Below are 54,586 nucleotides of genomic sequence, written 5' to 3' on the forward strand. Positions count from 1 at the left end.
TGATCACCGGACGAGTCGTCCGCATCGATCCAGACGAGGTCTGGGTCGACGTCGGCTACAAGACGCGGCCGGCCGGGTCTCCTAGAACTTCGAGGTGTCGACCTTCGTCACCAGGGTCTTGCCGCCACCCTTGAGGCCCGTGACGGCCTTGAGGATCTGGGCCTGCGACTTGGCCTTGTCGTACGCGCGCGGGGCGGGGTAGTCCGCGACGGGCGCGCCGACGGCGCCGCCACCGAGCAGCGTGTGGATCCAGGCCGCGTGACGGGCCTCGACCGAGTGGATCGAGAGCGCGATCTTGATGACGGCGCGCTGCTTGAGGTTCGGGCCCTGGCCGGCGTAGGCCGAGACACCCGTGTCCTCGAGGAGCGCGGCCGTCGGGCCGAACGCGTCCGGGGCGATGATCGCCGCGACGGCGGTCGGGTCGAGCGACGGCGGCTTGACGGCGGCCTTGCCCAGCGCGGCCTTGAGGTCCTTGACGTGCTGGGCCTCGTGCTTCGCGACGACCTGGGCGAACTGCTTGAGCTCGGGCGTCTTGAAGTTGTCCTGGTCCACGGCGGCGGCGTAGAACGCGGCCTCCAGGTACTCCAGCGTCAGGGCGTACTGCAGGATCTTGCCGTCGTTCTTGGCGGACGGCTTCGTCGAGATCTTCGCCTGGGCGAGGGTCGGGAGGCCGAAGATGCCGACACCGACGGCACCGGCGCCGGCGATGGCACCGTTGCGGAGGAACGTGCTGCGATCGACGCCGGCGGACTCGGCGGCCTCACGGACGTCGCCGTTGACGTCGAACTTGTCGAGGTTGAACTGCTGCGACACAGGTGACTCCTGAAGATCGGGGTGGTCGGTCACCGCTGCGCGGCTCCCGGGGTTCTCGTGGATGGGAACGACGCCGGTCGGGGATCGGATGCATGGATGCAACGAACTCGCCGCAAACGCGCCTGATCGACGACCGCGGTGCCCGGGTCGGCCGGCGCCTGGCGGCGTACGGACAGGCCGACCCGCCGCGGCTTCCCGCGATTCCGGACCGGAACGACCTCGGTCCGGGGGAGGATCGCCGGCGGAGCGACGCCGAACACGGGGGTGCTCACGCGTGCGCGAAGATGACTTGCGGCCGGGCACGACGGGCGGAGCGACGCCCGAGCGCCCACGCGCCAGCAATCGGACCATAGTCCGTTTATGCGCTACGGTGTCCGCATGTCCTCCACCGCGACCCCGTCGGAGCTCCTCGAGCTCTCCCCCGACGCCCAGAGCCTCCTCTTCCGCGAGGCGCGCACCGCCAACACGTTCACGGACGAGCCCGTGAGCGACGACCAGATCCGCGCGATCTACGACCTCGTCAAGTGGGCGCCGTCCGCGGCCAACACGCAGCCGCTGCGCGTGGTGATCGTCCGCTCGCCGGAGGCCAAGGAGCGCCTGCTGCCGCTCTTGAGCGAGGGCAACCGCGCCAAGACCGACGCGGCGCCCGTCACCGCGATCCTCGCCACCGACGTCCGCTTCTTCGACCACTGGGACCGCCTGCTGCCCTACAAGCAGGGAGGCGGCGCGTCGTTCGAGGGTGCGCCTGAGCAGGCCGAGGGCATGGCCCGCTTCAACGGCGCGCTGCAGGCCGGCTACTTCCTGCTCGGCGTCCGCGCGGCCGGCCTGGCCGCCGGACCGATGGCGGGCTTCGACAAGGCCGCCGTCGACGCGGAGTTCCTGCCCGACACCCAGCGCTCGCTGCTGGTCGTCAACATCGGCCACCCGGGGCCGGAGGCGTGGTTCGACCGCCTCCCCCGCCTCGAGCACGACGAGGTCGTCACGACCGTCTGAGCGCGAGCTCCCCCGGAACGACCGACGGCGCCCCGCGGGGCGCCGTCTCGTCGTTCCGGGGTGCGTGCCCCCGGGACGGGTCGTTACAGGGAGACGCTGCGGCCGTCGGCGACGCCGTCGAGCGCGAGGATCTGCTTCAGGGTCTCGGCCCACACCGGCTGGTCGGTCGTGATCAGCATCACCGCGTGGCCGCCGCGGGTGCCCTCGGCGTCCTGGTGGTAGCCGACCGCGGCCTGCTCGATGTTGACGTCCTTCTCGCCCAGGAACTGGCCGATCCGGCCGACCATGCCGGGCTGGTCCGTGTAGCGCAGGATCGTCAGGTTGCCGTCGAGCTGGAGGTTGAAGCGCTGGCCCCAGGCCTCGAGCAGGTACGGGCGATCCTGGCGGCCGAGCGTCGTGCCGACGACGCGGTGGCGCTCGCCGCCGGAGACGACGGTCACGCGCACGAGGTCCGTGAAGTCGCGTGCCTGGGTGCGCGTCGTCTCGGAGATCTCGATGCCGCGCTCCTTGGCGATGCCCGGCGCGTTGACGTCGTTGACGGGCTCCTCGGTGCGGCCCGCGAGCACGCCGCGCAGGACGGCGAGGGACAGCGGGCGCACGTCGCGCTCGCCGATCCGGCCGAGCGCCTCGACCTCGATGCGCTCGACGGACGAGCCGCCGGCGAGCTCGACCGCGATGCGGCCGAGGCTGATCGCGAGCGGGACGAACGGCGCGAGGACCTCGAGGTCCTCCTTGCCGACCGCCGGCGCGTTGACCGCGGTGGTGACCGTGCCGCCGGCCAGCGCGGCGACGATCTGCTCCGCGGCCTGGAAGCCGGCGCGGTCGTTGGCCTCGGCCGTCGACGCGCCGAGGTGCGGCGTGAGGATGACGTTGTCGTAGCCGCGGAGGATGTGGTCCGTCTCGGGCTCGGACGCGAACACGTCGAGCGCCGCGCCGCCGACGCGACCGTCGTCGAGGGCGACCTTGAGGGCCGCCTCGTCGATCAGGCCGCCGCGCGCGACGTTCAGGACGCGCACGCCCTGCTTGGTCTTCTTGAACGCCTCGGTGCCGAGCCAGCCGGTGGTCTCCGGCGTCTTGGGCAAGTGGATCGTGATGAAGTCCGCGACGGCGTAGATCGCGTCGGAGTCCTCGGCCTTCTCGACGCCGAGCTCCTTGTACCGCTCGGCCGACACGTACGGGTCGTACGCGATGACGTTCATCGCGAGGCCCTTGGCGCGCTCGGCGACGAGCTGGCCGATCCGGCCGAAGCCGATGATGCCGAGCGTCTTGCCGTACAGCTCGACGCCGGAGAGCTTGGAGCGCTCCCACTTGCCGGCGTGCATGCCCGCGTTCGCGCGCGGGATGTTGCGGGCCAGGGACATCATCAGCGCGACGGTGTGCTCCGCGGCGGTGACGACGTTGGACTGCGGCGCGTTGACGACGATGATCCCGCGCTTCGTCGCGGCGGGGATGTCGACGTTGTCGACGCCGACGCCGGCGCGGCCGATGACCTTGAGGTTGGTCGCCCGCTCGATCAGCTCGGGCGTGAACGTCGTCGCCGAGCGGATCAGGACGCCGTCGTACTCGGGGAGCTTCTGCAGGAACGTCTCGTCGTCCCAGTCGATGCCGAGGTCGACCTCGAAGCCCGCGTCGCGCAGGGCCTCGATGCCGGACGGGCCGACCTTCTCCTTGACCAAGACCTTGGGGGTGGTGCTCATCTCTTCTGCTCCTCGATCTCTGGCGGTCAGGCGGTCTGGCGCTCGACGACGAAGTCGATGGCCTGGGTCAGGCGCTCGACGTCGGACGTCTCGATCGCCGGGAAGGTGGCGACGCGCAGCTGGTTGCGGCCCAGCTTGCGGTAGGGCTCGACGTCCACGATGCCGTTCTGGCGCAGCGTCTTGGCGACGGCCGACGCGTCGACCGCGTCGTCGAAGTCGATCGTCGCGACGACGGCCGAGCGGTGCGCGGGCTCGACGACGTACGGGGTGGCGAAGCTCGACGCCTCGGCCCACGAGTACAGGTGGCCGGACGACGCGGCGCTGCGGCCGGCGGCCCAGTCGAGGCCGCCGTGCTCGTTGAACCAGTCGATCTGCTCGGCCATCAGGATCAGCGTCGCGAGGGCGGGCGTGTTGTACGTCTGCTCCTTGCGCGAGTTGTCGAGCACGGTGCCGAGGTCGAAGAACGCCGGGACCCAGCGGTCCGACTTCGCGATCCGCTCGACGCGCTCGATCGCCTTGGGCGAGAACAGGCCGAACCAGATGCCGCCGTCGGAGGCGAAGCACTTCTGGGGCGCGAAGTAGTAGACGTCGGACTGCGCGACGTCGACGGGCAGGCCGCCGGCGCCGGAGGTCGCGTCGATCATCACGAGCGCGTCGCCGGCGTTCTGCGGGCGGATCACCGGGGTCTGGACGCCGGTCGAGGTCTCGTTGTGCGCCCAGCCGACGACGTCGAACTCCTGGCCGGCGAGGGCGGCGTCGATGGCCTCGGGGCTCGCGGTCGTGCCGGGCTCGGCGTCGATCACGAGCGGGTCCTGCAGGAACGGCGCGTCCTTGCTCGCCTTGGCGAACTTGGACGAGAACTCGCCGTTGACGACGTTGGCGGCGCGCTGGTCGATCAGGCCGAACGTCGCGGCGTCCCAGAAGGCCGTCGTGCCGCCGTTGGACAGCAGGACCTCGTAGCCCTCGGGCAGCTGGAAGAGCTGCGACAGACCGGTGCGCACGCGGGCGACGGTGTCCTTGACGGGCGCCTGCCGGTGCGAGGTCCCGATGATCTGCCCGCCGCCCGCGGTGCGCGCGGCGGCGAGCGCCGAGAGCTGCTCGGGACGGACCTTCGAGGGCCCGCAGCCGAAGCGGCCGTCGACCGGCTTCAGGTCGTCGGGGATCTCGATGGTCGTGCTGCTGGGTCCGGTCATGCTGCTCCTCGATGTGGGAAGAACGTCGGTGCCCAGGCGCGCGGCGATATACGCCATCGCTCCCCGGTGGTCAGTTCCACCTGGTGCAACGCCAGTCGCGACGGCGCGGCCGAGTCTACAAGAGGACCGCCGACACCCTCCGTGCGACGGATCCGGATTCACGGGGCGGTCACGGGTCGGCGCGGACGGGTGGCGCTCGTCCGGCCCGCGCGACAGGATGGACGCGTGACCGACGCCGCCATCGCCGCCCTCCGCACGCACCTGGCGGAGACCGCGGACCTCCACCACGCCGCGATGCTCCTCGGCTGGGACCAGCAGACCCACATGCCGCCGCGCGGCGCGCAGTCGCGCGGCCAGGCCGGAGGCACGCTCGAGCGGCTGGCCCACGACCGGACCGCCGACCCGGCGCTGGCCGGGCTGCTCGACGCCGCAGCGGCCGCGGGCGAGGACGCCGGCCTGGTCCGCGCCGTGCGGGAGGACCACGAGCGCGCGGCCCGCGTCCCCGGGACCCTGGTCGGCGAGATGGCGGAGGTCGCCGCCGAGGCGCAGGGCGTGTGGGAGGCCGCGCGCGCCGCGTCGGACTTCTCCGCGTTCGCGCCGCTGCTCGAGCGGCACGTCGCGCTCTGCCGGCAGTACGCCGCCTGCTTCCCCGAGGTCGAGCACCCGTACGACGCGCTGATGCAGCGGTTCGAGCCGGGCGCCACCACGAGCGCCGTCCGGGCCGCGTTCTCGGAGCTGCGCGAGGGCCTCGTCCCGCTGATCGCCGCGATCGCCGCGAAGCCCGACCCGGGCGACCTCGTCGGGCCGTTCCCGGTCGGCGACCAGCGCACGCTCGCGCTGGAGATCGCCCGCACGATGGGCTACGACGACGACGCATGGCGGATCGACGAGGCAGCCCACCCGTTCATGGCGAACATGGGCCGGCAGGACGTCCGGATCACGACGAAGGAGGACGAGTCGGCGCTCGCGATCGGGCTCTTCGGCGTGCTGCACGAGACGGGCCACGGGCTCTACGAGGCCGGCATCGACGCGCGCTGGGACCGCACGACCGTCGGCACCGGCACGTCGCTCGGCGTCCACGAGTCGCAGAGCCGGCTGTGGGAGAACATGGTCGGCCGCTCCCGCGCGCAGTGGTCGCGCTGGCTCCCGCGCGCGAAGGAGCTCTTCCCCGTGCCCCTGGAGGGCCTCGAGGTCGACGACGTCCTGCGGCGGATCAACGCCGTGCGCCCGTCGCTGATCCGCGTCGACGCGGACGAGGCCACGTACTGCCTCCACGTGCTCCTGCGCTTCGAGCTCGAGGTCGCGCTGTTCGAGGGCGAGCTGCAGGTCGCCGACCTGCCCGCCGCCTGGAACGCCCGCATGCAGGAGTACCTCGGCGTCGACGTGCCGTCCGACGCCGACGGCGTCCTGCAGGACGTCCACTGGGCCCACGGCGTCTTCGGCTACTTCCCGACCTACGCGCTGGGCACGATGATCGCCGCGCAGCTGTGGGAGGCCGCGCACGTCGCGATCCCGGACCTCGAGACCCGCATCGCGGACGGCGATCTGGCGACCCTGCGCGAGTGGCTGCGCGAGCACGTCCACCAGTACGGCCGCACCCGCACCGGCGACGAGATCCTGCAGGACGTCACTGGCGGCGGCCTGGACCCCGCCCCGCTGCTGCGCTACCTGAACGACAAGTACGGCGCGCTCTACGACCTGTGAGCCCGCACCGGATCCTGCTGCTCAGCGGCAGCACGCGGGCGGGGTCGACGAACACGGCGCTGCTCCGCGCCGCGGTGCAGGTCGCGGGCCCGGGCGTGACCTGCCGGCTCTGGACCGACCTGACCGCGCTCCCCCACTTCGACCCGGACGACGACGTCGACCCGCCACCCCCGGCGGTCGCCGCGATGCGTGCGGCGATCGCCGACGCGGACGCGGTCCTCGTCTGCACCCCCGAGTACGCGGGGGCGCTCCCGGGCTCGTTCAAGAACCTCCTCGACTGGACGGTCGGCGGCACCGAGACCAGCGGGAAGCCGTTCGCGTGGGCGAACGCGTCCGGTCGCCCCGGCGGTGCGGCGGGGGCCCACGAGGAGCTGCGGGTCGTGCTCTCGTACACCGGCGCGACGGTCGTCGACGCGGCGTGCCGGGCGATCCCGGTCGGGCGCGCGGACATCGTCGACGGCGTGGTCGTCGACGAGGGCGCTCGGGCCGCGCTGGCGGACGCGCTGCAGGCGCTGGCCGACGCTGCGAGCTGAGCGGTGGCGGTCCGGGCGACGACGTGGGCGACCGGGTCGCACGAGCCCGCGCCGGGGGCTCAGCGCGCGCAGACGGGCTCGGGGGCCGGGACCGGGGCCCCGGGGGCGAGCGTCGCGTCCTGCGTGGCGAAGAACGCCTGGACCCGCTCGATCGTGTCGTGCCGGTCGTCGGCGTCCCCCGGGCGGATCGGGGCGCCGAACGCGATCCGCACCGGATGCCGGTCCTGGCCGATCCGCCGGCGGGGCCACACCTGGCCGGGCGGCATGGCGGTCTTCGTCCCGCTGAGGTGGACGGGGACCACCGGCAGGCCGTGCTGCGCCGCGAGCACCGCCGCGCCGGTCCGCATGCGGCCCTGGTCCGGCCCCGGTCCGCCGCCCGTCCGCGTGCCCTCGGGGTACATGAGGAGCGACCAGCCACCGGCGAGCAGCTCGTGCACGTGCGCGAGGTCGTCGGTGCCGCCGCCCGCGCGGCGCACGGGGACGGTGTTGAAGGCCAGGGAGACGAGCGACGCGGAGCGCCGGTCGGCGTAGAAGTAGTCGGCGGCGGCGGCCACGGCGGTCCGGCGCCGACGCGCGCCGGGCAGCGCGCGCAGGATCAGCGGCGTGTCGATGTGGCTCGCGTGGTTGGCGACCAGGACGACCGGACCGTCGATCGCGCGAAGCGCCTCCGTGCCGTGCACCGTACGCGCCGTGTACCAGGCGAGGACCGGCTCGAAGAAGCCTCCGAGGATCAGGGCACGCGCCGCCCGCGCCGGGGCGCTCCTCGCCCAGCGCTCGTCGAGCTCCGCGCAGCTCCTCGTCTGGGCGACCCGCCCCTGCTTCACCATCCGGCTCACCGAACACCGGGAGGGCCGTGCGGTTTCACACGTGCGAAGCTGACCACCCGACAGGGTGGCGAGAGGGAGCCGGATGGAGCGGATGAAGTGGTGGGGCTGGGGGCGCGAGGACGTCGCCTTCACGCACGAGGACAAGCCCGCGTTGCGCGGGTTCATCCAGGGGGCGCTGGGCATCGACGTCGCGGCGACGCCGCCCGACGGTGGGCCCCCGGCGTTCTCCGACCTCGACGTCCCGCCACCCGTCGACGCCCCCGAGCTGCGCGCCGCGCTCCTGGAGGTCGTCGGTGCCGAGCACCTCGCCGACGACGACCTCGAGCGGATCGTGCACGCCCGCGGCAAGTCGATCCGCGACCTGATCAAGACGCGTCAGGCCGACATCGGCCGCGTGCCCGACATCGTCGTGGAACCCGCCGACGAGGACGAGGTCTCCCGCGTCGTCCGCGCGATCCTCGACGCCGACGCCGTGCTGATCCCGTTCGGGGGCGGGACGAACATCTCGGGCTCCCTCGAGGCCCCGGCCGACGAGACCCGCCCCGTCGTCTCGGTCGACCTGCGCCGCCTGGACCGCGTCCTCGAGGTCGACGACGTCTCGCGCCTGGCGCGCGTCGAGGCCGGCATCTACGGGCCTGCCCTCGAGGAGCAGCTGAACGCGCGCGGCTGGACCGCCGGGCACTTCCCGGACTCGTTCGCGCACTCGACGCTCGGCGGCTGGATCGCGACCCGCTCGTCCGGGATGCAGTCCGACAAGTACGGCGACATCGCCGACCTCACCCGCGCCGTCCGGATGGTCACCCCGACCGGTGTCCTGGCCACCCGCCCCGTGCCGTCGACCGCGACCGGGCCATCGGTCCGGGAGATGGTGCTGGGCAGCGAGGGCCGCCTGGGTGTCATCACCGAGGCGACGATCCACGTGCACCGGATCCCCGAGAAGCGCGAGATCCTCGCCTACCTCCTGCCGGACTGGTCCCGCTCCCTCACGACGATGCGCGAGCTCTCGGAGGCCGAGGTGTTCCCGTCGGTCACCCGGGTCTCCGACGCGCGCGAGACGCAGTTCTCGTTCGCGACCCGCAAGAAGCAGAGCCTGATCGACAAGGCGACGTCGGCCGCGATGCAGCGGTTCCTCGGCTACAAGGGCATCGACCCGTCGAAGATGTGCCTCTCGTTCGTCGGCTACGAGGGCAGCGAGGGCCACGTCAAGGAGCAGCAGAAGCGGGTCGCGGCGATCGTCAAGCGCCACGGCGGGCTGTCGATCGGCGCGAGCCCGGGCGCGCTCTACGACGCGAAGAAGTTCGACACCCCGTACATCCGGGACTTCCTCCTGGACCGCGGCTCGGTCGCCGACGTGTCGGAGACCGCGGCGCCGTGGAGCGCGCTGGCGCCGCTCTACGAGCACACCGTCGCCGCGGCGCAGGCCGCGTTCGACGAGCTCGGCACCCAGGGCTACGTGATGTGCCACCTCTCGCACTCGTACCACGCCGGCGCCTGCCTCTACTTCACGTTCGCGATGCGCCCGTCGGGTACGCGCCCGATGCTCGAGGAGTACGACGTCGTGAAGGTCGCGATCCAGCAGTCCTTCGTCGACCACGGCGCGACGCTCTCCCACCACCACGCGGTCGGCACCGAGCACGCGCCGTGGTTGGAGCAGGACCTGTCGGCCCCCGGCGTCGAGATGATCCGTGCGCTGCTGCACGGCGTCGACCCGGGCCACAACCTCAACCCGGGCAAGATCGTCCCGTAGGGCCGGTTCTCCGGTCCGGTCGGGGCCCGGAGAGACCGCCCGGCGAGCGCGGGTGCGTCGCGCTGCGGGCCGGCGGTGCCTCAGGAGGGGCGCGCCGCGGGTCCGACCGCCGCTCAGTACCCGAGGAGCGACGGGTCGGCCACGACCTGGAGGTCGACCTCGGGGCCGGCGAAGGGCTGCGTCGTCGCGGCGAAGGACGGCACGGCCGCGGGGCGGCCGGCGAACGCCGCCTCGACGTCGCGGGCGTAGGACGCTCCGATCACGAGCGTCCCGTCCGCCGCACCGATCCGAGCCCGCTCCCGCGCGCCGGCGGTGCCGCGGAAGGCCCACACGCGCGGCCCGAGCGCGGCGCCGTGGACGGTCGTGAACTCCGCCGTGACGTCGTGGCGCTCGTAGTTGACCTCCCGGGCGTCGAGGGCGGCGAGCCGCCGCGCGTCGACCGGGACGGCGAGGGCGCCGACGGGACGCACCGGATCGCCGCCGGTGGTCGGGACGACGTCGAGGAACGCGACGAACCCCGCGAACCTCCGTCCCGTGTCGGACCGGACGTAGTGCTTGGGGTCCGACTCCGGGGCGCGGTTGGCCATCGCCACGCCCCAGTCGCGGACGTGACCCCGCAGGAGACCCCAGACCGGGTCCACCTCGAGACCCGAGAACCGCATCGGAGCCACGAGGCGCGCGAGCGACCCGTAGCCGCAGACCCACCCGACGAGCGGCCCGCGCGCCTCGATGGGCCCGGGGGCGGTGCCGCTCATCGGGTCCAGCGGCTGCTCAGCCTTGAGCAAATCCGGTGTCGTCGATCCAGTCCATCTTGGAGCGGAGCTCCTTGCCGGTCTTCTCGATCTGCAGCGCGGCCTGCTCCTCGCGGAGCCGGTTGAAGTTCTCGTTGCCGGCGCGGTGCTCGGCGATGAACTCGCGGGCGAAGGTGCCGTCCTGGATCTCGCCCAGGATCTTCTGCATCTCCTTCTTCGTGTCCGCGTTGACGACGCGCGGGCCACGGGTCAGGTCGCCGTACTCGGCCGTGTTGGAGATGGAGTAGCGCATGCCGGCCAGCCCCTTCTCGTACATCAGGTCGACGATGAGCTTGAGCTCGTGGAGGACCTCGAAGTAGGCCATCTCGGGCGAGTAGCCGGCCTCGGTGAGGACCTCGAAGCCGGTCTGCACGAGCGCCGAGGCGCCGCCGCAGAGGACGGCCTGCTCGCCGAACAGGTCGGTCTCGGTCTCGTCCTTGAACGTCGTCTCGATGACGCCGCCGCGGGTGCAGCCGATGCCCTTGGCGTACGCCAGGGTCAGGGCGTGGGCGTTGCCCGTGGCGTCCTGGTTGATGGCGATGAGGCCGGGGACGCCGGAGCCCTCGAGGTACTGGCGGCGGACGAGGTGGCCCGGGCCCTTCGGGGCGGCGAGCGCGACGTCGACGTCCTCCGGCGGGGTGACCTCGCCGTAGAGGACCGAGAAGCCGTGGCCGAAGAGGACGAGGTTGCCGGACGAGATGCCCTGGGCGACGTGGTTCTCCCAGACGTCGCGGTGCAGCTCGTCGGGCGTCAGGATCATGACGATGTCGCCCTTCTGGGCGGCGTCCTCGATCGAGAGCACCTCGAGGCCGGCGTCCTGGGCCTTCTTGATCGAGGAGCTGCCCTCGCGAAGGCCTACGACGACGGAGACCCCGGAGTCCTTGAGGTTCTGCGCGTGGGCGTGGCCCTGGGAGCCGAACCCGATGATGGCGACGGTCTTGCCGTCGAGCAGCGTCAGGTCTGCGTCGTCGTCGTAAAACATGAGGGCGGATACTACGCCGGGCCTGCGGTCCGGCGCGGTCCGGCCGGGCCCGCCCCTGTGACGATCGTCCGTACGGCATCCCTGTCGGGTGTCCCGGATACCGCGCGCGACGACCCGACCGCGAGGAGCGGCCGGCGGTCGACGAACCGCCGGCGCCGGGTGACGTGCCGGTCCGGCCCGCGCCGCAGCACTCGGCGGCGACGAGCCGAGGATCAGCGGATCGATGCTCAGGCGTCGGCGGCGGCGACGAGCACCGCGCCGGGGAGCGCGATCGCGCCCTCGGGACCGTCCGGGTCGGGGAAGGCCGAGAACGCCGCCTCGATCTCGGCGTGGATCGCGGCGCGGTCGGCCTCGGGGACCCCGGCGAGCGCGGTCGTCGCGCGGTCGGAGAACGCGAGGAAGTTCTCGCGCGCCGCCTGCGCGCTCGGGGACCGGAAGGCGATGTCGACCCGGACGATCTCCGGCAGCACGAAGCCCGTGCTGCCCAGCAGCTCGTCGAGCTGCCCGCGGGAGGACAGCGAGAACGGGCCGGGCTCGACGCTGTCGGGGGACCACGGCTCGGTCAGGCCGCGGTCGGCGAGGATCGTGGTGCCGAGCCCGAGCCACGGGTTGTCCTCGACGCGGTCCCAGACGGCGAACGAGATCCGGCCGCCGGGGCGCAGGACGCGGCGGGCGTCGCGCAGCGCCGTCTCGGGGTCCGGGACGAGCATGTAGCCGAAGCGGACGAGGATGCCGTCGACCGACGCGGCCCCCATGTCGAGCCACTCGAGCTCCATCGGGGTGACCTCGACGTTGACGATCCCTCGCTCGGCGGCGTGCCGCTTGGCGGCCTCGACCATCGCCTCGGCGCCGTCGCTGAGGATCACCTTGCCGCCCGGGTGGACGAGCTCCGCGGCGAGCAGGCCGGTGTCGCCGAGGCCGGCCGCGGCCTCGAGGACGACGTGGCCCGGCTGCGGGTTCAGCAGCTCGATCATCGCGTGCGAGACCGGGGCGGCGGCCGCCTGGAACCAGTCGCGGCGGTCCTCCCACACCGACGCCGAGCGCTCCCAGCGGTCGCGCGCGGTCGCCCGCAGGTCGTCGGGGGTCGGGGTCGGATCCGGGGCGGCGCTCACCGTCCCATCGTCGCAGGCCGCGGCGTCCCGCCGGGAGCGGGCGACGTCAGGAGAGCTCGCGCCGCAGGAGCTTGCCCGACGGGGTGCGGGGCAGCTCGGTCACGACCTCGATCTCCCGCGGCAGCTGGTGGCGCAGCAGCGCGGCCGCCGCGGCCGCCCGCAGCGCGTCGACGTCGATCGTCGCGCCGGCCGCCGGGACGACGCGTGCGCACACGCGCTCGCCCCACTCGGGGTCGGGCCGGCCGAAGGCCGCGGCCTCGGCCACGGCCGGATCCGCCTCGAGCACGCGCTCGACCTCCAGCGGCAGGACGTTCTCGCCGCCGGTGATGATCGTGTCGGAGGTCCGACCGACGATCGTCAGGTGGCCGTGCGCGTCGAGCACCCCGAGGTCCCCGGTGTGCAGCCATCCGTCTTCGCCGAGGACGGCGCGGCTGACGGTGGGACCGGAGACGAGGACCTCGCCCACCACGCCGGGGTCGGCGTAGGCACCGGCGGGAGCTGTCGCCCGATGCGGTTCGTGCCCGGTCCGCGGCACACCGCCGGCCCCCGCCGGGCCGACGGCCGACGCCGCGCGCGGTGTCGCGACCGGGGCGTCCGTCGCGTCTCCGTCCTCCGATCTGTCCCCGTCCCCCGTCGTGTCTCCGCCCTCCACTCCGCCCCCGTCCTCGGATCCGCCCCCGTCCCCCGACCCGCCACCGTCCGATGCGTCCACCCCCGCGATCCGCACCTCGGTACAGAACAGCGGCGCCCCGAGCGTCGCGATCTGGCTCGTCGCCTCGCTCATCCCGTACGTCGGCGCGACGGGGATCCCGGCGTCGGCCGCCTCCTCGAGCATCCCGGCGGGGATCGACGCCCCGCCGAGCAGCACCCACCGCAGCGCCATCCCGTCGGACCGCCGGAGGCCGGCGTCGAGCAGCCGCCGCAACGTCGTGGGCACGACCGAGACGACCGTCGGCGGCGGGCCCTCCTCGGGGAGCCGGCCGCTCAGTGACGCGAGGACCCGCTCGGTGTCCCAGCCCTCGTGGACGACCGCCGTCGTCCCCGCGATCGCGCTGCGCAGGAGCACGCTGAGGCCACCGACGTGGTTGAGCGGCAGGGCGCAGAGCCAGCGCTCGCCGGGCGGGCAGTCGAGGGTCGCGGCCGAGCCCAGGGCGCTCCACAGCCAGTTGCCGTAGGTCAGCGGGATCGGCTTCGCCGGGCCGCTCGTCCCGCTGGTGTGGACGACGATCGCCGTCGCGTCGAGGTCGTGCTCGCCGCGCAGGACCGCGTCGGCCGACGGCGACGGCAGGGCGTCCCACCCGGCGGCGTCGACCAGGACGCGGGCCCGGGCCAGCCGCCGGTCCCGCTCGGCGCCGACCAGGCGCGGGTCGAGCGGCACCGCGATCGCGCCGATCCGCAGCAGGGCGTGGAGCGCGACGACGAACGGCCGGCCGGGCGGCAGCTGCAGGCCCGCCTCCTCGCCGGGACGCGCACCGGCCGACCAGAGCCGGGCCGCGGTCGCGTCGACCTCGGCGCGCAGCGCGGCGTACGTCAGCCCCTGGAGCGCCTCGTGGTCGGGCCGTCGGCGGGCGGAGCGCAGGAGCCAGGACTCGACGGCGGACACGCCCCGAGGCTATCCCCGCGCCCCGGTGCGGCCGTACGCGCCCCGCGTCCGTCGCCCCCCGGTGCCTCCCCCGCGGGCCCGTGGGGCCGTGCGCACGGCCCCGCGGGCGTCCGCGCCGCCCGTGCGGCGCGTACCGACGGAGGACCGCCCCGGCCGGGCACCCGGCGCTCGGCCTCCCCGCCGCACTAGCCTTCCCGGCGGCCGTACGGAGAACCGAGGAGCACCGTGACCGTCACCTGGAACGCCCCCGCGGGCAGCGACTACACCGACATCCGCTACGAGGTCTCCTCGGGCGACGGCGACAACCCGTCGGACCACGGCGGGATCGCGAAGATCACGATCGACCGGCCGCAGGTCCGCAACGCGTTCCGGCCGCAGACGCTGATCGAGGTCTCCCACGCGCTGGACCTCGCCCGCGAGGACAGCTCCGTCGGCGTGATCGTCCTGACCGGCGAGGGCCCGCTCGCGTTCTGCTCCGGCGGCGACCAGCAGGTCCGCGGCGACTCCGGCTACCTGACGGATCCCGACAACCCGGACCGGCAGCCCTCCGGCTCGTCCGTGGGCCGCTTCCACGTCACCGACCTGCAGATCCAGATGCGCCGGCTGCCCAAGCCGGTCGTCGCGATGGTCGCCGGCTACGCGATCGGCGGCGGCCATGTCCTGCACCTCTGCTGCGACCTGACCATCGCGGCCGACAACGCGCGCTTCGGCCAGACCGGCCCGAAGGTCGGCTCGTTCGACGGCGGCTTCGGCGCCAGCGTCCTGTCCGACCTCGTCGGCCCGAAGAAGGCCAAGGAGATCTGGTTCCTCTGCCGGCAGTACTCGGCGAAGGAGGCGCTCGACATGGGCCTCGTCAACACCGTCGTCCCGCTCGAGCGACTCGAGGAGGAGACCGTCGCCTGGTGCGACGAGATGCTCCAGAACTCGCCGTTCGCGCTGCGCCTGCTGAAGGCGAGCTTCAACGCGCACGAGGACGGGTACGCGGGGCTGCAGCAGCTCGCGCACGACACGAACCTCCTCTTCTACGGCTCCGAGGAGGCGCAGGAGGGCCGCGACGCGTACAAGCAGAAGCGCAAGCCCGACTTCGCCCAGTTCCCCCGGCGCGCCTAGGCGCACCGACCGGCGCCCCTCACCCGCACGTCCGACCGTCACGAGCCCCGCATGAGCACGCACGCCGACTACGCCGGAGGCGACGGCTCCCAGCCGCCCGCCCCGCGACCGAGCCCGGTCCGCATCTGGATCCTCGCCGCGCGGCCGAAGACGCTGCCCGTCGGCCTCGCGCCCGTCCTCGTCGGCACGGCGCTGGCGATCAACCAGGACGCGTTCCGGCTCGGGCCGTTCATCGCGGCGCTCCTCGGGGCGCTGTTCATCCAGGTCGGCGCGAACCTCGCCAACGACTACTCCGACGCGCGGCGCGGGGCGGACTCCGACGACCGCCTCGGGCCACTGCGGGTCACCGCGGGCGACCTCGTGCCGCCGCGCCAGGTGCTGCTGGCGACCTACCTGACCTTCGGTGTCGCGGTGCTCTGCGGCGTCTACCTGATCGCCGTCGCAGGCTGGATCATCCTCGCGATCGGCGCCGCGTCGATCGTCGCCGGCCTGCTCTACACGGGTGGCCCGCGGCCCTACGGCTACGCGGGGCTCGGCGAGCTCTTCGTCTTCCTCTTCTTCGGGCTCGTCGCCGTCACCGGCACGCACTTCGCGCTGACGGAGGAGTTCGACGGCACCGCCCTGGCGCTCGCCGTCCCCGTCGGCCTGATGGCCGCCGCGGTGCTGGTCGTCAACAACGTCCGCGACATCGACACCGACCGCCGCGCGAACAAGAACACGCTCGCCGTCCGGCTCGGCCGCGAGCGCACCCGGCAGCTCTACGCGCTGATGCACGTCGCCGCGTACGTCATCACCGCCGTGATCGGCGCGGTCGACTCCGAGCTCACGCTGTGGGTCCTCGTGGCGCTACTCGGCGTCCCGCTCTCCGTCCGGCTGGCGCGCACCGTCGCGACGCACACCGACGGGCCGACGCTCAACGGCGCGCTCGCCGGCACGGGCCAGCTCGAGCTCGTCTTCTGCGTGCTGCTGTCCGTGGGCATCCTGCTGTCCTGAGGGCCGCCCGGCGGGGCGGGGGACGGCGTATCGCCCCGCCCCCGGACGACCGCCGAGGCGCCGTCCGAATACGCTGACCGGCGTGGATCTGCGCATCGAGGAGGTCGCGCTCCGGCTCGCGCAGCCGATGCGGGCGGCGTGGGGTGTGATGACGGAGCGGCGGCTGCTGCTCGTCGCCCTCGAGGACGACGACGGCATGGTCGGCTACGGCGAGGCGTCACCGCTGGAGCCCTACGACGGCATGCCGCTGGCCGACTGCCGCGCCGCGCTGGAGGCCTGCCGCACCGCGCTGCGCCAGACGCCCGTCGCGTCAGGCGCCGAGGCGCTCGAGCTCTGCCGCGCGGTCACCGACGTGCCGCACGCGCTCGCCGCCGTCGACCTGGCGCTGTGGGACCGCGCCTCGCGCCGCGAGGGCCGGTCCGTCGCGTCGATGCTCACCGAGGACCCGTACCGCTGGGTGCCCGTGAACGCGACGATCGGCGGCCACGACCCCGAGGACGCCGGCGAGCTGGCCCGCGAATGCGCCGACGCCGGCTTCGAGACCGTGAAGCTGAAGGTCGGCCTGCCCGACGACGAGGAGCGTGTCCGCGCGGTCCGCGAGGCGATCGGCCCGGACGTCGCGCTGCGCCTGGACGCCAACGGCGCCTGGTCGGTCAACGAGGCGATCGCGGCGATCGCGACGCTGTCCCCGTACGGCGTCGAGCTCGTCGAGGAGCCCGTCCACGGGATCGAGCAGATCCGGACCGTCCGCGACCGCCTGCCCGTCCGCGTCGCCATGGACGAGACCGCCGACGTGCCCGGCGCGATCGCATCGGGGGCCGCCGACGCGGTCGTCCTGAAGATCAGCCGCTCCGGCGGCATCGGCGGGCTGCTGGCCCGCGCGACGCTCGCGCGCTCGACCCGCGCGGACGTCATCCTCGCGTCGGCCTGGGACGGCCCGCTCGCCGTCGCCGGCGCCGTCCACGCCGCGGCCGCCCTGCGCCTGCGCGACGCGTCCGGCCTCGCGACGCTGACGCTCTTCGAACCCGCCGCGCTCGACGCCGTCGGCATCGGCGACGAGAGCCTCGGCGACCTCGCCGGCCGCCTGACCCCGCGCGACGGCACGATCAGCGTGCCGCGCACGCCGGGCCTGGTCTGAGCGGGAAGGGGTGCGGGCCCCGCCGTGAGCGTCGCGCGCTGGGGACGGCGTCCGGCGGTCGACGAGGCTCGCGGCACCCGCAGAGGGCGGCCGACCCGATCGCGCCGCTATCGTCGCCGCGCGATGACCGACTCCGCCGCCCTCCCCCTCCTCGGACTCCACGTCTCCCCCGCCGGCGGGCTGCCGAAGGCCGTCGAGCGCGGCGTCGAGCGCGGCTGCGAGAGCATCCAGATCTTCACCCAGAGCCCCCGCCGCTGGGCGCCGACGAACCACAGCGACGAGTCGATCGCCGAGTTCCGCGAGGCGCTGGCGGTGTCGCCGATCCAGTCCGTCGTCATCCACGCGCTCTACCTCTCCAACGCGGGGACGCCGGACCCGGAGCTGCGCGAGAAGTCGCTCACGGCGATCACGCACTCGCTGCGCGTCGGCGCGCAGATCGGGGCCGTCGGCGTCGTGCTGCACCCCGGCTCGGCGAAGGACGGCCACGTCGGCGAGGCGCTCGAGCGCTGTGGCGACGTCTTCAAGGAGGCGCTGGCGGAGTCCGAGGACTGCCCGCTGCTGCTGGAGGACACCGCCGGGACCGGCGGCACGCTCGGCCGCTCGTTCGAGGAGTTGAAGACGCTCCTCGACGTCTCCGGCGGTCACGAGCGCATCGGCTTCTGCCTGGACTCCTGCCACCTGCTGGCGTCCGGCTACGACGTCCGCTCGATCGACGCGCTGGACGCCGTCCTCGCCGACGCCGACAGCGCGTTCGGCCTGGACCGCCTGCGCTGCATGCACGTCAACGACTCGCAGACCCCGCTGGGCTCCAACCGCGACCGCCACGCGCCGCTGGGCACCGGCGAGATCGGCGAGGACGGCATCGCCGCGCTGCTCAGCGAGCCGCGCTTCGCCGGGATGCCGGTCATCTTCGAGGGTCCCGGCGTCGACGGCAAGGAGCCGCAGATCGCCGACATGGAGATCGCCAAGCGGCTGCGCCAGGCCGGCCGCGAGGCCCGCGGGATCGCCTGACCGGATCCGCCTCCCGACGGCGGATCCGGGCTCTCCGGGTTCACACATCTGCGTCCGGGCGCAGAAGATTTCACGGCCACCGGGGCGGACGCATAAGTGCCCTTGAGGTGGTCGCGGCAGGATAGGCACAGATCGATTCCCCAGGAGTCCATCGGTGTCATCCAGCCACGCGAACCCGCCCGCCCATCGCCCCGCCCGCCGCGCCTCCGTGCGCGTCCGGGCCGCCGCCGCCCCCATCGCGGTGGCGGGCGTCGTGGCGCTGTCGGCGACGGGGATCGGGCTGTCGCCCGCTCCCGCCGCCGCGGCGGATCGCGTGCAGCAGCGTCTCGTCTCCGAGGGGTTCCTCGCAGCGAAGGACGCGACGGGGTCCTACGACGCGCGGACCGGTGCCGCCGTCGCCCGCTGGCAGGCCGCTCGCGGCCTGCACGCGCACGGGCTCGTCGACGCCGTGACGGCTGACGAACTTCTGGGTACTGGATCCGGCATCCCCCAACGAAGGACCCATTCATGACCCAGCAGACCGAGGTCTCAGGGCGCGCACAGCGCCGCAGCCACCGCGGACGGCGCCTCGCGCAACAGGCCATGGCCGGCGTCGGCAACAACGACCTGGCCCGCCGGCTCCGCCGCAAGGCGCAGGAGGCCCGCCCCGATCGCACGGTAACGCGCATCACGGGCACCGACGACGACCGTCAGCGGGACCGCAAGCGCCGGCAGGCGCGCCCCCACCGCGGGTACCGTGCCCGCACCCAGACCGCGTAGCGCGGCCGCCAGCCCGGCCGCGTCACCGGCCGCCAGCGCGTCGCGCTGCGCGGCCCGCGCGGCCGGCGGGTCGCCGTCCCACAGGGGCAGCGCGGCCCACCGATCGGCGAACGCCTCGAGCCCTTCGCGCTCGAGGCGCCCCGCCTGCTCCTCGTCGGACGCACGCCGACGCTCCCGCTCCGCCTCGTCCTCGATCCCCGAGGTCGACGACACGAGCACCAGCCGGTCCACCAGCGCCGGCTCCGCCAGCGCCAGGTGCAGCGCGATCCTGCCGCCCTGCGAGTAGCCGGCGAGCGTCACCGGGCCGCCCGACGACGACGCCAGCTCGCGCAGCAGCGGGCCCAGGTCGGCCAGCACGCCCGCCAGGTCGACCGGCCGCCGGGCCGCCGCCGCGCCGTGCCCGCGCAGGTCCGGCGCCGTGATCCGCAGCCGCGCGCCGGCCTCCGCCGCGACGTCGTCCCACGACGCGCCGGACCCGCCGAAGCCGTGGAGGGCCAGGACCGTGCGGGGGCTCATCGGGGCGAAGGCTCGCAGAGCCGCGCGCCGGCGCGCGCTCTGGCACCCTCTGTGGGTGACCGCGACCCACCCCCCGCTCCGAGACGGCCACGGGAGCCGCGCGCTGGTCGCCGTCCTCGTCGACGAGCTCGTGCGTTCCGGCGTCACCGACGCCGTCACCTCCCCCGGGTCGCGCAACACGCCGCTGCTGCTCGCGCTCGCCGCGAACCCCGGCCTGCGGACCCACGCCGTGGTCGACGAGCGCACCGCCGGCTTCGTCGCACTGGGCATCGCCAAAGCCTCCGGCCGGCCGGTGATCCTCTGCTGCACCTCGGGCAGCGCCGTCGCGCAGTACCTGCCCGCGGTGGTCGAGGCGCACCACGCGCGCCTCCCCCTGGTGCTCCTGACCGCCGACCGGCCCGCCGAGCTGCGCGACGTCGGCGCCGGCCAGACGATCGACCAGCTCGGGCCGTTCCGCTCCGTCCTGCGCTGGCAGCACGAGGTCGCCGTCGACACCGCCGACGCGGCCACCGTGCGCTACGCCCGGACCCTCGCCGCCCGGGCGCTGCACGCCGCGGCCGGTGGCGGCTCCACGGGCGCCGGTGCGGTCCACCTCAACCTGCCGCTGCGCGAGCCCCTCGTGGCCCCCGACGGCGCGTCCGATCCCGGCGTCGCCCCGGCCGACGCCCTGGTCGCGCCACGCGACGGCGGGCGGGCGTGGGTGACGCGCACCGGCGCGGGCGGGCGTCCCGACGACGACGCCGTCCGGCTCCTCGGGTCCCTGCTGGCCACGCGGCCGCGGGCGGTCTTCGTCGCCGGCCGCCACGAGGAGGAGCCGCAGCTCGGGCCCGCGCTCTCGGCGTTGTGCGAGCTGCTCGCCGTCCCGCTGCTCGCCGACCCCCTGTCCGGCGCCCGTCGCGGCCGCGCGGCGGTCGCCCACTACGACGGCCTGCTCGCCGCGGGCGCCGCCCCCGGCGCGCCGGAGCTCGTCGTGCGGGTCGGGGACCTGCCCACGAGCAAGCCGCTGCGCGCCTGGCTGGCCGGCCTGCCCGCCGACGTCCCCCAGGTCCACGTCTCCGCCGACGGCGCGTGGCAGGACCCCGACGGCGTCCTCTCGGACGTCGTCGTCGCCGCGCCGCTGGCGGTGCTCGAGCAGCTCGCGCCCCGGCTGGCGCACGCGCCGCGGGACCCCGCCTGGCTCGCCGACTGGACGGAGGCCGACGGCCGCGTCGCCGCCGCGCAGGCGTCGGTGCTGGACGACGCGACCGACGACGACGCGCCGACGGAGCCGTGGCTCGCGCGAGAGCTCACATCGCTGCTGCCCCCGGCCGCCACCCTGCTCGTCGCGGCGTCGATGCCGGTGCGCGACGTCGAGGCGTTCATGGCGCCGCGCGACGCCGTCCGTGTCCTCTCCAACCGCGGCGCGAACGGCATCGACGGGACCGTCGCCACGGCCTGGGGCTTGACGCTCGGCCGCGTCCCCGGGGACGGCGACGTCCTCGTGATGCTCGGCGACGTCGCGCTCCAGCACGACGTCGGCTCGCTGCTGGCCGCCGGCCGGGCCGGGGCCGACCTGACCGTCGTCCTCGTCGACAACGACGGCGGCGGCATCTTCCACTTCCTCCCGGTCGGTGCGTCGATCGGGCCGGACGTCGAGCGGCTCGTGATGACGCCGACGGGCCTCGACGTCCCCGCGATCGTCGCGGCGGCCGGCGGCACCCTGCACGAGGTCGGGACCCGCGGCGGGCTCGTGCCCGCGCTGCGCGCCGCGGCCGCGCACCGCGGCCTCTCGGTGCTGCACGTCCGGACCGACCGGACCGAGAACCGCGCGCTGCACCGGCGCCTGACCGACGCGGTCGCGGCGGCGCTCTCGGCTCCGCCCGCCCCGGCCGGCAGCACGCCCGCGGCCGAGTAGCGGCTCCGGCCCGCTCTGGCCCCCGGCGCCGCCGGTCAGGCCCGCGGCCGCTCCCGGACCCGGGCCACCCAGGCGGTGAGCCGCGGGTGGGACTCCGCGTCGAACGCGCCGCGCTCGTGCAGGACCCGGTGGAACGGGTCGTCGTCGCCGGGCGTCGGCGCGTCGACCCCGAAGCGCAGGAACGGGTAGGCCGTGACGTCGCAGATGCCGAACGCGGCGCCGCCCAGGTGGTCGACCCCGTCGAGGCGCTCCTCGAAGCGCCCGAGCCACGTCCGGAGGCGCTCGGTGTCGTCGTCGACCGCGCGGGCCTCCGTGCGGCTGAGGCGCGAGGTCTCGAAGCCGACGGGCCCGAGCAGCGCCGCGAGCCGGTTGGGCGGGCCCTTCCAGACCTCGTTGAAGCGGTGGCAGAAGACGTCCGCCAGGGCCGCGTCGCCCGGGTCCGAAGGCCATAGAGACGGCGCCGGGAACCGCGACTCGATCCACGCCAGGATGCGCGGTGAGTCGGTGACGACCGTGTCGTCGTCGGCCAGCAGGACCGGCACGAGGTCCTGACCGCTCGCCTCGCGCACCACGCGCCGGTCGTCGGGATCGACGTCGATCCACTCGACCGTCAGGCCCTTGTGCCCGGCGGCCAGCGCGATCCGCTCCACGTTGGTCGAGTACGGCACCCGGAGGACGCGGAGGTCGGCCATCCGCGGATCGTACGGGGTGGGCGGGACCGGCCACCCGCTGGCCGTGCCCACCGCTCCCGGCCCGGGGTTCACGCCGTTTCCGTCGAGTTCCGACAGTTCGAACCGCTGTAAACGGCCGGAATTCGCCGGATCTCGACGGAAGCCCTTGACGTGGCCCGGGTGCGGGTGTTTGGTGAGGCCGCTTCATGGTGACCAAACGCACACATCGTCTTCATCGAAGCTCGACGCAGCGGATCGTCGACGCGCTGCGGGCCGACGGCGAGGTCACCCGGGCGGACCTCGCCGTCCACACGGGCCTCTCCCGCGCCACGGTCTCCGCGCTGGTCCGCGACCTCGAACGGGACGGCCTCGTGACCGTCGCCGCGAGCGATCCCGCCGGCCGCCGCGCGGGCCGCCGTCCGGAGGTCGTCCGCCTGACCCGCCGCGCCGGCGCGGTGCTCGGCGTGGACTTCGGGCACGAGCACGTCCGGGTCGCGGTGTCGGACCTCGCCGGCCACGTGCTGGGCGCCCGCAGCGCCCGCGCCGACGTCGACCGCGGCATGCCCGACGCGATGGGCGTCGCCCGCCGGCTGGCCGAGATCGTCGCCGAGGAGGCCGGGGTCGACCACGCCGAGCTCCTGGCCTGCGGCGCCGGCGTGCCGGCCCCCGTCGACCGGGCCTCGGGCCGCATCGGGTCCACGTCCCTGTTGCCGAGCTGGTCCGGCACCACGCTCACGGCCGCGCTGGAAGAGGCCCTCGGCATGCCGGTGACCGTCGACAACGACGCGAACCTCGGCGCGCTCGGCGAGCAGGCCGCGGGCGCCGCGCGGGGCGTGGACGACGTGATCTACGTGAAGGTCTCCTCCGGGATCGGCGCGGGCCTGATCAGCGGGGGCCGCCTGATCCGCGGGAGCAACGGCATCGCCGGCGAGATCGGCCACGTCGCCGTCGTCCCCAACGGCGTGCCCTGCCGCTGCGGTGGGCGCGGCTGCCTCGAGACGATCGCCTCCGCCCCCGCGGTCCGCCGCCAGCTGCTGCAGACCACCGGCCAGGACCTCCCCGGCGACGACCTGCTGCGCGCGCTGACCGGCGGGGACCCGCGCGTCACGCGACTGCTCACCGACGCGGGCCGCAGCCTCGGCCGCGTGCTGTCCACCGCCTGCCACCTGCTGGACCCGGCCGTGATCGTCCTCGGCGGCGACCCGGCGTTCGCCTCGGAGCCGGTGCTCGCCGGCCTGCGCGAGGAGCTCTCGCGCCACCGCCTGCCGGGTGCCGGCGCGGAGGTCCGCCTGGCCCCCGCCCAGCTCGGCCACCAGGGCCAGGTCGTCGGCGCGCTGCGGCTCGCCGCCCGCTCGCTCGACGGCCGCGCGCCCCTGAACTTCCCACCCACCATCTCGACAGCCCCCTGAGGAGGAGAGACCTCATGAGTTCCAAGACGACGCTCCGTACCGCGCTGACCGTCGGCACCCTGCTGCCGGTCGCGCTCGGACTGGCCGCATGCGGCAGCGACGACTCCGGATCGGACTCCGGATCGACGACGGGATCCAGCAGCGGCGGCGGTGGCGGGAAGACCATCGCGCTGCTCCTGCCGGAGTCGAAGACGGCCCGCTACGAGGCACAGGACAAGCCGGGCTTCGAGAAGGCCCTCAAGGCGCTCTGCGCCGACTGCAAGGTGATCTACTCCAACGCCGACCAAGACGCCTCGAAGCAGCAGAGCCAGGCCGAGTCCGCCATCACCAACGGCGCCGACGTCCTCGTCCTGGACCCGGTCGACGCCGAGTCCGCCGGGGCGATGGTGACCCGCGCGAAGCAGTCGAAGATCCCCGTGATCTCGTACGACCGCCTGATCAGCAAGGCGCCGGTCGACTACTACATCTCGTTCGACAACCTGAAGGTCGGCAAGCTCCAGGGCGAGAACCTCGTCAAGGCGCTCGGCACCCCCGCCGGCAAGTCGATCGTGATGATCAACGGCGCGCCGACGGACTCCAACGCCGCCATGTTCAAGAAGGGCGCGCACTCCGTCCTCGACGCCTCCGGCGTGAAGATCGCCAAGGAGTACGACACGCCCGACTGGTCGCCGGACAAGGCCCAGACGGAGATGGAGCAGGCCATCACGGCCATCGGCAAGGGCGGCATCGACGGCGTCTACGCCGCCAACGACGGCACCGCCGGCGGCGCGATCGCGGCCATGAAGGGCGGGGGCATCGACCCGACGAAGGTCCCGGTCACCGGCCAGGACGCCGAGCTGGCGGGCGTGCAGCGCATCCTCGCGGGCGAGCAGTACATGACGGTCTACAAGGCCCCGAAGCCCGAGACCGAGGCCGCCGCGAAGCTCGCGTACGCGCTGGCCACCGGCAAGCCCGCCCCGGCCGGCCTGATCAACGGCAAGACGAACAACGGCTCGGTCGACGTGCCGTCCGTCCTGCTGGACCCGGTCGCCGTGACCAAGGACAACATCAAGGACACGGTCGTCGCCGACGGCACGTACACCGCCGCCCAGCTCTGCACGGGCAAGTACGCCAAGGCCTGCGCGGCAGCCGGCCTCACCGGGACCCGCTGAGCCATGGCCACGCAGACGCAGACCGGCGCCCCCGTGGCGTCGGCCGGCGCCGGACCGCTGCTGCGCCTGCGTGGCGTGACGAAGCGGTTCGGTGCCGTCCAGGCCCTCGCCGACGTGGACCTCGACGTCCACGCCGGCGAGGTCGTCGCCCTCGTGGGCGACAACGGCGCGGGCAAGTCCACCCTGATCAAGGCCATCTCCGGGGTCTCGCCCGCGGACGAGGGCACGATCGAGTGGAGCGGCCACAACGTGAAGATCGGCGCCCCCGGGGACGCCACGCACCTCGGGATCGCGGTGGTCTACCAGGACCTCGCGCTGTGCGACAACCTCGACGTCGTCGCGAACCTGCACCTCGGGCGCGAGACCCGCCGCGGCCTCTTCATGGACGAGATCGCGATGGAGCGCGAGGCGCGCAGCCTGCTCGACTCGCTCGCCGTGCGCACGCTGCGCTCGGTGCGGGCGGAGGTCGGGATGCTCTCCGGCGGCCAGCGCCAGACGGTCGCGATCGCCCGCGCGATGACCGGCGATCCGAAGATGGTGATCCTCGACGAGCCGACCGCCGCGCTCGGCGTGGCGCAGACCGAGCAGGTGCTCGCGCTCGTCGCGCGCCTCAAGGAACGCGGGCTCGGCGTGATCCTGATCTCGCACAACCTCGCGGACGTCTTCCAGGTCGCCGACCGCATCGAGGTCCTGCGGCTCGGCCGCAACGGCGGCTCCTACGCCGCCCGCGCGGACCAGCGGCAGGCGGTGGTCGCCGCGATCACCGGCGTCGCCGAGGACCACCCCGCCGTCGCCCAGGCGAGCCCTCCGGCCCCGGCGGCGCCCACCACCGACCCGGGGACGAGCGCATGAGCACCACCACCCCCACCCCGCCCGCCGCGGAGCAGCACGACCCGACGGCCTCGGCCGTCTCGCTCGAGGCCCGCGACGGCACCCAGACCGGCCTGAAGGCGATCTTCGGCGGCGGCGAGGCCGCGTCCCTGCGCGTGCTGATCGTGCTGGCGCTGATCTGGATCGTCTTCACGATCGCCAACGACCGCTTCCTGACGGCCGGAAACCTGACGAACCTCACCCTGCAGGTCGCGGCCACCGGCACGATCTCCGTCGGCGTCGTGCTCGTCCTGCTGCTCGGCGAGATCGACCTCTCCGTCGGCGCGGTCTCCGGCGTGTCCGGCGCCGTCGTCGGCGTCCTGTCGGTCCAGCACGGCTGGAACGGCTGGCTGGCGATCGTCGCGGCGCTGCTCGTCGGCGCCGCGATCGGCCTGCTGCAGGGCTCGATCGTCACCTGGCTCGGCATCCCGTCGTTCGTCATCACGCTCGCCGGCCTCCTCACCTGGCAGGGCGTGCAGCTGAAGGTCCTGGGCGAGCAGGGCACGATCAACATCACCGACCCGACGATCACGAACCTCGCCAACACGTTCCTGGCCGAGTGGTTGTCGTGGGTGGTGGCGGTGGCCGCGATCGTCATGCTCGTCGGCGGGACCCTCGCGGGCCGGCGCCGCCGCGCCGCCGCCGAGCTCGAGCTCGAGCCCGCGATCCGGGCGATCGTCCGGCTGGCGTCGATCGCGATCGCGATCCTCGTCGCCGTCTACGTGGTCAACCAGGACCGCGGCGTGCCCGTCTCGCTGTGCATCCTGATCGGCCTCGTGATCATCATCGACGCCGTCGTCACCCGCACCCGCTACGGCCGGCACGTGCTGGCGGCGGGCGGCAACGAGGAGGCCACGCGGCGGGCGGGCATCCCGACCCGGCGAGTGAAGACGATCGTCTTCGTCCTCGCCTCGACCCTGGCGGCGGCCGGCGGCGTGCTCGCCGCGTCGCGCCTGCTGGCCGTCAACCAGTCCTCGGGCACCGGCGACGTGCTGCTGCTGGCGATCGCCGGCCCGGTCATCGCCGGCGTCTCGCTGTTCGGCGGCCGCGGCTCGGTCTGGGCCGCCCTGCTGGGTGCGCTGGTGATCGGCTCGATCTCCAACGGCATGGACCTGCTCGCGTTCGAGTCCTCGGTGAAGTTCATCGTCACCGGCGCCGTCCTGGCCGGCGCGGTGATCCTCGACGCGCTGGCGCGGAAGCGCCGGCTGTCGCAGGGACGGAGTTAGGGCGCGGGACGTCTACCGGCCGCGCTCCTCGGCGCGCGGTCGGCGACGACCGGCCGCCGGCAGACGCCCTCTGCGGGTGGTCCGGGATGCTCCGTCAGGCGGACAGGACGGGCAACAAGGCCTGGAGCTTCGTCTCGGTCTCCGCCAGCTCGGCGGCCGGGTCGCTGCCCTCCACCACGCCGACGCCCGCGTAGCAGCGGGCGAGCTCCGGCTCCAGGAGGGCGGAGCGCAGCGCGACGGAGAAGTCGCCGTCGCCCGCCGCGTCGATCCAGCCGACCGGGCCGGCGTACCAGCCGCGATCCAGGCCCTCCAGCGCGGGGATCAGCGGCAGCGCGGCGGGCTCCGGGAAGCCGCCGACCGCCGGGGTCGGGTGCAGGCGCTCGACGAGGTCGAGCACGCCGACCGACGACGCGAGGTGCGCACGGATCGGCGTGGCGAGGTGCTGGGCGCTGGCCGCCTTGACGACCTCGGGCCGCGGGGCCGCCGTCGTCCAGATCGCGAGGTCGTCGAGGCGCGCGAGGATGCGGCGGACGACGATGGCGTGCTCCTCGCGGTTCTTCGCGGAGCGCAGGAGGTGCTCGCCGAGGTGCGTCTCCACCGCCGGGTCGCTGCTGCGGCCCGTCGTGCCGGCGAGCGCGAGCGTCGCGACGCGGTTGCCGGCGCGGCGCACGAGCAGCTCGGGCGTCGCGGCGATGAAGGTGCGGTCGCCGCGGCCGACGGCGAGGACGGCGCACCCGTCGTAGGCGTCGCGCAGGACCCCGAGGACCGCGCCGGCGTCCGGCACGGGGCGTCCGGCGACCTGGACCTCGCGGGCGAGGACGATCTTCTCGAACGCCCCCTCGCGGATCATCCGCACGCCCGACGCCACCGCGTGCTCGTAGTGCGCGGGCGGCAGCGCCGAGACCACCCGCGCCTTCTGCACCGGATCCGGATCGAGGAGCAGCGGATGCCCCGGGAGCACCTCGTCGACCCGCGCGAGCGTCCGGGCGACCAGCGCCTCGGGGTCGTCGAGCGGCGCGACGCGGACCGCGATCGTCGCCCGGACCCGACCGTCCCGGCCGGCGAGCGCGAGCAGCGGCACGACGAGGGAGGCCGCCGCGAAACCGTCCCACGCGGGCGTCCGGCCGCCGTCGTCGGCGAACGAGAAGCCGCCCACGGCGACGAGTCCCTCGGCCTCGGCACCCAGGCTCGGATCGCACGCCGCGTCCGCCGCGAGCGCGCCCCAGGCGCGGGCGACGGCCCCGAAGCGCGAGGGGCCCGAGGCCTCCAGCGTCTCGACGGCACCCAGCGTCGCAAGCACCTGGCCGCCGCGGTCGCGCTGCCCGTAGACCGACCACGGCTCGCCGGTGCGGCGGGCCGTCGTGATCGTGCCCATGGCGTCGAGCCCGTCCGGCGCGTCGACCGTGATCGCCGCGAGGACCGGGCGATGGCTGCGCTGCGCGCGGCGCAGCGCCGTCCGGGCGTGGCGCAGCAGGCGGTCGCGGTCCGCGACGGCCAGCGGGACCGCCCGGGAGCGATCGGCGCTGCGGGCCCCGGAGACGACCGTCGTAGGCACCCTGGGATCATCCCACCCACGGGGCCCTCCGTCCGCGCGCGCGGTCACAGGAGTCGAGTCGCGCAGGCTCAGGAGACGCCGGCACCGCGTGCCCGTCGCTGCATCGCGCCGACGTGGACGCGTGCACAGGCCCCTGCCGCTCGGCCGCCCGCCGCGGCCGCTCCTGGTCTCACACGCACGGTCGATCCGTCTGGAAGGGAGGTGGTCGTGATTCCCTCGGTCCTGCCGAGGAATGGTCGACCACGTCCCGTCAACCCAGGACGACCATCGGTCTCAGGTCTCCTCGCGGCCCCGCGAGATCGCGACCTCGCCGGTGCGGATCATCTCGACGAGGCCGTAGGGGCGGACGAGCTTCTCGAACGCCTCGATCTTGGACCGCTCGCCGGTGATCTCGGCGATGATCGACTTCTTCCCGATGTCGACGATCTTGCCGCGGAAGACCTCGGCGAGCTCGCGGATCTCCGAGCGCGTCTGCGGGTCGCAGGAGACCTTGAACAGCGCCAGCTCGCGAGCGACCGTCTCGGCCGGCTGCAGGTCCTTGATCTTCAGGACGTTGATCAGCTTGTGCAGCTGCTTGGTGACCTGATCGATCGGCTGCGAGGCGCCGTCGAGCGTCAGCGTGATGCGGGAGATCCGCTCGTCGTCGGTCGGGCCGACGGAGAGCGTGTCGATGTTGAAGCCGCGGCGCGTGAAGAGGCCCGAGACGCGCGTCAGCACGCCCGGCTTGTTCTCGACCAAGACGGAGAGGACGTGCTTGCGGCCGCTGCGGACCGAGCCCGCCGCGTGCAGGTCGTCCAGGGAGAGGAGTTCGTTCGTGTCGACCATGGTGTCCCTTTCGCTCAGCCGACCATGTTCCGGGCGGCCTCGCCCGGGGCGATCATCGGGTAGACCTTCTCGTCGCGGGTGACGCGGACGTCGATGAACGCCGGGCCCTCCGCCTCGAAGGCGGCGCGCAGGTCGTCCTCGAGCGATGAGGACTCCGTCAGGCGCAGGCCGCGGATGCCGTAGGCGTCGGCGAGCTTCACGAAGTCCGGGAAGGCCTCCTCGCCGCCGAACGTGTGCATGTCGACCTGCGAGTAGCGCTCCTGCCAGAAGAGCTCCTGCCACTGGCGGACCATGCCGAGGTAGCCGTTGTTCAGGATCACGACCTTCACCGGGATGTTCTCCTGGCGGATCGTCGCGAGCTCCTGGATGTTCATCTGGATCGAGCCGTCGCCGGTGACCACGACGTTGAGCTTGTCCGGCATGCCCATCTGGGCGCCGATCGCGGCGGGCAGGCCGAAGCCCATCGTGCCGAGGCCGCCGGAGTTGATCCACCGGCGGGGCTCGGGGTAGTGGTAGTACTGCGCCGCCCACATCTGGTGCTGGCCGACGTCGGAGGAGATGATCGCGTCGCCGCCGGTGACGTTGTAGATCGCCTGGATGACCTGCTGCGGCTTGATCTCGCCGTTCTCGCCCGGCTCGTAGGTGAGCGGGTGGCGCTCCTGCCAGGTGTGGATGCGCTGCCACCAGGCGTCCATCCGGCTCTTGTCGGCGTCGAGCTGGCGGTACTCCTCCAGCAGCTTCGGGAGGATCTGCTTGGCGTCGCCGACGATCGGGATGTGCGCCGGGATGTTCTTCGAGATCTCGGCGGGATCCACGTCGATGTGGATGTACTTGGCGCGCGGGGCGAACTCCGAGAGCTTGCCGGTGACGCGGTCGTCGAAGCGGCAGCCGATGGCGACGAGCAGGTCGGCCTCGTCGACCGCGTAGTTGGCCGCGCGGGTGCCGTGCATGCCGAGCATCCCGAGCCACTGCGGGTCCGGCGCGGGGTAGGCGCCGAGGCCCATCAACGTCGAGGTGATCGGGAAGCCGCCGTAGCGGACGAGCTCGCGGAGCGCGTCCGACGCGTTGGCGGAGACGACGCCGCCGCCGGTGTAGAAGACCGGGCGGCGAGCCGCGGCCAGAGCGCGGGCGGCCTGGCGGATCTGCTTGGAGTTGCCGACCAGGCGCGGCTGGTAGCCGGGCAGCTGGACGTCCGTGACCGGCTCGTAGTTGATGTCGGCCTTGGTCAGATCCATCGGCAGGTCGACGACGACCGGGCCGGGGCGCCCCGTGGAGGCGATGTGGAACGCCTCGTGGATCGTGCGCGGGATCTCGCGCGGGTCCGTGATCAGGAACGAGTGCTTGACCGCCGGCATCGTGATGCCGATCGTGTCGGCCTCCTGGAAGCCGTCGGTGCCGAGCAGCTCGGTGCGGACCTGGCCCGTGAAGAACACGACGGGGACCGAGTCCATCATCGCGTCCATGATCGGCGTGACGAGGTTCGTCGCGCCGGGGCCGGACGTGCCGAACGCGACGCCGACCTTGCCGGTCGCCTTCGCGTAGCCCTCCGCCGCGTGGCCGGCGCCGGCCTCGTGCCGGACCAGGACGTGGTGGATGCCGGCGTCGTAGAACGCGTCGTACGTCGGGAGGTTCGCGCCACCCGGGTAGCCGAATACGACGTCCACGCCCTCCGCCTTCAGGCACTCCATGATCGCGTCGACCGCTCGCATAGCCCGTCCTCCTCCCCGACTCGTCCTCAGGGACCCGTTGAAAGCACGAGGCCGTCCGGGTCGGACGGCCACAAGGGTCGATCGTAGCAGCGGTTACGTGCCGCCCGCGGGCGCGGGAGCGTCGGCGTCCGCCACCTGCTCGTACGGGTTCTCGGCGCGCTCGTAGGGGCTCGCGTCGTCCTCGTCCTCCGCGGCGGGGTCCTCGAGCGCCCGGCCGTCGGGGCCGAGCGCGACGACGGAGCCCGCGACGGAGCGGAAGCGGACCTCCGGGAACGCCAGGTCGGTGCCGCAGCCCATGCACATGGTGTCGGTGATCGGCAGCAGCCGGCCACACCCGTCGCACTGCCGGCGCTGCTCCGTTCGGTGCCCCGGGTAGACCACGGCGGCGATGAAGCCGAAGAGCGGCAGGAACGCCGCGATGAAGAACCAGAGCAGGAACGAGCTGCCCTTGGACCGTCCCTGGAGACCTCCCGCCACCCCGAAGAGGACGCAGATCGCGAGGAAGAAGGCGAATGATCCGTCCACATCAATAGCCTACCTCGCTCCGATCGGTCCACCGGGGGCCGGTCGCCGGAGCCGCACCGAAGGACACGACCACGTTCCGCTGGGACAGCCTGAAGGACCCGTCCTCCGCCCTCCTGGGCGAGCGTGTGCTCGTCGCCGCGCCCGTGTCGCCGTTCGCGCGACGGGCGCCGGGCCGCGGGGCCTGGGGGCACGAGCCGCTGACGGGCGCCCAGGTGCGCCTGCTGGTGGTGACCGCGTCCCGTGTGGCGGTGCTGCTGCTCGACCGCGACGTCGGCGGCCCGCACCTCTACCGGCCGATGCAGATCGAGATCGCCGTGTCCCGCGACGAGGTCTGCGGGATCGAGATGGGCGCCCTGCGCCCGTCGCGCCGCTTCACCGTCGTGCTGACCGAGGGCCGTTCCTGGCACCTCGAGGTCACGACGTTCGGCCGTCGGCTCTGGGGCCCGATCATCACGGAGCTCGGGCAGGTGCACCCGGGGACCGCCGACGCCCACCAGCGCGCCGACGGGGCCTCCGAGAGCCAGATCGTCTCGCCGGACGCCCGCGCGTAGCCCGTGCGGACGCTGCGGATCGCCGCGCGGCGCCCGCGCGACCCCGGGCTCGTCGTCGTCCTCGTGGCGGCGGCGCTGCTGTCGCTCGCCTACGCCGTCTGGGCCTGGCAGCGCCACCGCTGGTACCTGACGTCCGGCTACGACCTCGGGATCTTCGACCAGGCGACCCGCAACCTCGCGCACCTGCGCGCCCCGGCGTCGTCGCTGCGCGAGGTCCCGAACCTCTGGGGCGACCACTTCCACCCGATCATCGTGCTGTGGGGGGCGCTGAAGGTCCTCTGGCCCTCCCCCGTCGCCCTGCTCGCGTCCCAGGCGGTCCTCGTGGCCGCCGCGATGATCCCGCTCTACCTGCTCGCCCGCGACCGGGCAGGGATGCTGGCGGGCGTCTTCCTGGCGCTGGCGTACGGCACGTCGTGGGGCGTCCAGCGGGCGATCGACTTCGACGTCCACGAGCTGGCGTTCGCGCCCGCCCTGCTGGCGTGCGCGGTGCTGGCCGCCGACCGCGAGCGGTGGCGCTGGTTCTGGGTCTCCGCCGTGCTGCTCCTCTGCGTCAAGGAGGACGTCGCGCTGGTCGTCGTCGCGCTCGGGCTGTGGCTCGCGCTGGAGGGCGAGCGCCGACGCGGCGCGATCGCGATCGTCGCCGGGCTGGCCTGGTTCGTCCTCGCGACGCGGTGGTGGATCCCCGGGCTCGGGGTCCAGGAGTTCACGTACTGGTCGTACTACCGCTTCGGGCAGGACGCCCCGAGCGCCATCGGGGCCGCCGTGACGCACCCGTGGCGGCTCGTGACGGTCGCGGTCGACCCGAAGGTCAAGCTCGACACGATGCTCGCCCTCGTCGCGCCGTTCCTCGTGCTGACGCCGTGGCTGACGCGCCTGGCCGTCCTGCCGCTCCCGCTGTTCGCGGAGCGCTTCCTCTCGGACCAGGACGTCTACTGGGGCACCTCGTTCCACTACTCGCTGCTGCCGACGATGACGCTCGCGATCGCGTCGGCGGGCGGGATCGCCACGGTCCGGCGCGCGCTGGAGCGGCGAGCCGCCGTGCTCGGACGGGCCGGCGCAGCGCCGTTGCGCACCACGCCGGAGGCGGTGGTGTCGACCGCTGCTTCGTCCGAGGCCGCAGGGATGCCGGCGGCGCTGCCCCAGCCCCCAGGGGCGCCGGCGGCTCCGCCCGAGGCCGGAGACGCGCCGGCGGCGCTGTCCGACGGCGCCCAGCCTCGAGGCGGCGCCTCGGGGCCGGCCACGGCGCAGCGTCGGTGGTCGGCAGCCGCTCGGCTCGCCCCCGCCGTCCTCGCCGGTGCGGGCCTCATCGCCGGCACCGTCGCGTGGTTCCCCGTCTACGGGCACGGTGCCGCGTCCGACGGCCCGCCGCTCGCCGCGCTGGCGACGCTCCACACCCCGCCGCGTATCGTCGACCGCCACGTCCTGGACCGGGTCGTCGCCGCCGTGCCGACGACGGGCTCGGTCGCCGTGCCACGCACGATGCAGCCGCACCTGACCGAGCGCGATCAGCCCGTCCACCTGCTCGAGAGCCGGGACGTCGGCCACACGCCCCACGTGACGACGGACGACAACGTCGTCGTCGACCTCACCGACCCCGCACCGGACGCCGTGGCGCTGCCGGAGCGGGTCGGGGTGGTGGTGGACGCCACCGACGCCCGGCTGGCCCGCGGCGGCCTCGTCCCGGTCTGGGGCGACCCGGAGGGCTGGGTCGTCCTGCGCTCGCCGTCCGCCCCGGGCGGCACTCGGGTCGACCCGGCCCTCGGCGTGCTGCCGGTCGGACCGGCCCGGGCCCTGCGGGCCGCCGCGAACGCCTGGGGCCGCACGCTCCGAGCCACCGCCGCCGACTGCGCCATCACGTGCACCTCCGCGGCGAAGGTCCGGCTCGACGCCGCCGGGACCGCGCTGGACGCCGCGGTGACGCGCGCCGCCGGCGCGTCGCCCGGCGTCTGCGCCCCGATCCTGCGCGGGGTCGCGGGATCGGGCACCGAGCTCCTGCGGCGCCGGGCCGCGATCACGGCGGCCCCCGGCGACCCGACGGCGCGCGTCCAGTACCGCGACGCCGTCGAGGGCCGCCTCTCGGGCGCCGTCCGGCGGGCCGCGATGGTCTGCGCGCCGGGCGCAGGGCCTCCGGGCCGCGGGCTCCCGGCGCCCCCGGCGGCACCGGGGACGACGACCGCGCCGGGCGCCTAGCCGCCGCAAGCCGCGGCGCGGGCGTGCGAGGGTGCTCGTCGGGGCTCCCGGCCGCGCCGGGAGCCCCGAGCGTGCACTGCTCCCTCCCGAGCAGGGAGAACCGCACTCTCGAACGCGAACCGGAAGACGTCGCGTCTTCCCCGCTACAGCCCCAGGATCTCCCGGGTGATGCGCGTGACCTCGCCGCCGTCGGCACGGCCCTTGGTCTCCTTCATCACCGCGCCGACGATCGCACCGATCGGCTTCATGTTGCCGGTCTTCAGCTTCTCGACGACGTCGGGATTCGCGTCCAGCGCCGCCTGCACGACGGGGCGCAGCTCGTCCGCACCGCCGACGGCCGCGAGGCCCTTGGCCTCGACGATCGCGGCGGGGGATCCGCCCTCGGCGACCAGGACGTCGAGCACCTGCTCGCCGGCCTTGCGGTTGATCGTCTTCGCGCCGACGAGCGCCACGAGCTCGGCCAGGGCCTGCGGCGTCACCTTCGACTGCGCCGGATCGGTGCTCGTGTCGTCGTCGGAGCCGTCCTCGTCGCGGCGCAGGGCCTCGAGCCGGCGGACGAGGTCGTTCCCGATCCAGTTGGCGACCTGTTGCTGGTCGACCGGGACGCCGTTCGCACCTCCCGCTTCCGCCGCCGCCAGCGTGGCCTCGAAGTAGTCGCCCAGGGCGCGCCGGAAGGCGAGCAGGCGGGCGGACTCCTCGTGCAGGCCCAGCTCGCTGCGGAAGCGCTCGGCACGCTCCAGCGGCAGCTCGGGGACGGACTGCAGGGCCGAGGCCAAGAGCTCCGCGGGGACCGCCACGGGCGGCATGTCGGGCTCGGGGAAGTAGCGGTAGTCGTGCGAGCCCTCCTTGGACCGCAGCGACGTGATCGACCCGGTGCGCGGGTCGAAGTGCAGCGTCTCCTGCTGGACCCGCTCGCCCGCCTGCACCAGGGCGGTCTGGCGGGCGACCTCGGCGTTGATGCCCTGCTCGATGAACCGGAACGAGTTCATGTTCTTCAGCTCGGTCTTCGTGCCCAGCTCGGTGTCGCCCACGGGGCGGATGGAGATGTTGGCGTCGCAGCGCAGCGACCCCTCCTCCATGTTCACGTCGGACACGCCGAGCTGGCGCAGGGTCTCGCGCAGCAGCCGCAGCCAGCTGGAGGCCTGTTCGGCGGAGCGGATCTCCGGCAGCGTGACGATCTCCGCCAGCGGCGTGCCGCCGCGGTTGTAGTCGACGACGGAGCTCGTCGAGCCGCCGATCCGGCCGGACGCGCCGGCGTGCGTGAGCTTCGCGGCGTCCTCCTCGACGTGGACCCGCTCGAGGCCGACGTCGCCCAGCCGGCCACCCGCGACGAGCGGTTCGTCGAACTGGCTGATCTGGTAGCCCTTGGGCAGGTCCGGATAGAAGTACGACTTGCGGTGGAAGACCAGCCGCTGCGCCAGCTCCCCACCGAACGCCGCGCCGATCATCAGGCCCAGGCGGATCGCCTCGGCGTTGACGACCGGCAGCGTGCCGGGCATGCCCAGGCAGACGGGGCACGTGTGCGTGTTCGGCGGGTCGCCGAAGACCAGCTCGCAACCACAGAACATCTTCGTCTTCGTCGCCAGCTGGACGTGGATCTCCAGGCCGATGACGGTCTCGTAGGCGGTCATGCCGCGTCCTTCCCGGCCGCGGCCGGAGCAGCGGGCGCCCCGGACCCCGTGCTCCTCGCCGGAGAGGCGTCGAACGCGAACGCCTGCTCCAGCGCGTGGGCGGCGTCCAGGATCCGCTGCTCGGAGAACGCCGCGCCCGACAGCTGCAGGCCGACCGGCAGGCCCTCCGACAGGCCGCACGGGATCGAGATCGCGGGCACGCCGGCCAGCGACTGCGGCAGCGTCGTGACGTCCGCCTGGTACATCGCGACCGGGTCGTCGGTGCGCTCGCCGAGGCCCCAGGCCACGGTCGGGCTCGTCGGCGTGGCGATCAGGTCGACCTGCTCGTGGACGACGGCGAAGTCCTCGACGATCTTGGTGCGGACCTGCTGCGCGCGCCGGTAGTAGGCGTCGTAGAAGCCGCTGGAGAGCGCGTAGGTCCCGAGCATGATGCGGCGCTTGACCTCCGGGCCGAAGCCGTCGTGGCGGGTCTTCGTGTACAGCTCGACCAGGCCGCCGTCGCCGATGTCGGCGCGGTTGCCGTAGCGGACGCCGTCGAAGCGGGCGAGGTTCGAGGAGGCCTCGGCCGGGGCCAGCAGGTAGTAGGCCGCCAGCGCGTGGCGGGCGTGCGGGAGCTCCACCTCGACGATCGTCGCCCCGAGCGACTCGGCGGTCTGCAGCGCGGCGTCGAAGGCGGCGCGGACGCCCGGCTCGATGCCCTCGCCCAGCAGCTCCGTCGGCACGCCGATCCGCACGCTGTCGAGGCGCTCGGCGGTCGGCAGATCGATCTCCGGGGCGTTGCCCGGCCAGCCGATCGACGTCATGTCGTTCGCGTCGGCGGGGCCGGTCATCGCGCGGAAGATCGCGGCGGCGTCCTGCACGTTGCGGGTGATCGGGCCGGCCTGGTCCAGCGACGACGCGAAGGCGATCATCCCGTAGCGCGAGACCGAGCCGTACGTGGGCTTCAGGCCGACGACGCCGCAGAGCGCGGCCGGCTGGCGGACGGAGCCCCCGGTGTCGGTGCCGATCGCGGCGGGCGCGAGGCCGGCGGCGACGGCGGCCGCGGAGCCGCCGGACGATCCGCCGGGGACCTTCGTGCGGTCCCACGGGTTCAGGACCGGACCGAACGCGGAGTTCTCGTTGGACGAGCCCATCGCGAACTCGTCCTGGTTGGTCTTGCCGAGGATCGTCGCGCCGGCGTCCTGCAGGCGCGCGATCGACGTCGCCGTGTAGGGCGGCAGGTAGCCGCGCAGCAGGTTCGAGGCCGAGGCCGTCGGGACGCCCGTGACGCAGAAGAGGTCCTTGACGGCCAGCGGGACGCCGGCGAGCGGCCGGTCGGTGCCCGGCGCCTCGTCGCGGTCGCCGAGCCCGGACTGCAGGTCGTCGGCCAGCCACGTGAAGCTGTTGGTGTCGTCCGCGGCCGCGCGATCGCGGTAGGCGGTGAAGAGCTCGTCCTGCGAGAGCTCGCCGCGGCGCAGGGCCGCGGCGGCGTCGACGACGGAGAGGGAGATCGGGTCGGTCATGTCAGGCCTGGGGGCTCGGGACGCGGAAGCCGTCGTCGGAGGCGTCGGGCGCCTGGTCCAGCGCGATGTCGCGCGGCAGCGACGGGCGCGGCTCGTCGGCCCGCAGCGGGCTGCGCTCGACGAGGACGTGGGCGGTCGGCTCGACGCCGTCGAGGTCGAGCTCGCCGATCGTCTCGAGGTGGCCGAGGACGGCGGAGAGCTCCCGCGCCATCGGCTCGATCTCGTCGTCGTGCAGCTCCAACCGGGAGAGCGTGGCGACGTGGAGGACGGTGTCGCGGTCGATCATGCGGTCCCGATGGTAGAGGCGGACCGGGGACCGGGGTCAGCCGGTCCGGGCCGGAGGGGCCGACGCGCGTCCGCCGTCGCGGTGGCGAGGAGGATGCGCACGACGGTCGCGACGCCGACGATCACGAGGACGACGAGCGCCACCGGCGGCGCTCCGACCGGGCCGACGGTCGCCCCGCCACGCCGGGCCGTCGCGAGCCCCGCGAGCCCCGCGAGCAGGCCGACCACCGCGAGCTCCAGCCACGGATGCCCGAGCGCACCCCATCCGGCGTGCTCGACCCCGTTGACGGCGAACCGGGCGTCGACCGGGCAGGAGTCCATCGCGTACCCACCACCGACGATCCTCGGGCGGGCGTGCGCGCAGGCCGCGGTGCCGTCGAGCGAGAACGTGGCCAGGAACGCCGAGACGGCGACGGCCACCGTCCCGACGGCGAGCAGGACGCCACCGGCCCGGACGCGCCCCGGTGGCGGGAGGGCGTCCCGCCCGCGGAGGACGACGATGCCCGCGACGGCGACCACGAGGCCGAGGAGCCCGACGAGCGCACCGACGCCCGGCGACGGCCGGCCCTCGAACACCGACGGGACGATGTCGTCGGTGGCGAGCGTCGACAGCACGCTCTCGAAGGGTGCCTCCGGGCGCAGCACCGTCGCACGGAGGACCGTGAGGACCAGCACCGCCGTCGTCACGGTCCCGAGCACCCGGAGGAGCGGGCCGGACGCGGCGGACCCTCGGAGGCTCACCGGCACCGCGACCCACACGCCGATCCCGACGACGGCGAGCAGCTCGATCCACGGGTGGCCCAGGTGGCCCCAGCCGGCCGGTACCGCGATCCGCGCGTGCACCGACAGGTCGCGCAGACGGGCCCCGTACTCGCCGTCGCGTCCCCAGTCGAGGACCAGCGAGCACGCGAGGGCCAGCAGCGCGAGCCCGAGCAGGACGCTGCCGCCCCGGCGACGTCCGTCGCTCACGGCCCGGCGCGTAGCGGGGACGGCGTCCCCCAAGGCTCAGCGCGCCCGATCGGCGGAGTCGGTCGCCGCGTCGGCCGCGTCGGCCGGCGGGCCCGGATCGACCGCGCCGGGGTCCTCGGCCACGGGTCGCGGTGCGGGCGTCGCCGGCCGCAGCGGCGGGACCTCGCGCGGGGCCGGCGGTACGACGGCGCTCTCGGCCGCGCCGGAGCGGTCGTCGGCCATCGCGATCCACGAGCCGACGAGCAGGAGGACGAGCGCGAGCAGCCCGATCCAGGCGCCGAACGCGGGCGAGAGATGTGCCTCGGCCTGGCTGAGGTCCGTCGCGCTGTCGGTCGTCGCCAGCGTGCTGATGATCGAGCCCGAGCCGAGGTCCGTGACGCGCGGCGACGGGGTGAAGACCAGGACCCGGAGGACGGTCAGGAGGAGCACGAGCGCGGCGACGCCGACCCCGACCACGACGCTGATCACGGCCCCGAACGTCGGGCGGCCCGCGCCGGCCCGGGCGGCGAACGCGATCGCCACGATCACCGCGACCGCCGCGACGACGAGCAGCTCGATCCAGGGATGCCCGAGATAGCCCCACCCGTGCTGCGTCGAGCCGAAGACCGAGAACGACGCCGAGCCGCCGGAGGGGGCGCTGATGCGGTCGATGTCGAACCAGCGCAGGAACAGCGAGACGACGAGCAGCACGAGGCCGACGATGGCCACCTGCTCGCCACGCCGCAGGCGCCCGAGGCTCACGCCCGGACCCCTGATCGCCCGCCGACCCCGGCGACCGGGCTCATCCGGCCGCGCCCCCCGCCTGGATCCGCGCCGCCCGCAGCGTGTTGGCGAGCAGCTCGGCGATCGTCATCGGGCCCACGCCGCCGGGGACCGGCGTGATCGCGGCGGCGTGCTCGGCGGCCTCAGCGAAGTGGACGTCGCCGACGAGCGAGGACGAGCCGTCCGTCGGCGCGGGGTCGCGGCGGTTGATGCCGACGTCGATCACCGTGGCGCCGGACTTGACCCAGGAGCCGCGGACCATCTCGGGTCGGCCGACGGCGGCGACGAGGACGTCGGCGCGGGCGCTGACGGCGGCGAGGTCGGCGGTGCGGGAGTGGGCGATCGTGACCGTGGCGTTGGCCTGGAGCAGCAGCTGCGCCATCGGCTTGCCGAAGAGGTTCGAGCGGCCGATCACCACGGCCTCGGCGCCGGAGAGCTCCGTGCCGGCGTGCTGCAGCAGCCGAATCACGCCGGCCGGCGTGCACGGGACCAGTCCCGGCAGGCCGAGGGCGAGCCGGCCGGCGGAGGCGACCGTCAACCCGTCGACGTCCTTCTCCGGCGCGATCAGGTTGGTCAGCTCGACGCCGTCCAGGTGGCCGGGCACCGGCAGCTGGCAGAGGATGCCGCTGACCTCCGGGTCCGCGTTCAGGCGCTCGATCAGCGCGACGACCTCCTCCCGGGGCGCGTCGGCGGCGAGGCGGTGGTCGAAGCCCTTGATGCCGACCTCGGCGCACGCCCGCTGCTTGCCGCCGACGTAGACGGCGCTGGCGGCGTCCTCGCCGACGAGGATCGTGGCGAGTCCCGGGGGCCGTCCGTGCTCGGCGACGAACGCCGCGACCTCCGTCGCGACCTCCGTGCGGACCTCGGCCGCGACCTGCTTGCCGTCGATGATCGTGGCGCTCACGTCGGTCAGGCTAGCCGGTGCCTCGGCGCGGGTGCCGGGTGGCGCGCCCTATCGGCGCCGGGCCGGGGACGGCGACCACGTCGCCCGGACGTCATCCGCCCGAGGCTGGAGCGTGACGCTCGCCGCCCCGTCGTCCGGGGTCCAGCGCAGCGTCCGGCCGTCGAGCGCCAGGCCCGGGCCGCCGATCTCGGCCTCCCCCACGGACCGGACGCCGCCGGCGTCCCGCACCCAGACCGTCGACGGCGAGCCCGTGTGGTCCTCCAGCCAGGCCGCGGCGCCGTCGACGACCAGCGCGCTCACGCGTTCCCCCGGCTCCGCGTCCGGGGAGCCGAGGACGCCTGAAGCCTGGAACGTGCGCCCCGAGACGGTGTCGGTGACCGCGGTCTGCTCCGACGAGCGGGGGTCGTCGGAGTTGGGGTCCTGTCCGGAGCCGTCGGTCTGGGCGATCGCGAGCGAGCCCGCCCGGACGATCCGGCAGACGCAGTCGAACGAGCTGCCGTAGCGGTCCGCCGAGTCGTACTCGTCGAACGTCGCCAGGACCCGGTGGGTGTCGGGCCGGTAGAGCCAGAGGATGTGGTGCTCGTCCATCTCGTCGCCCCAGCCGAGGGCGCGACCGGAGGTGATCCGCAGGCACCACCCGCCGAGGGCACCGGCGGGATGGCTGTTGACGGCGCCGTCGTCGCCGCGGCCCGAGCAGGCGCCGGGGTGCCCGCGCCGGAAGGCGACGAGTCGGGCGGACGAGTCGGTCGCGTCCGTGGTCAGGACGTGCGCGTCGTCGAAGAGGACCAGGTCGCCACGTCGTGGTGCAGCACGGATCAGCGTGCGGACCCGACGACCGGGAGCGGAGACCCACGTCCGGTCGGTGTGGCCGTGCAGCAGCGTCCACAACACGACCCCGTCGCTGGTCACGGCGATCCGTGGATCGAACGCCGCCCGCCGGGGGAGGCGCTGCGTGCTGACCGTCCGGACGCGGCCGACGACGCCACGACGGCCGAGACGGGCCACGTGGATGCGCCCCCGTCGCCCGGGCCGCCAGGTCCGCCAGGCCACGAAGCGTCCGGTCCAGGCCATCCCGCCGATCCGCTCGCCAGGGGCCAGCGACGGGCCCACGTCCAGGTACGGCCCCCGGTACCGGTGGAGCGTCAGCAGGCCACGGCCGTCACGACAGCGCCCGACGGTGAGCTCCTCGTCGGGGATGGTGGGCCCGAGGCGCCAGCCGTCCGGCAGGCGCTCGTCGTCGAACGCGCCGGCCACGTCCGCCGGCCACGAGATCCCCAGCGCGGGTATCCGCAGGCCGCTGGTGTCGTACGCGCCCTCCCCGTCGATCTCCGTCGCCGGCGTACGGCACGCGGCCGAGGCGACGGGAGCCCCGGCTCCGAACGCCACGACGAGGAACGCTGCGACGAGCATCGCGGCCGCGAGCGGCTGCGACCAGCGCGGTGACGAGAGCCCTGCTCCGCCTTCCGCCCCGGAAGCTCCGACCGCAGGGGCCGAAGCCCGGGCCCGACGTTCGCATACACACCACACACGCAGGAATCTACCCTGCACCCGGCCGCTGCCGACGCAGTCACCGCAGGGCGCCGTCCCCGCGCGAGCGCGACCGCCGCGACGCGGTCACGACCACGCCGGTCAGGCCAGCGGCTCCAGCCGGGCGAAGCCGGCGATCAGCCGCTTCTCCCCCGCGTCGTCGAATCGCACGACGACGACGTCGCCGTCCATGCGCAGCACCTCGCCGGCGTCGAACTTCACGTGGCGGACGCGCTGGCCCGGCGCCCAGGTCGGGGACGGCTCGGCCTCCGCCTTGCTGGACACGAGGTCGCTGCCGCGCTTGAGCCCGAGCGACGAGAGGTCGCGCGGCGGGCCGCCCGGGCGGGAGGGGCTGCGGCCGATGCGGCCGATCGAGCTGAGGTCACGGCGGCCGCGCACGGCATCGCCGGGGGCCGGGCGGCCGGAGGTCGCCTCGACGGAGAGGTCGTCCATCGCCTCGTGCGGGAGCTCGCGCAGGAACCGGCTGGGCACCTGCGACTGCGGCGGGCCGTACATCGCGCGGCGGCGGGCCCAGGTGATCGCGAGGTGCCTCCGGGCACGGGTGATCCCGACGTACGCCAGCCGGCGCTCCTCCTCGAGCTCGCCGGAGTCGATGGCGCGAGAGTGCGGGAAGATCCCGTCCTCCAGGCCGACGAGGAAGACGGCGTCGTACTCGAGGCCCTTCGCGTTGTGCAGCGTCATCAGCGTGACCTGGCCCTCCGGGCCGTCGGCCTTCTGGTCCGCGTCGGACAGGAGCGCCGTCTGCTGCAGGAAGCGGTCGAGGGCGTGGAAGGCGTCGTCCTCCGGGGTCGCGGCCTCGGCGTCGAACTCCTCGGCGTACGCGTGCAGCTGGTCGAGGTTCTCCAGGCGTCCCTCGTCCTGGGGGTCCTCCGAGGCCTCGAGCTCCGCGCGGTAGCCGGTGACGCGCAGGACGTCCTCGACGAGGTCCGCGATCCTGAGGTCGTCCCCGGAACCCGTCCCGCCCGCCCCCACCTCGTCGGGGCCGCCGAAGAGCTTCTCGCGCAGCTCCGCGATCTGGTCCGCGAAGGCCCCCACGGCGCGGACCGCCGCGGTCTTGAGCCCGGCGGCGGCGGGGTTGGCGACGACCTCCAGCGGCGTCACGCCCGTCGACTCCGCGTGGCTGAGGATCCGGCCGACCGTGGTGTCGCCGATCCCGCGGCGCGGACGGTTGACGACGCGCGCGAAGGCGACCGTGTTGGCCGGGTTGTGCAGCCACGCCAGGTACGACAGCGCGTCCTTGACCTCGGCGCGGTCGAAGAAGCGGACGCCGCCGATCACCTGGTAGTCGAGCTCGGCCTGCGTCAGCGACGTCTCGATCGCGCGCGACAGCGCGTTGGTCCGGTAGAGGACGGCCATGTCGCCGAGCGGGGTGCCCTCCCCCGCCAGGCGCTCGATCTCGGCGACGACCCAGCGGGCCTCCGCGTGGTCGTCCGGCAGCGCGCGGACGCGGACGTCCTCGCCCTCGCCCTGCTCCGTGAACAGGTGCTTGGGCCGCTGGTTGCTGTTGTGCGCGATCAGCCCGTTCGCGGCGTCCAGGATGTGCTGCGTCGAGCGGTAGTTCTGTTCGAGCTTGATGACCTCGGCGTCGGGGAAGTCGTCCTCGAAGTCGAGGATGTTGCGGATGTCGGCGGAGCGGAAGCCGTAGATCGACTGCGCGTCGTCGCCGACGACCATGAGGTTGCGGTGGCCGGGCTCCTCGCCGGCCAGCGGCGCGGTGAGGGCGTCCGTGTCGTCCCCCGGCCCCGTGGCGTCCCGTCCGGCCCCGCCGCCCGACGGGCCCGCCTGATGCATCGGGTCGTCCATGCAGAGCAGCTGCAGGAAGCGGTACTGCGCCGGGTTGGTGTCCTGGTACTCGTCGACGAGCACGTGCTTGAACGCGCGCCGGTAGCGCTCGCGGACGTCGGGGTAGCGCTCGAACAGGTCGACGGTCCGAGCCATCAGGTCGTCGAAGTCCATCGCGTTGTTGGCGACCAGCTGCTGCTGGTAGCGCGCGTAGGTGTCGGCGACGGTGCGGTCGTAGTGGCCGGCCGCGAGGTCCTGCGCCTGCTGGACGCTGCGCAGGCGGTTCTTGTGGTCCGAGATCTGGTTCCGGACGGCGTTGGGCGTGAACCGCTTGGTGTCGGCGCCCTCGGCCTCCAGGCAGCGCTTGACCAGGCGCTTGGAGTCGTCGGAGTCGTAGATCGTGAACGTGCGCGAGTAGCCGAGCTTCTCGGCCTCGACCCGCAGGATCCGCGCGCAGGCGGAGTGGAACGTCGCGACCCACAGGCCGCGGGTGGAGCGCCCGAGCAGGTCGCCGACGCGGTGGCGCAGCTCGGCCGCGGCCTTGTTCGTGAACGTCACGGCCAGGATCTCGCCCAGTCCGCACTGCCCGGTGCGCACGAGGTAGGCGACGCGATGGGTCAGGACCCGCGTCTTGCCCGACCCCGCGCCCGCGATGACGAGCAGTGGCCCGCCGGGGTGCTGGACGGCGTGGCGCTGCGGCTCGTTGAGCCCCTCGAGCAGTTCTGCGGCGTACGCGTCGACGGAGGTCACCCACCGAGGATAGGCGCCTGCGGGGACGGGTCCGGAGCGCCTCCGAGGACGTCGTCGCGAGCCCCCGGAGGTGCAGGGCTTTCCCGGTCCGGGCCCGCGCACGGGCCGGTACCGTGGGCGGATGGCCGCCCCCGGACCCCCGTCCCTCCCCGACCGGGTCCGCCGCCACGCCGCGGAGGTCGTGGCCGGCGCGCGCTTCGTGACCATCGACCACGAGGCGCTGGACGCGATGGACGCGAGCGCCGCCCTGGAGCCGCCCGAGCCCGACGAGGTGCGGCACTTCCACTCCGGCGACCGCGCCGACGTCGCCGCCTACGTCCTCGCCCTCAACGCCGTGAACTTCGGCTCGGGTTGGTTCCCGACACTGCGCAAGCGGCCGGGCTCCAGCGGCTACTGGACCGTCGCGTGGGGGCTCGCGGACCGCTGGCGCCAGCGGGGGCCGTGGTCGGCCGCCGACCTGCGGTCCCTCACCGCCGCCGAGGTCGCCGGGGTCCTCGGCCAGGACCCCGGCCACCACCTCATGGCCCTCTACGCGCAGGCGCTGCGCGATCTCGGCGTCTGGCTCGGGCAGCGCCGCGCCGTCGACGTGCTGGACGCGTCCGCCGACTCGGCCGGCCGGCTCGCGGAGCAGCTCGTCGACGGCATGCCGTTCTACCGCGACCACGGGCTGTACAAGCGGGCGCAGATCCTCGGCGCGGACCTCGAGACGTTCGGGCTCGCGGAGCCACGCGACCTCGACGAGCTGACGATGTTTGCCGACAACCTCGTCCCCCACGTCCTGCGCTGGTCGGGCGTGCTGGTCTACGACGAGGACCTGGCGCGCACGATCGACGCCGGCGTGTCGCTCCCGATGGACCGCGCCGAGCACGAGATCCGCTGCTCGGCCGTCCACGCCGTCGAGCTCCTGAGTGCCCGCTCCGGCATCGCGCCGCGCCACCTCGACGGGTGGCTCTGGCACGCCGGCCAGCGACCCGAGGTCAAGGCGCACCCGCGGCACCGCTGCCGGACCGTCTTCTACTAGGAGACCGCCGGCCCGCGACGGGGCCGCAGCACCCTCGGGACCCGCCCGGCCCCGTCCGCGGCGGCGGGCCGGTCCCGCCGGAGATGGTCTCGACCCTCGCAGATCTGCGTACGACGTCCGCCAAGATGCCCCGGGTCGCGCCATCCCTGGGCCACTGCGCCAACCGGATCCCGACGCGCCACGTCGACAGGACAAAACTCCAAAGCAAGCGAACCATCTTGTCCACCGGGCCCAGCGGAGGCCCATCCGGTCACGGATACCTTCGTTCGACCTTGGGATCCCAAGTGCCGGCCGGGCACCCCGATCGCCGGCCGCGGCCGGCGGCGGGCGCGCGGACGGCTCGAACGCACGCCCTGCGGTCGCCGTCCCCCTCGACGCGTCCGCCGGGCCCGAGACGAACGGAGACACGCCCGTGTCATCGCCCCCTGCCCTCCCGCACTCATCAGGCCGGTCACGACGTCGCGCCCTGCTCGCGGCGGTCGCGCTGCTCTGCGCGCTGCCGCTGACCTCCGGCGCGGCCCACGCCGCCACGCCGCCCAATCAGGCCGCGCTGAAGACCGACCCGCTGACGAAGGGGCCGTACTCGATCGAGCGCGACGAGTACAGCGCCGGCGATCTCCTCCTCAACCTCTCGGCCACCGATCCCACGAAGGGTCAGACGCTGGTGCCGCTCCGCGGCTCCGTGACGTTCCCGACCGGGACCGCCAAGACGTCGAAGGTCGTCGTCTTCCTCCACGGCAACTACTCCGCCTGCCGCGACTCCACCGGGGGCGCCCCCGCGGCCCCGAACCCGGTCGACGCCCCGGTCGGCGGCCCCACCCGTGACAACTGCTCGATCGCCGACAAGGCCAACAGCTACGCGGGCTACGACTACCTCTCCGACAACCTCGCCAGCCAGGGCTACGTCGTGGTCAGCGCCGAGGCGAACTTCTCCGGCGTCTTCCGCAGCAACGGCGCGGACGGCAACCTCGGTCGCTCCCAGCTGCTCCAGGCCACGCTCGAGGTCATCGACGGCTGGAACCACGGCACCGGCGTCATCGGGTTCGACGACCCGAGCAAGCCGCCGTCCAGCCGCCCCTCGCTGGCCGGCAAGCTCGACCTCGACGGCGGCGTCGGCCTCATGGGCCACTCGCGCGGTGGCGACGGCGTGACGCACTTCATCGACTTCAACCGCAACAACACGATCGGCAAGCAGTGGCTGCTGGACGGCGTGCTGGCGCTGGCGCCGGTCGCCTCGGCCCCGACGGTCGTGCCCGAGGGGACGAACTACGGCCTGCTGCTGCCGGGCTGCGACGGTGACGTCTCGGACCTGCAGGGCGACCACTTCTACGGGGACGCCAAGCGCGACCCGGCGAACGCCAACGTCTCCCTCACCAAGTGGTTCGTGCAGGGTGCCGACCACGACTTCTACAACAGCGTCTGGGGCTCGACCCAGGACGACGCCTCCCGCCTGACCGGCGGCTGCGGTCCGACGGATCCGAAGACCGCGCGCCTGTCCCAGCCGGAGCAGCGCGCCACCGGCTCGGCGATCATCAACTCGTTCATGCGCCGCTACGTCGGCGCCGAGACGGACTTCGACCCGCTGATGACGGGCGAGACGACCCTCCCGGCGTCCGCCTGCCCCACCGGCGCGAGCCTGCTGATCGTGCCGTGCGACGCGCTCGTCCAGACGAGCTACACCGCCCCGGCCGCGCAGCGGCTGGACGTCCTCGACCCGGCCGGCGGCGCGGCGCCGCCGACCGTCGCCGAGAGTGGCGGTGCCGTCGCGGCCACCGGCCTGAGCCGGTACGAGGTGTGCGATCCGAAGCCGGTCGTCGCGCCCGCGGTCCCCGTGACCCCGACCCCCTGCCCGGCGACGAGCCCCTCCTGGGGACCGCAGCTGACGCTCGGGTGGAACGCCCCGGCCTCGCTGAGCGTCGGCCTGGGCGCCGGCGCCGGGACGAAGGACGTCAGCGGCTACGAGGCGCTGACGTTCGACACCGCCGTCGACTACGGCGTCGCGGAGAACCCGGCCGGTGAGGCGAAGGACTTCGCCGTGACCCTCACCGACGCGGACGGCAAGACCGCCTCGACGCAGGCGGCGTTCTGGACCGGCTCGCTGCGCGCGACGCAGCGCAACACCTCGCGGGGCCCGACGGTCCTCACGGGCGTCCGGATCCCGATGTCGGCCTTCACCGGGATCGACACGAGCCACGTGGCGTCGGTGACGTTCGGGTTCGGCGGCACGGGCCAGCCCGCGCAGGGCATGGTCCAGCTGGCCGACGTGTCGTTCCTGCACGCGCCGATCGCGCCGCCCGCGGCGACGATCCCGCCGCCGGACGGCCCGCAGCCGGACCTCGGCACGGTGCTCGCGCCGGGCATCTCCCCGGTCACGGGCGCGGCGGTCCCCTCCGCCCCGACGCCCTCCACCGGCACGCCGGCCGCCTGCGCCGACGGCAAGGACCCGTCGAGCGCGCTGCGCTCGGTGTCCCACGCGACGAAGAAGCGGACGGGCGTGGTCACGCTGAGCGTCCGCGGGACGGCGAAGGACGCGGCGACCTGCCCGCAGGGCAAGGGCGTCGCGAAGGGCGGGGTCGCCCGGACGCTCGTCTCGGTGACGCGGACGGTCAAGGGCGGCTGCCGGTTCCTCACGGTCGACGCCCACTGGTCGGCGACCCGCTCCTGCGCGCTCCCCGTCGTCCTGACGGCGAAGGGCACGAAGGCGTGGTCCCGGGCGATCCGGTTCCGCCTGAAGTCCGTGCCCGGCTACTCCGCCAAGCACCGCACCGCGATCACGGTACGGGCCTGGTCGTACGACCGGGCGGGCAACCGCGGCCGGACGGTGAAGCGGACGGTGCACCTGAAGGCGTAGCCACTCGCATCCCGGCGCCGCGCGGTCGGCGGCGCCGGACCCGACGAGGTCCCCGACGACCGGCCGCCCGCGGCCGGTCGTCGGCGTCGGTGGGGCCGAATGGGCCAGCGGCGCGGCAGGCGCCGGGACCGCGATCCCCCGTACGGCCGCGCGGGGCGGCCCCGGAGGGTCAGCCGCCGGCGGGGCTGCGGCCGTGCTTGGGGCGCAGCTCGTGGACCTGCGCGCCCTCGCCCTGGCCGTCGGCGCCAGCGGGGCTGCCGCCGAGCGCCCGGACCTGGGCCTCGAGCTCGGCGACGCGCTTGCCGAGCGCGCTCATCGCGTCGGCGATCGGGTCCGGCAGGTGGATCCAGTCGGCGTCGGGACCCTCGACCTTGCGGCCGTCGATCTTGACCGGGTGCCCGGGGTTGCCGACGACCGTGCTGTTGCGCGGGACGTCGGTGATGACGACGCTGTTGGCGCCGACCTTCGCGTCGTCGCCGACCGTGATCGGGCCGAGGAGCTTGGCGCCCGAGCCGATCGTCACGCGGTCGCCGACCGTGGGGTGGCGCTTGCCGATCTGGAAGCCCGTGCCGCCGAGCGTGACGCCCTGGTAGAGCGTGACGTCGTCGCCGATGCGGGCGGTCTCGCCGATCACGACGCCGGCGCCGTGGTCGATGAAGCAGCCCCGGCCGATGACCGCGGCGGGGTGGATCTCGATGCCCGTCAGCGTGCGGGAGGTGTGCGCGAGGACGCGGGGCAGCACCGGAACGCCGCGGCGCTGCAGGCCGTGGCTGACGCGATGCACGAGCAGCGCCTGGACGCCGGGCCACGTCGCGAGGATCTCGAACGTGCCGACGCCGCGGGCGGCGGGGTCGCGCTCGTGCGCGGCGCGGACGTCGCGACGGAGCTCGGCGCCGACGCGCGCGAGTGAACGGATGCCCAACACGGTCAGCGAAGGCTAGCGAGCGACCGGCGTGGGCCCGCAAAGACGGGGGTATCTCCCGCCCGACGGGCGGGGACCGCGCCGGACCCGGACGGGACCGGCACGCTCACCGCGGCTGGAAGAACGGCATGCTCGCGTAGCGCTCGCCGCTGTCGGGCAGGATCACGGCGATCCGCTTGCCCTTGGACTCGGGGCGCTTGGCGACCTGGATCGCGCCCTGCATGGCAGCGCCGCACGACAGGCCGGCCAGCACGCCGCAGCGGCGCGAGAGCGCCCAGGCGGTGTCGATGGCGTCCTCGTCGGTGATCTTGATGATCTCGTCGACGACGCGGCGGTCCAGCACCGGCGGGACGAAGCCCGCTCCGATGCCCTGGATGCGGTGCGGGCCGGGGTTCTCGCCCGACAGGACCGCGGAGGACGCGGGCTCCACGCCGACCACGAGGGTGTCCTCGGAGTGCTGCTTCAGCACGTGGCCCACGCCGGAGATCGTGCCGCCGGTGCCGATCCCGGCCACCAGGACGTCGATGCGGCGGTCGAGCTGCTCGAGCAGCTCCGGGCCGGTCGTCTTGCGGTGGATCGCCGGGTTCGCCGGGTTGGCGAACTGGTCCGGCATCCAGGCGTCGTCGGCGTCGGCCAGGCGGCGGGCCTGGTCGACGGCCTCGGTCATGCCGCCCATCGACTCGACGACCTCGACCTTCGCGCCGAACAGCCGCAGGAGCGTCTCGCGCTCACGGCTCATGCCCTGCGGGAGACAGATCGTCAGCTCGTAGCCGCGGGCGGCGGCGACGAACGCCAGGCCGATGCCGGTGTTGCCGCTGGTGGCCTCGATGATCGTCGAGCGGCCCGGGGCGATGCGCCCCTCCTTCTCGGCCGCGAGGACCATCGCCAGGGCGATCCGGTCCTTGACCGAGCCGCCCGGGTTGTAGGTCTCGAGCTTGCCGTAGAGCTCGACGTCCGTGCCCGCGGGCTCGAGGGGCTTGAGCCGGACGACGGGCGTGCCGCCGATCAGGCCGGTGATGTCCGTGATGTCGTCGGGCACGATCAGATCCAGTACATCGTCTGGCCCTGCTCCCGGGCCTCGCGATCGATGACGTCCTGGATGGTCGTGCCCGCGAGCACGGCCCGGGCGGCCTCGGCGACCTCGGCGAAGACGCCGGTGGAGTCCTGGCCCAGCGGCCCGTCGAGCATCTCGACGACCTCCAGGACCGTGATCTCCCGCGCGTCGCGGGTCAGCACGTAGCCGCCGTGGACGCCGCGCTGTGAGCGCAGGAGGCCGGCCCGGCGCAGTGTCGCGAAGAGCTGCTCCAGGAACTGGCCGGGGATGTCCCGTCGGCGCGCGAGCTCCGCGACGGGCACGGGCGTCGTGACGCCACCCGCCCGGCCGAGCTCGGTCAGCGCCTGCACGGCGTAAGGGGATTTTGCGGTGATGGAGATCATCGAGAGGTCCTACGGTCCAGGGAACGACGAACGAGGTCCACCCGTACAGTTCGATCCTATGGGAGTCGGCGGACCGCACGCCACGCGGATCCCGGAAATCCCGGAGGAGACACCGGGAATCGAGGGTCGCGAGGCGCCGTCCCGACGCTCGGAGCGCCTCCGCGCCGCGGGACGCCGGGGCCGCGGACCCGGCTCTCCGGCGTCCGGCGGCGCGCGGCGCGTCGCCTCGCTCCTGGTCCCGCCGCTGGCCCTGATGGGGCTGATCTTCTTCCTCAGCGCGCAGCCGAACCTCTCGTCCGGCCTGAAGGAGGACTTCTTCCTCCGCAAGTGCGCCCACGTGACCGAGTACACGGCGCTGACGCTGCTCTGGGCGCGGGCCGCCGCGGGCCTGGGCCGGGAGCTCGTCCGGCGGCACGCCGGGCTCGCGGGCGCGACCGTGGCGCTCGTCTGGGCGGCGAGCGACGAGTGGCACCAGACGTTCGTGACCGGGCGGGTCGGCGCGGTCCACGACGTCGGGATCGACGCGATCGGCATGGCGATCGCCCTGGTCCTGCTGCGCGCGACGCGGGTCGGGGTGCTGCTCGGCGTGCGATCGCGATAGGTCTTCGGCGCGCGGCTCCGGGCGTCCCGGTAGGTGTCCCGGGGGGCTCCTGTGCCGGCCGGATCCCCCCGGAGGGACCCAACCGGGATGCCGCGTGCGGCCTAGAGCCAGCCGCGCTCGACGGCGATCAGGACGGCCTGGGCGCGGTCGACGGCGCCGAGCTTGCCGTAGATGTTGTGCAGATGCGTGCGGACGGTGCTGGTCGACAGGCCGAGCTCGCCGGCGATCTGCTTGTAGACGCGACCGGCGGCGAGGCGGCGGAGGACCTCCATCTCGCGACCCGACAGCGGGCACGGGGCGGCGCTGCGCGCGCGGCGCTGGGCCGGGACGGCCTGGTCGTAGAGCAGGGCGCGCAGCTGCGACGCGTCGATGCCCATGGAGCGCGCGACGCGCATCAGCGCCTGCGGCGAGACCTCGTCGCCGTGGCTGTGGTGCGCGATCAGGTCCGCGAGGCGCAGCGTCGCGACGTCGCGGTCGACGTCGTCGGCGTGGTGGCGCTCGACGAGGCGGGCGAGCTCGCGCGGGAGGCCCCAGCGGCGGACGAGGACGCCGCCGACGAGCGCGTGGTCGACACCGAGCTCGCGGCGCTCGGCGACGATGCGCTCCTCCGGGGTCGCGTCGCGCGGCAGGACCTTCTCGGGGTAGCCGGCGTGCGCGTGCAGCAGGACGAGCTTGCCGACGTCGTGCAGCAGGGCGGCGGTCGAGAGCGTCTCGACGTCGACGTCGCCCAGGATGGCGCCGATGCGATGGATGGCGGTCTGGACCGCGGCGACGTGGCGGCGGTGCGCGTCGGCCTCCCGGCCCCACGAGCCGGCGCGGTCGAAGTAGTCGACCGTCCGCGTGCGCTCGGCCAGGACGCGCAGCGACGGCGGCGTCACGACCTCGATCGCCGCGGCGATCGAGGAGACGCGGCCGGCGGACGTCGTGTCCAGGCGGTTGGCCACCCGCAGCACGCCGAGGCCGAGACCGAGGTCGGTCTCCAGCGCCGCCACGATCGCGGACGGGTCGACGGGATCGGCGTCCAACGCGGCGACGAGACGCGTCTGCGACTCGGCCAGCGCGGGGAAGCCCTCGAGGGCCTCGAACGCGGCGGTCAGCCGACGGCCGTGCTGCTCGTTGGGACGCGTCGGGACGGACGACGACGTCGGGCGGGGGCTCGAAGTCGCGGTCTTGTCCGGGACGGCGGGGAAGGTCGATGCGGCGGAGTGGTTCACAGGATTGGGGCGAGGAGTCCAGGGCCTCAGTGGACGTATCGGCGATCCGCGCCTACAACTTGAGTCCTCTTCGGTATCGATTTCGCGTCAGCTTGGTAGACGACGCCTGGACAGCCACCCGAACTGCGCGTGGGCGCCGCACACCCGCCGGAGCGATCGGCCTCCGACCGCCCCGGCCCGGGCTCCCGGTCAGGCCGACGTCGCCAGCGCCGCGTCGACGCGGCTGAGCGTCTCGTCGCGGCCCAGCGCCGCCGCGGACTCGAAGACGCCGGGCGAGACGGCGGTGCCCGCGAGCGCGACGCGCAGGGGCTGGAAGACGTCCTTCGCCTTGACGCCGCGGTCGCCGACCAGGGCGCGCAGCGCGACGTCGACCGACTCGGTGGTGAACGGGTCCAGCGCCGCGAGCGTCTCGCGGACGGCGGCGAGGTGCTCGAGATGGTCGGCGTCCAGCCACTTGGCGCGCGCCTTCTCGTCGTCGACCGGGCCGGCGAAGAGGAACCCCGCGAGCGCCCAGAAGTCGTCGACCGTGGAGATCTTCTCCTGGCTGATCACCACCGCGGTGCGCAGGAGCTCGTCGCGGCCGGCGATCTGCTCCGCGTGGCCGGTGGACTCGAGGTGGCCCTTGATCGTCGCGGTCAGGCCGTCGACGCCCAGGCCGCGCAGGTACTTGCCGTTGAGCCACTTGAGCTTCTGCTCGTCGAAGCGCGCCGGGTTCTTGGACACGCGGTCGATCGCGAAGCGCTTGACGAGCTCGTCGCGCGGGATCTCGGTCTCGTCGTCGGCGTCGCCCCAGCCCAGCAGCGCCAGGTAGTTGACGACCGCGTCGGGCAGGTAGCCGGCGTCGCGGAGCTCCTGGACGGACGCCGCGCCGTGGCGCTTGGAGAGCTTCTTGCCGTCCGGGCCGTGGAGCAGCGGCAGGTGCGCGTAGACGGGCTCCTCCGCGCCGAGCGCCTGCAGGACGAGCAGCTGCTTGGGCGTGTTGGAGAGGTGGTCCTCGCCGCGGATCACGTGCGTGATGCCGGCGTCGAGGTCGTCGATCGCGACCGCGAGGTTGTAGAGCGGGCTGCCGTCCGCGCGCGCGATCACCGGGTCGTCGAGGTGGATGTTCTGGAACGTCGTGTCGCCGCGGATGAGGTCGCGGACGACCGTGGCGCCCTCCGGGACCCGCAGGCGGACGGCGCCGACGTCGGGGTCGTCCGAGCGCGTCGGGTGGTCTCCCCCGCGGAAGCCCTTGTCGGCGCCGTGCTCGGCCTTGTACGCCTTCACGTCGTCGGCGGTGGCCGTCGAGCGGTACGCCTTGTCCTCGTCCAGGAGTTGACGCACGACGGCGCGGTGGCGGGCCTCGTGGGTGGTCTGCAGGACGGGCTCGCCGTCCCAGTCCAGGCCGAGCCAGCGCAGGGCGTCGAGGATCTGCTCGATGTTCTCCGGCGTCGAGCGCTCCTTGTCGGTGTCCTCGATGCGCAGCAGGAACTCGCCGCCGGAGCCGCGGGCCACGAGCCAGTTGTAGAGCGCGGCCCGGGCGCCTCCGACGTGGAGGGCACCGGTCGGTGAAGGGGCGAAGCGGACGCGCATGGAGGCAAGGCTAGGGCAGCACGCCGTCAGCCCGCGGCGACCTCCCCGACCGCGTCGCCCAGGGCGGCGACGGCCCGGCGCAGGCCCGGCTCCGGCGTGCGGCCGAAGCCGATCTGCACGAGCGTCCCGGGCCGCTCGTCGAGCACGACCGGCGTCACGGCCGCCAGCACGCAGCGCCGCGGCCAGCCCCTCGAGGACTGGCGCGCCGCCGGGCCGGATCTCCAGGAACCCGTCCGCCGCGAGCCGGCCGTAGGCCTCGACGACCACCCCGCGCGAGACGCGCCGCCCGTCGGCCGGGACCCGCGCGGACGGCAGGGCCGTGCCGGCGACGAGGCGGCCGTCGCCGACGGTCGGCCGGCCGGCGGACCGGGCTCAGCCGGCCGGGACCGCGATGGTGCGCGTGACGGCGCCGGCGGTGGCGCCGGTCGTGGCGACGCGGACGACGAGGCGACCGCCGGACCGGCGGACCTTCTTCGCGACCGACGCCGGGATCGACGCGGAGAGCGTCCGGGTCGTACCGCGGGCGACCGTGACGGACCTCGCGAGCTTCGCGGCGGTGCCGCGGAGCTTCACGGACGGCCGCACGACGCAGCCCGTGTCGGGGGCGGTCGTCGGGCAGACGACCTTGAGGCGGACGCTGCGGCGGCTCGCGCCGACCGAGACGCCGTTGATGCGCGCCCGGGCGACGCGGACGGCGGCGACGGCGGCGGCCGGTGCGGCGGCGACGGCGCCCACGC

Annotated in this window: 48 protein-coding genes and 1 riboswitch; of the genes, 19 read left to right on the forward strand and 29 right to left on the reverse strand. The window is 74.2% G+C overall.

Translation table 11 applies throughout. The features are described 5' to 3' along the window. Nucleotides 1–81 precede the first annotated feature (81 nt). Nucleotides 82–813, reverse strand: coding sequence for a ferritin-like domain-containing protein (locus AB0L40_RS04565; RefSeq protein WP_364349852.1), 732 nt, complete (start codon nucleotides 811–813; stop codon nucleotides 82–84). A gap of 378 nt (nucleotides 814–1,191) precedes the next feature. On the opposite strand from AB0L40_RS04565, the gene AB0L40_RS04570 reads away from it, so the two are divergent. Beyond that, on the forward strand, nucleotides 1,192–1,806 hold the full coding sequence (locus tag AB0L40_RS04570) for a malonic semialdehyde reductase (protein WP_364349855.1): 615 nt from the start codon (nucleotides 1,192–1,194) through the stop codon (nucleotides 1,804–1,806). Nucleotides 1,807–1,889: 83 nt separating this feature from the next. Here the strand turns inward: AB0L40_RS04570 and serA are convergent, their stop codons facing one another. Further along, the gene (gene serA / locus AB0L40_RS04575; RefSeq protein WP_364349858.1) at nucleotides 1,890–3,503 is read right to left on the reverse strand and encodes a phosphoglycerate dehydrogenase; all 1,614 of its coding nucleotides are present in this window, start codon (nucleotides 3,501–3,503) and stop codon (nucleotides 1,890–1,892) included. A gap of 26 nt (nucleotides 3,504–3,529) precedes the next feature. Next, nucleotides 3,530–4,696: a phosphoserine transaminase gene (gene serC / locus AB0L40_RS04580; RefSeq protein WP_364349861.1), complete on the reverse strand. Its 1,167-nt coding sequence runs from the start codon at nucleotides 4,694–4,696 to the stop codon at nucleotides 3,530–3,532. 23 nt (nucleotides 4,697–4,719) lie between these two features. Further along, nucleotides 4,720–4,805: riboswitch (ZMP/ZTP riboswitch) on the reverse strand. Nucleotides 4,806–4,921: 116 nt separating this feature from the next. Here serC and AB0L40_RS04585 point away from each other — a divergent pair. Together AB0L40_RS04585 and AB0L40_RS04590 are read left to right on the forward strand one after the other, a co-directional pair. Continuing rightward, nucleotides 4,922–6,400, forward strand: a complete 1,479-nt coding sequence (locus tag AB0L40_RS04585) for a carboxypeptidase M32 (protein WP_364349864.1) — start codon at nucleotides 4,922–4,924, stop codon at nucleotides 6,398–6,400. Then, entirely contained in the window at nucleotides 6,397–6,933 is a 537-nt protein-coding gene (locus AB0L40_RS04590; RefSeq protein WP_364349867.1) for an NAD(P)H-dependent oxidoreductase, read from the forward strand. The genes AB0L40_RS04585 and AB0L40_RS04590 overlap by 4 nt, the downstream gene beginning before the upstream one ends. A gap of 59 nt (nucleotides 6,934–6,992) precedes the next feature. On the opposite strand, the gene AB0L40_RS04595 is transcribed toward AB0L40_RS04590, so the two are convergent. Then, a complete protein-coding gene (locus AB0L40_RS04595) occupies nucleotides 6,993–7,760 on the reverse strand; it encodes a lysophospholipid acyltransferase family protein (protein ID WP_364349870.1) in 768 nt (255 codons plus the stop codon). Between the two features lie 82 nt (nucleotides 7,761–7,842). Between AB0L40_RS04595 and AB0L40_RS04600 the strand changes: the two genes are divergently transcribed. Continuing rightward, the gene (locus tag AB0L40_RS04600; protein WP_364349873.1) at nucleotides 7,843–9,507 is read left to right on the forward strand and encodes an FAD-binding oxidoreductase; all 1,665 of its coding nucleotides are present in this window, start codon (nucleotides 7,843–7,845) and stop codon (nucleotides 9,505–9,507) included. 113 nt (nucleotides 9,508–9,620) lie between these two features. Here AB0L40_RS04600 and AB0L40_RS04605 read toward each other — a convergent pair whose 3' ends face one another. The 4 genes from AB0L40_RS04605 to AB0L40_RS04620 form a co-directional block, all read right to left on the reverse strand. Then, complete coding sequence (locus AB0L40_RS04605; RefSeq protein WP_364349876.1) at nucleotides 9,621–10,262, reverse strand: hypothetical protein; 642 nt, start codon at nucleotides 10,260–10,262, stop codon at nucleotides 9,621–9,623. 16 nt (nucleotides 10,263–10,278) lie between these two features. Beyond that, on the reverse strand, nucleotides 10,279–11,280 hold the full coding sequence (ilvC, locus tag AB0L40_RS04610; protein WP_364349878.1) for a ketol-acid reductoisomerase: 1,002 nt from the start codon (nucleotides 11,278–11,280) through the stop codon (nucleotides 10,279–10,281). 227 nt (nucleotides 11,281–11,507) lie between these two features. After that, nucleotides 11,508–12,392: a class I SAM-dependent methyltransferase gene (locus tag AB0L40_RS04615; RefSeq protein ID WP_364349881.1), complete on the reverse strand. Its 885-nt coding sequence runs from the start codon at nucleotides 12,390–12,392 to the stop codon at nucleotides 11,508–11,510. A gap of 46 nt (nucleotides 12,393–12,438) precedes the next feature. Continuing rightward, nucleotides 12,439–13,995 carry an AMP-binding protein gene (locus tag AB0L40_RS04620; RefSeq protein WP_364349884.1) on the reverse strand — a complete coding sequence of 519 codons (1,557 nt, stop codon included), beginning with the start codon at nucleotides 13,993–13,995 and terminating at the stop codon, nucleotides 12,439–12,441. 225 nt (nucleotides 13,996–14,220) lie between these two features. Here AB0L40_RS04620 and menB point away from each other — a divergent pair, with 225 nt between their 5' ends. The 5 genes from menB (at nucleotide 14,221) to AB0L40_RS04645 (ending at nucleotide 18,758) form a co-directional block, all read left to right on the forward strand. Then, nucleotides 14,221–15,105 carry a 1,4-dihydroxy-2-naphthoyl-CoA synthase gene (menB, locus tag AB0L40_RS04625; RefSeq protein ID WP_364349887.1) on the forward strand — a complete coding sequence of 295 codons (885 nt, stop codon included), beginning with the start codon at nucleotides 14,221–14,223 and terminating at the stop codon, nucleotides 15,103–15,105. A 51-nt stretch (nucleotides 15,106–15,156) separates the two neighbouring features. Continuing rightward, nucleotides 15,157–16,098: a 1,4-dihydroxy-2-naphthoate polyprenyltransferase gene (locus AB0L40_RS04630; protein WP_364349890.1), complete on the forward strand. Its 942-nt coding sequence runs from the start codon at nucleotides 15,157–15,159 to the stop codon at nucleotides 16,096–16,098. Between the two features lie 82 nt (nucleotides 16,099–16,180). Continuing rightward, nucleotides 16,181–17,236 carry an enolase C-terminal domain-like protein gene (locus tag AB0L40_RS04635; RefSeq protein ID WP_364349893.1) on the forward strand — a complete coding sequence of 352 codons (1,056 nt, stop codon included), beginning with the start codon at nucleotides 16,181–16,183 and terminating at the stop codon, nucleotides 17,234–17,236. Nucleotides 17,237–17,359: 123 nt separating this feature from the next. Next, nucleotides 17,360–18,247, forward strand: a complete 888-nt coding sequence (locus AB0L40_RS04640) for a deoxyribonuclease IV (RefSeq protein ID WP_364349896.1) — start codon at nucleotides 17,360–17,362, stop codon at nucleotides 18,245–18,247. A gap of 154 nt (nucleotides 18,248–18,401) precedes the next feature. Further along, on the forward strand, nucleotides 18,402–18,758 hold the full coding sequence (locus AB0L40_RS04645; RefSeq protein WP_364349899.1) for a peptidoglycan-binding domain-containing protein: 357 nt from the start codon (nucleotides 18,402–18,404) through the stop codon (nucleotides 18,756–18,758). A gap of 17 nt (nucleotides 18,759–18,775) precedes the next feature. Here the strand turns inward: AB0L40_RS04645 and AB0L40_RS04650 are convergent, their stop codons facing one another. Further along, nucleotides 18,776–19,522 carry an alpha/beta fold hydrolase gene (locus AB0L40_RS04650; RefSeq protein WP_364349902.1) on the reverse strand — a complete coding sequence of 249 codons (747 nt, stop codon included), beginning with the start codon at nucleotides 19,520–19,522 and terminating at the stop codon, nucleotides 18,776–18,778. A gap of 55 nt (nucleotides 19,523–19,577) precedes the next feature. Between AB0L40_RS04650 and menD the strand changes: the two genes are divergently transcribed. Then, complete coding sequence (gene menD / locus AB0L40_RS04655) at nucleotides 19,578–21,416, forward strand: 2-succinyl-5-enolpyruvyl-6-hydroxy-3-cyclohexene-1-carboxylic-acid synthase (RefSeq protein ID WP_364349905.1); 1,839 nt, start codon at nucleotides 19,578–19,580, stop codon at nucleotides 21,414–21,416. 35 nt (nucleotides 21,417–21,451) lie between these two features. Here menD and AB0L40_RS04660 read toward each other — a convergent pair whose 3' ends face one another. After that, on the reverse strand, nucleotides 21,452–22,108 hold the full coding sequence (locus AB0L40_RS04660; RefSeq protein ID WP_364349908.1) for a glutathione S-transferase family protein: 657 nt from the start codon (nucleotides 22,106–22,108) through the stop codon (nucleotides 21,452–21,454). A 185-nt stretch (nucleotides 22,109–22,293) separates the two neighbouring features. Between AB0L40_RS04660 and AB0L40_RS04665 the strand changes: the two genes are divergently transcribed. From AB0L40_RS04665 to AB0L40_RS04680, 4 genes are read left to right on the forward strand one after another with little or no spacing between them, the layout of a single operon-like run. Beyond that, nucleotides 22,294–23,496 carry an ROK family transcriptional regulator gene (locus AB0L40_RS04665; protein WP_364349911.1) on the forward strand — a complete coding sequence of 401 codons (1,203 nt, stop codon included), beginning with the start codon at nucleotides 22,294–22,296 and terminating at the stop codon, nucleotides 23,494–23,496. Nucleotides 23,497–23,510: 14 nt separating this feature from the next. After that, entirely contained in the window at nucleotides 23,511–24,647 is a 1,137-nt protein-coding gene (locus AB0L40_RS04670) for a sugar ABC transporter substrate-binding protein (protein ID WP_364349914.1), read from the forward strand. A gap of 3 nt (nucleotides 24,648–24,650) precedes the next feature. After that, a complete protein-coding gene (locus AB0L40_RS04675) occupies nucleotides 24,651–25,499 on the forward strand; it encodes an ATP-binding cassette domain-containing protein (RefSeq protein WP_364349917.1) in 849 nt (282 codons plus the stop codon). Beyond that, nucleotides 25,496–26,743 carry a sugar ABC transporter permease gene (locus tag AB0L40_RS04680; protein WP_364349920.1) on the forward strand — a complete coding sequence of 416 codons (1,248 nt, stop codon included), beginning with the start codon at nucleotides 25,496–25,498 and terminating at the stop codon, nucleotides 26,741–26,743. Before AB0L40_RS04675 ends, AB0L40_RS04680 begins: the two co-directional genes overlap by 4 nt. Before the next feature lie 94 nt (nucleotides 26,744–26,837). Here the strand turns inward: AB0L40_RS04680 and AB0L40_RS04685 are convergent, their stop codons facing one another. The 4 genes from AB0L40_RS04685 to AB0L40_RS04700 form a co-directional block, all read right to left on the reverse strand. Beyond that, nucleotides 26,838–28,298 carry an isochorismate synthase gene (locus tag AB0L40_RS04685; protein ID WP_364349923.1) on the reverse strand — a complete coding sequence of 487 codons (1,461 nt, stop codon included), beginning with the start codon at nucleotides 28,296–28,298 and terminating at the stop codon, nucleotides 26,838–26,840. Between the two features lie 273 nt (nucleotides 28,299–28,571). Continuing rightward, nucleotides 28,572–29,123 (reverse strand): acetolactate synthase small subunit, encoded by a 552-nt coding sequence (gene ilvN / locus AB0L40_RS04690; RefSeq protein ID WP_026912256.1) that lies wholly within the window; start codon nucleotides 29,121–29,123, stop codon nucleotides 28,572–28,574. Between the two features lie 14 nt (nucleotides 29,124–29,137). Next, nucleotides 29,138–30,832 carry a biosynthetic-type acetolactate synthase large subunit gene (ilvB, locus tag AB0L40_RS04695; protein WP_364349926.1) on the reverse strand — a complete coding sequence of 565 codons (1,695 nt, stop codon included), beginning with the start codon at nucleotides 30,830–30,832 and terminating at the stop codon, nucleotides 29,138–29,140. A 93-nt stretch (nucleotides 30,833–30,925) separates the two neighbouring features. Continuing rightward, nucleotides 30,926–31,357, reverse strand: a complete 432-nt coding sequence (locus AB0L40_RS04700; RefSeq protein ID WP_364349929.1) for a hypothetical protein — start codon at nucleotides 31,355–31,357, stop codon at nucleotides 30,926–30,928. 125 nt (nucleotides 31,358–31,482) lie between these two features. Here AB0L40_RS04700 and AB0L40_RS04705 point away from each other — a divergent pair, with 125 nt between their 5' ends. Both AB0L40_RS04705 and AB0L40_RS04710 read left to right on the forward strand, forming a co-directional pair. Beyond that, on the forward strand, nucleotides 31,483–31,908 hold the full coding sequence (locus tag AB0L40_RS04705; RefSeq protein ID WP_364349932.1) for a hypothetical protein: 426 nt from the start codon (nucleotides 31,483–31,485) through the stop codon (nucleotides 31,906–31,908). Between the two features lie 3 nt (nucleotides 31,909–31,911). Beyond that, nucleotides 31,912–34,098 (forward strand): DUF2079 domain-containing protein, encoded by a 2,187-nt coding sequence (locus tag AB0L40_RS04710; RefSeq protein WP_364349935.1) that lies wholly within the window; start codon nucleotides 31,912–31,914, stop codon nucleotides 34,096–34,098. A gap of 143 nt (nucleotides 34,099–34,241) precedes the next feature. Here AB0L40_RS04710 and gatB read toward each other — a convergent pair whose 3' ends face one another. From gatB to AB0L40_RS04750, 8 genes are all read right to left on the reverse strand, one after another. After that, nucleotides 34,242–35,729 (reverse strand): Asp-tRNA(Asn)/Glu-tRNA(Gln) amidotransferase subunit GatB, encoded by a 1,488-nt coding sequence (gene gatB, locus AB0L40_RS04715; protein WP_364349938.1) that lies wholly within the window; start codon nucleotides 35,727–35,729, stop codon nucleotides 34,242–34,244. Continuing rightward, the gene (gene gatA / locus AB0L40_RS04720; protein WP_364349941.1) at nucleotides 35,726–37,231 is read right to left on the reverse strand and encodes an Asp-tRNA(Asn)/Glu-tRNA(Gln) amidotransferase subunit GatA; all 1,506 of its coding nucleotides are present in this window, start codon (nucleotides 37,229–37,231) and stop codon (nucleotides 35,726–35,728) included. The genes gatB and gatA overlap by 4 nt, the downstream gene beginning before the upstream one ends. 1 nt (nucleotide 37,232) lies before the next feature. Continuing rightward, a complete protein-coding gene (gatC, locus tag AB0L40_RS04725; protein ID WP_364349944.1) occupies nucleotides 37,233–37,517 on the reverse strand; it encodes an Asp-tRNA(Asn)/Glu-tRNA(Gln) amidotransferase subunit GatC in 285 nt (94 codons plus the stop codon). Continuing rightward, entirely contained in the window at nucleotides 37,514–38,485 is a 972-nt protein-coding gene (locus AB0L40_RS04730; RefSeq protein ID WP_364349947.1) for a hypothetical protein, read from the reverse strand. Before AB0L40_RS04730 ends, gatC begins: the two co-directional genes overlap by 4 nt. A 36-nt stretch (nucleotides 38,486–38,521) precedes the next feature. Next, complete coding sequence (locus AB0L40_RS04735; RefSeq protein WP_364349950.1) at nucleotides 38,522–39,226, reverse strand: hypothetical protein; 705 nt, start codon at nucleotides 39,224–39,226, stop codon at nucleotides 38,522–38,524. A gap of 40 nt (nucleotides 39,227–39,266) precedes the next feature. Next, nucleotides 39,267–40,151: a bifunctional methylenetetrahydrofolate dehydrogenase/methenyltetrahydrofolate cyclohydrolase FolD gene (folD, locus tag AB0L40_RS04740; protein WP_364349953.1), complete on the reverse strand. Its 885-nt coding sequence runs from the start codon at nucleotides 40,149–40,151 to the stop codon at nucleotides 39,267–39,269. A gap of 48 nt (nucleotides 40,152–40,199) precedes the next feature. Continuing rightward, nucleotides 40,200–41,561 carry a hypothetical protein gene (locus tag AB0L40_RS04745; RefSeq protein ID WP_364349956.1) on the reverse strand — a complete coding sequence of 454 codons (1,362 nt, stop codon included), beginning with the start codon at nucleotides 41,559–41,561 and terminating at the stop codon, nucleotides 40,200–40,202. A gap of 219 nt (nucleotides 41,562–41,780) precedes the next feature. Beyond that, the gene (locus AB0L40_RS04750; RefSeq protein WP_364349959.1) at nucleotides 41,781–44,231 is read right to left on the reverse strand and encodes a UvrD-helicase domain-containing protein; all 2,451 of its coding nucleotides are present in this window, start codon (nucleotides 44,229–44,231) and stop codon (nucleotides 41,781–41,783) included. Between the two features lie 121 nt (nucleotides 44,232–44,352). Here AB0L40_RS04750 and AB0L40_RS04755 point away from each other — a divergent pair, with 121 nt between their 5' ends. Then, complete coding sequence (locus AB0L40_RS04755) at nucleotides 44,353–45,252, forward strand: queuosine salvage family protein (protein ID WP_364349962.1); 900 nt, start codon at nucleotides 44,353–44,355, stop codon at nucleotides 45,250–45,252. 412 nt (nucleotides 45,253–45,664) lie between these two features. Continuing rightward, complete coding sequence (locus AB0L40_RS04760) at nucleotides 45,665–48,103, forward strand: hypothetical protein (RefSeq protein WP_364349965.1); 2,439 nt, start codon at nucleotides 45,665–45,667, stop codon at nucleotides 48,101–48,103. A 169-nt stretch (nucleotides 48,104–48,272) separates the two neighbouring features. Here the strand turns inward: AB0L40_RS04760 and cysE are convergent, their stop codons facing one another. From cysE to AB0L40_RS04775, 3 genes are all read right to left on the reverse strand, one after another. Then, nucleotides 48,273–49,028: a serine O-acetyltransferase gene (gene cysE, locus AB0L40_RS04765; RefSeq protein WP_364349968.1), complete on the reverse strand. Its 756-nt coding sequence runs from the start codon at nucleotides 49,026–49,028 to the stop codon at nucleotides 48,273–48,275. Nucleotides 49,029–49,131: 103 nt separating this feature from the next. Beyond that, nucleotides 49,132–50,064, reverse strand: coding sequence for a cysteine synthase A (gene cysK / locus AB0L40_RS04770; RefSeq protein WP_364349971.1), 933 nt, complete (start codon nucleotides 50,062–50,064; stop codon nucleotides 49,132–49,134). Between the two features lie 2 nt (nucleotides 50,065–50,066). Next, the gene (locus AB0L40_RS04775; RefSeq protein WP_026912271.1) at nucleotides 50,067–50,462 is read right to left on the reverse strand and encodes an Rrf2 family transcriptional regulator; all 396 of its coding nucleotides are present in this window, start codon (nucleotides 50,460–50,462) and stop codon (nucleotides 50,067–50,069) included. A 253-nt stretch (nucleotides 50,463–50,715) separates the two neighbouring features. Between AB0L40_RS04775 and AB0L40_RS04780 the strand changes: the two genes are divergently transcribed. Then, on the forward strand, nucleotides 50,716–51,063 hold the full coding sequence (locus tag AB0L40_RS04780) for a VanZ family protein (RefSeq protein WP_364349974.1): 348 nt from the start codon (nucleotides 50,716–50,718) through the stop codon (nucleotides 51,061–51,063). 101 nt (nucleotides 51,064–51,164) lie between these two features. On the opposite strand, the gene AB0L40_RS04785 is transcribed toward AB0L40_RS04780, so the two are convergent. From AB0L40_RS04785 to AB0L40_RS04800, 4 genes are all read right to left on the reverse strand, one after another. Further along, entirely contained in the window at nucleotides 51,165–52,277 is a 1,113-nt protein-coding gene (locus tag AB0L40_RS04785; protein WP_364349977.1) for an HDOD domain-containing protein, read from the reverse strand. 189 nt (nucleotides 52,278–52,466) lie between these two features. Then, complete coding sequence (gltX, locus tag AB0L40_RS04790; RefSeq protein WP_364349980.1) at nucleotides 52,467–53,849, reverse strand: glutamate--tRNA ligase; 1,383 nt, start codon at nucleotides 53,847–53,849, stop codon at nucleotides 52,467–52,469. Between the two features lie 26 nt (nucleotides 53,850–53,875). Beyond that, complete coding sequence (locus AB0L40_RS04795; RefSeq protein WP_364349983.1) at nucleotides 53,876–54,019, reverse strand: hypothetical protein; 144 nt, start codon at nucleotides 54,017–54,019, stop codon at nucleotides 53,876–53,878. 202 nt (nucleotides 54,020–54,221) lie between these two features. Beyond that, a partial coding sequence (locus AB0L40_RS04800) for a hypothetical protein (protein WP_364349986.1) occupies nucleotides 54,222–54,586 on the reverse strand: 365 nt, incomplete at its 5' end.

This window comes from Patulibacter sp. NPDC049589 (genome assembly GCF_040675535.1).
Taxonomy (GTDB): Bacteria; Actinomycetota; Thermoleophilia; order Solirubrobacterales; family Solirubrobacteraceae; genus Patulibacter.

What these genes read in the sequence shown, in the direction of transcription:
- gatB (WP_364349938.1), bottom strand. Translation starts at nt 35,729, where the DNA reads ATGACCGCCTACGAGACCGTCATCGGCCTGGAGATCCACGTCCAGCTG.
- AB0L40_RS04745 (WP_364349956.1), bottom strand. Translation starts at nt 41,561, where the DNA reads ATGCTCGTCGCAGCGTTCCTCGTCGTGGCGTTCGGAGCCGGGGCTCCC.
- AB0L40_RS04755 (WP_364349962.1), top strand. Translation starts at nt 44,353, where the DNA reads ATGGCCGCCCCCGGACCCCCGTCCCTCCCCGACCGGGTCCGCCGCCAC.
- serC (WP_364349861.1), bottom strand. Translation starts at nt 4,696, where the DNA reads ATGACCGGACCCAGCAGCACGACCATCGAGATCCCCGACGACCTGAAG.
- AB0L40_RS04595 (WP_364349870.1), bottom strand. Translation starts at nt 7,760, where the DNA reads ATGGTGAAGCAGGGGCGGGTCGCCCAGACGAGGAGCTGCGCGGAGCTC.
- AB0L40_RS04650 (WP_364349902.1), bottom strand. Translation starts at nt 19,522, where the DNA reads ATGAGCCCCCGCACGGTCCTGGCCCTCCACGGCTTCGGCGGGTCCGGC.
- AB0L40_RS04600 (WP_364349873.1), top strand. Translation starts at nt 7,843, where the DNA reads ATGGAGCGGATGAAGTGGTGGGGCTGGGGGCGCGAGGACGTCGCCTTC.
- ilvN (WP_026912256.1), bottom strand. Translation starts at nt 29,123, where the DNA reads ATGGTCGACACGAACGAACTCCTCTCCCTGGACGACCTGCACGCGGCG.
- AB0L40_RS04605 (WP_364349876.1), bottom strand. Translation starts at nt 10,262, where the DNA reads ATGAGCGGCACCGCCCCCGGGCCCATCGAGGCGCGCGGGCCGCTCGTC.
- AB0L40_RS04640 (WP_364349896.1), top strand. Translation starts at nt 17,360, where the DNA reads ATGACCGACTCCGCCGCCCTCCCCCTCCTCGGACTCCACGTCTCCCCC.
- AB0L40_RS04570 (WP_364349855.1), top strand. Translation starts at nt 1,192, where the DNA reads ATGTCCTCCACCGCGACCCCGTCGGAGCTCCTCGAGCTCTCCCCCGAC.
- gatC (WP_364349944.1), bottom strand. Translation starts at nt 37,517, where the DNA reads ATGATCGACCGCGACACCGTCCTCCACGTCGCCACGCTCTCCCGGTTG.
- AB0L40_RS04775 (WP_026912271.1), bottom strand. Translation starts at nt 50,462, where the DNA reads ATGATCTCCATCACCGCAAAATCCCCTTACGCCGTGCAGGCGCTGACC.
- AB0L40_RS04665 (WP_364349911.1), top strand. Translation starts at nt 22,294, where the DNA reads ATGGTGACCAAACGCACACATCGTCTTCATCGAAGCTCGACGCAGCGG.
- AB0L40_RS04780 (WP_364349974.1), top strand. Translation starts at nt 50,716, where the DNA reads ATGGGGCTGATCTTCTTCCTCAGCGCGCAGCCGAACCTCTCGTCCGGC.
- AB0L40_RS04670 (WP_364349914.1), top strand. Translation starts at nt 23,511, where the DNA reads ATGAGTTCCAAGACGACGCTCCGTACCGCGCTGACCGTCGGCACCCTG.
- gatA (WP_364349941.1), bottom strand. Translation starts at nt 37,231, where the DNA reads ATGACCGACCCGATCTCCCTCTCCGTCGTCGACGCCGCCGCGGCCCTG.
- ilvC (WP_364349878.1), bottom strand. Translation starts at nt 11,280, where the DNA reads ATGTTTTACGACGACGACGCAGACCTGACGCTGCTCGACGGCAAGACC.
- AB0L40_RS04660 (WP_364349908.1), bottom strand. Translation starts at nt 22,108, where the DNA reads ATGGCCGACCTCCGCGTCCTCCGGGTGCCGTACTCGACCAACGTGGAG.
- ilvB (WP_364349926.1), bottom strand. Translation starts at nt 30,832, where the DNA reads ATGCGAGCGGTCGACGCGATCATGGAGTGCCTGAAGGCGGAGGGCGTG.
- serA (WP_364349858.1), bottom strand. Translation starts at nt 3,503, where the DNA reads ATGAGCACCACCCCCAAGGTCTTGGTCAAGGAGAAGGTCGGCCCGTCC.
- AB0L40_RS04630 (WP_364349890.1), top strand. Translation starts at nt 15,157, where the DNA reads ATGAGCACGCACGCCGACTACGCCGGAGGCGACGGCTCCCAGCCGCCC.
- gltX (WP_364349980.1), bottom strand. Translation starts at nt 53,849, where the DNA reads ATGCGCGTCCGCTTCGCCCCTTCACCGACCGGTGCCCTCCACGTCGGA.
- AB0L40_RS04675 (WP_364349917.1), top strand. Translation starts at nt 24,651, where the DNA reads ATGGCCACGCAGACGCAGACCGGCGCCCCCGTGGCGTCGGCCGGCGCC.
- AB0L40_RS04680 (WP_364349920.1), top strand. Translation starts at nt 25,496, where the DNA reads ATGAGCACCACCACCCCCACCCCGCCCGCCGCGGAGCAGCACGACCCG.